This window comes from Nocardioides rubriscoriae, assembly GCF_008087085.1.
Taxonomy (GTDB): domain Bacteria; phylum Actinomycetota; class Actinomycetes; order Propionibacteriales; family Nocardioidaceae; genus Nocardioides; species Nocardioides rubriscoriae.
In genome coordinates, this window is record NZ_VIYJ01000002.1 from 568457 (window position 1) to 624337 (window position 55881).

Below are 55881 nucleotides of genomic sequence, written 5' to 3' on the forward strand. Positions count from 1 at the left end.
GCGACGCGGCATCCTCGTCGGGGCCCCGCACACGTCCAACTGGGACTGGGTGCTCACCATGCTGCTCGCGTGGGACAGCAGCGTGCAGATCCGGCTGCTGGTCAAGCACTCGTTCTTCAAGGGCCCGTTGGGCGTGTTCATGCGCGCCACCGGCGCGGTCGAGCTCGACCGCGCCAACCCGGGCGCCACCATCAAGACCCTGCTCGCCGACGCCGAGGAGGACGAGACCTTCCTGCTCGGCATCGCCGCCGAGGGCACCCGCAGCAGGACGGACTACTGGAAGTCCGGCTTCTACCGGATCTCGCAGCAGACCGGCATCCCCGTCACCCTGGCCTACCTCGACAAGCCGTCGCGCACCGTCGGGTGGGGCCCGACGTTCAGCCTGACCGGCGACGTCGGGGCCGACATGGACCGCATCCGCGCGTTCTACGCCGACAAGACCGGCATCCGCCCCGAGCTCACCACCCCGCCGCGGCTGCGCGAGGAGGACCGGCCCGCCTCCTGAGCGAGCCGGACGGGCGGCAGCCGATCGGCACCGACCCCGTACGCTCGACATCATGAGCGTCCGCCGCGTGATGGGCACCGAGATCGAGTACGGCATCTCGGTCGTCGGCCAACCCCTGGCCAACCCGATGGTGGCGTCGTCGCAGGTCGTCAACGCCTACGCGACCTCGACGGTCAAGGCGCGACGGGCCCGCTGGGACTTCGAGGAGGAGTCGCCGCTGCGCGACGCCCGTGGCTTCGACATGTCGCGCGGCATCGCCGACCCCAGCCAGCTCACCGACGAGGACATGGGCCTGGCCAACGTCATCCTCACCAACGGCGCGCGCCTCTACGTCGACCACGCCCACCCCGAGTACTCCACGCCCGAGGTGACCACGCCCCTCGACATCGTGCGTTGGGACAAGGCCGGCGAGCAGGTGATGCTCGACGCGACGCTGCGTGCGGCCCAGCTGCCGGGCGCGCCGCAGATCCTGCTCTACAAGAACAACACCGACAACAAGGGCGCCTCCTACGGCGCCCACGAGAACTACCTGATGCGGCGCTCGACGCCGTTCGCCGACATCGTGCGCCACCTCACCCCGTTCTTCGTCAGCCGGCAGGTCGTCACCGGCGCCGGCCGCGTCGGCATCGGCCAGGACGGGCGCACGCACGGCTTCCAGGTCAGCCAGCGTGCCGACTTCTTCGAGGTCGAGGTCGGGCTCGAGACCACCTTGAAGCGCCCGATCATCAACACCCGCGACGAGCCGCACGCCGACCCCGACAAGTACCGCCGGCTCCACGTGATCATCGGCGACGCCAACCTGTCCGAGGTCTCGACCTACCTCAAGGTCGGCACCACCGCGCTCGTGCTGGCGATGATCGAGGAGAAGTTCATCTCCGTCGACCTCGGCGTCGACTCGCCGGTCGCGGGCCTGCGCGCGATCTCGCACGACCCGACCCTGCAGCAGACCGTCACCCTCCACGACGGACGCAGGCTCACCGGCGTACAGCTGCAGATGGAGTACCTCGACCTGGCGCGCAAGTTCGTCGAGGACCGCTACGGCGCCGACGCCGACGCCCAGACCGTCGACGTCCTGGCGCGGTGGGAGTCGGTGCTCGACCGCCTCGAGCGCGACCCGATGCTCTGCGCCCGCGAGCTCGACTGGGTCGCCAAGCTCAAGCTGCTCGAGCAGTACCGCACGCGCGACGGCCTCGACTGGGACGACGCCAAGCTGCAGCTCATCGACCTGCAGTACTCCGACATCCGCCCCGAGAAGGGCCTCTACCAGCGCCTGGTCGCCGGCGGCCGGATGGAGCGGCTGCTCGACCAGCAGTCGGTCGACGACGCCATGCACGACCCGCCGACCGACACCCGCGCCTACTTCCGCGGCCGCTGCCTGGAGAAGTACGCCGAGCACGTCGCGGCCGCCTCGTGGGACTCGGTGATCTTCGACCTCCCGGGGCGCGAGTCTCTGCAGCGGGTCCCCACGATCGACCCGCTGCGCGGCTCCCGCGCCCACGTCGGCGACCTGCTCGACCGCTGCGACACCGCCGAGCAGCTGTTCTCGGCCCTGACACGCACCTAGGACGATAGTCGTGGACGTTCTGCACCGACCCCGGGTCGGTGCAGAAGGTCCACGACTATCGGGGCCGCGATCTCGACGACTCTCCCTCCGGGTGCGAGATGTCCGTCGAAACCGTCGGGCCTACTGAGTAGGGTCGGACCATGGCCCAGGAGCAGAAGCAGCCGCGCAAGTCGCAGGAGACCGAGGAGACCACCGAGGTGGCCCCCGAGACCGACGTCGCCGAGCGCAAGGAAGCCCTCGACAGCGAGGTCGACGACATCCTCGACGAGATCGACGAGGTCCTCGAGTCCAACGCCGAGGACTTCGTGAAGTCCTTCATCCAGAAGGGCGGGGAGTGACGGAGTGAACGACTCCCGACTCCCGTCGGCCTACCTGCGACCCGGCACGTCGTCGTTCAGCGACTTCCTCGCCGAGCAGGCCCCCGACCTGCTGCCCGGCACCCGCGCGGTGCCGCAGGGCAACGCCGGCGACCTCGCACCGCACGGCACCACCATCGTCGCAGCGACCTTCCCCGGCGGCGTCGTGCTGGCCGGTGACCGGCGCGCCACGATGGGCAACATCATCGCCCAGCGCGACATCCAGAAGGTCTTCCCGGCCGACGAGTTCTCCGCGGTCGGCATCGCCGGCACCGCCGGGCTCGCGATCGAGATGGTCCGGCTGTTCCAGGTCGAGCTCGAGCACTACGAGAAGATCGAGGGCTCGACGCTGTCGATGGACGGCAAGGCCAACCGTCTCTCGGCCCTGATCCGCGGCAACCTCGCGATGGCGATGCAGGGCCTGTCCGTCGTCCCGCTCTTCGCCGGCTACGACGTGCGCGCCGACCAGGGCCGCATCTTCAGCTACGACGTCACCGGCGGTCGCTACGAGGAGACCGCCTTCCACTCAGTGGGCTCGGGGTCGCTGTTCGCCCGTGGCTCGCTGAAGAAGCTCTACCGCGACGACCTCGACGCCACGTCGTGCGTCGAGGTGGTCGTCCAGGCGCTCTACGACGCCGCCGACGACGACTCCGCCACCGGCGGCCCCGACCTGACGCGCCGGATCTTCCCGGTCGTCCAGGTCATCACTGCCGAGGGCGGTCACCGGATGCCTGACGACGAGGTCGCGGCGATCGCCGACCGGGTGATCAACGCCCGCATGGCCCGCCCCGACGGGCCCACGGCCCCCCTGACCGGAGGTGACCGCGCATGAGCACGCCGTTCTACGTCTCGCCCGAGCAGCTGATGAAGGACCGCGCCGACTTCGCCCGCAAGGGCATCGCCCGCGGTCGCTCCGTGGTCGCCGTCCAGTACGCCGACGGCGTGCTGTTCGTCTCCGAGAATCCCTCGCAGGCACTGCACAAGGTCTCCGAGATCTACGACCGCATCGCCTTCGCCGCGGTCGGGCGCTACAACGAGTTCGAGAACCTCCGCATCGCCGGGGTCCGCCTCGCCGACATGCGCGGCTACTCCTACGACCGGCGCGACGTCACCGGCCGCGGCCTGGCCAACGCCTACGCCCAGACCCTCGGCACCATCTTCTCCAGCGGCGGCGAGAAGCCCTACGAGGTCGAGATCTTCGTCGCCGAGGTCGGCGACTCCGCCGAGGGCGACCAGCTCTTCCGCCTCACCTACGACGGTCAGGTCGCCGACGAGCACGGGTTCGCGGTCATGGGCGGCCAGGTCGAGCAGGTCGCGACCGCTCTGGAGTCGACGTTCACCGAGCGCGCCCCGCTCGCGGACGCGCTGGCCGGCGCGGTCAGCGCGCTCGGCCAAGGCGAGGCCGGGCAGCGGATCATCCCGACCCGCGACCTCGAGGTCGCCGTCCTCGACCGCACCCGGACCCAGACCCGCAAGTTCGTCCGGCTCACGCCGGCGCGACTCGACGCCCTGCTCGGCGAGCGCGGACCCGCCACGCCGGGCGAGCGCACCTCCGGCGACGGACGCCGGGAGGGCGGTGGGTCGTCGGTGCCGCTGGTCGACGACCCGGCCGACCCCACCGACCAGGTCAGCGGCAGCGTCGCCCCGCTCGAGGACCCCACCTCGGGCGAGCCGCCGATCGCCCCGCCCACGTGACCCACGGCCCGGGGCCGACGCCCTGGCAGCGGGCCGGCGACGACGAGGTCGCCTACGACGGCTTCGCGCGCATCCTGCGCCGACCGCTGCTGCTGCCCGACGGCCGTCAGGCGGTCTGGGACATCCACGACAGCCCGCCGACGGTCTCGGTGCTCGCGCTGACCGACGACCACCACGTCGTGCTCGTCGAGCAGTACCGCCCCGGCCCCGACCGCGTCGTGCTGTCGCTGCCCGGCGGCCTGGTCGACCACGGGGAGGAGCCGGTCGCGGCGGGCCTGCGTGAGCTGCGTGAGGAGACCGGCTACGCCGTCGGCGCCGCCGAGCTCGTGGCCAGCATCGATCCGCCCAGCCACACCCAGCCGCGCCACGTGGTGCTCGCCCGCGGGGCCCACCACGTCGGGGCCCAGCGCCTCGACGAGCTCGAGGAGATCGACGTCGTGCTGATCCCGGTCGCCGAGCTGCGGCGGCGGCTGCCCACCGGTCGGCTCGGCGCCACCGAGCAGACCTACCTCGCTCTCGACCACGCCGGGCTGCTGTAGGACCGGTCGCTCGTCGGTGGGCTCGCGCGACGTCCGCGCGCTGCTCGCGGAGGGCTGCCGCGGTCTGGTCGTGCGCGGCCGACCCGCGCGGGAGCCCTCCGACCGCTCCGTACGCCGGCCGGTGCGGTCGCGTTGCGGGAAAGTTGCGGACGGCCTGGCCAGACACCCCTCCGGAGTGGGTCCGGGCCCGTAGTGTTGGGTCATGGACCGGCGCATCTTCGGCATCGAGAACGAGTACGGCGTGACGTGCACGTTCAAGGGGCAGCGTCGGTTGAGCCCCGACGAGGTCGCCCGCTACCTGTTCCGCAAGGTCGTCAGCTGGGGGCGCAGCAGCAACGTGTTCCTGCGCAACGGCGCTCGGCTCTACCTCGACGTCGGCAGCCACCCCGAGTACGCCACGCCCGAGTGCGACGACGTCGCCGAGCTGGTCACCCACGACAAGGCGGGGGAGCGGGTGCTCGAGGGGCTGCTCCTCGACGCCGAGCAGCGCCTGCACGACGAGGGCATCGCCGGCGAGATCTACCTGTTCAAGAACAACACCGACTCCGCCGGCAACTCCTACGGCTGCCACGAGAACTACCTGGTCGGGCGCGCCGGCGAGTTCAGCCGGCTGGCCGACATCCTGATCCCGTTCCTGGTGACCCGCCAGATCGTGGTGGGCGCCGGCAAGGTCACCCAGACCCCGCGCGGGGCGTCCTACAGCGTGAGCCAGCGCGCCGAGCACATCTGGGAGGGCGTCTCGAGCGCCACCACCCGCAGCCGTCCGATCATCAACACCCGCGACGAGCCGCACGCCGACGCCGAGAAGTACCGCCGTCTGCACGTCATCGTCGGCGACTCCAACATGAGCGAGACGACCACGATGCTCAAGGTCGCCAGCTGCGACCTGGTGCTGCGGATGATCGAGGAGGGCGTGGTGATGCGCGACCTCACCATGGAGAACCCCATCCGCGCGATCCGCGAGATCTCCCACGACGTCACCGGGCGCCGCAAGGTGCGCCTGGCCAACGGCCGCGAGGCCAGCGCCCTCGACATCCAGGGCGAGTACCTCGCCAAGGCCCGCGACTTCGTCGACCGCCGCCAGATCAGCACCCCGCTCATCGAGCGCACCCTCGACCTGTGGGAGCGCGGCCTGAAGGCCGTCGAGTCCGACGACCTCGGCCTGGTCGACACCGAGATCGACTGGGTCATCAAGCTCAAGCTCATCGAGCGCTACCGCGCCAAGCACGGGCTGCCCCTGGGCCACGCCCGCATCGCCCAGCTCGACCTGGCCTACCACGACATCCACCGCAGCCGCGGCCTCTACTACCTGCTCGAGAAGCGCGGCCAGGTCGCGCGGGTCAGCACCGACCTGAAGATCTTCGAGGCCAAGTCGGTGCCCCCGCAGACCACCCGCGCCCGGCTGCGCGGCGAGTTCATCCGCAAGGCCCAGGAGAAGCGCCGCGACTTCACCGTCGACTGGGTCCACCTCAAGCTCAACGACCAGGCCCAGCGCACGGTGCTGTGCAAGGACCCCTTCCGCGCCACCGACGAGCGGGTGCAGCGGCTCATCGACGGCATGTGAGAGCGCGGCCGCGTCGGTTCCGCGCCGCCCTGTGCGTCGGGTACGGCGGCCACAGGACCGCCGGGTAGGCTGCCGACGCTCGCCAGCGCGGCCCCGCGCCGCCGGCGGGTCGTCCACCCGAAGCCAGCATCGAAGGTTGAACCCGTGCTCCGAGGTACCCGTCCCACCGCCACGCTCGTGGCGTCCCTGGTCGTCCTGACCGGGGCCCTGACCGCGTGCGGCGGCTCCGACACGCCCGGCACCGGCCTGGAGTTCGCCGACCGGCTGGACGCCGTGACCATCTCCGGCGACATCGGTGACGCCAAGCTCGACTTCAAGCAGCGGATGTCGGCCGACGAGGTCGAGTCCGACACCCTGGTCACCGGCACCGGGGCGGCGCTCAAGGACGGCGACAAGGTCTTCGTCAACTACGTCGTCGGTGACGGCTACACCCGCAAGGCCGCGATCGACAGCTTCGGCGCGGACGCGCCCGCCGTCGAGGTGACGGTGGGAGCCACCAACGACACCCCCCAGAGCTTCGACGACGTGCTCACCAACGCGATCGGCTCCTTCGTCAAGGCCGGCGTCACCAAGGGCTCCCGCATCGCGGTGACCGGCGACCCGAAGGCCGTCCTCGGGCCGTTGTCCGAGGCCCAGGTGGTCGCCGAGGGCCTGGTCGCCCAGGGCATCGGCAACGCCGACGGCCTCGTCGTGGTGATCGACGTGGAGGACGTGAAGGTCCTCGACGGGCCTGAGGGCACCGTCGGCAAGAGCCCCGGCTGGGCGCCCCAGCTCGTCTTCAACGGCAACGGCCCCACCGGCTTCGACTTCGCCGGCGTCGAGGAGCCCGCCGAGAAGGCCAAGCTCGTCTACTCCGCGCTCAAGACCGGCCCCGGCAAGAAGGTGGAGAAGGGCGACCTGGTCGTCCTGGACTACCTCGGCGCCGTCTACGGGCGCACCAAGCCCTTCGACGAGTCCTACAGCAAGGAGCCCATCTCCTCGCCGGTGGGCGGGTTCGTCGAGGGCTTCAACCGGGCGCTCGAGGGCCAGACCGTCGGCAGCCGGATCCTGATGCGCATCCCGCCGGCGCTGGGCTACAAGGACCAGGCCCAGGGCAAGCAGATCCCGGCCAACTCCACGCTCTACTTCGTCGTCGACATCCTCGCCGCCGTCTGATCGTCCGACTCACCAGGTCCCGGGGCAGCAGATGAGCGCGCAGAAGACCGAGCGACTGCTCAACCTGCTCATCATGCTGCTCGTGACGACCCGGTTCGTGCCCAAGTCGCGCATCCGCGAGATCCTCTACGCCGACGCCTCCGACGAGGCGTTCGACAAGATGTTCGAGCGCGACAAGGAGGAGCTGCGCAGCCTCGGCGTCCCCGTCGAGCTCGGCCAGCTCGACGCCTACTTCGACGACGAGCCCGGCTACCGGATCAAGCCCGACGAGTTCGCGCTGCCCCAGATCGACCTGGCCGCCGACGAGGCGGCCGTCGTGGGCCTCGCGACGCGTGTGTGGGACCACCAGCGCCTGGCCCGGGCGACCACCGAGGCGGTCCGCAAGCTGACCGCGGCCGGTGCCGAGATCGACCTGAGCGCCCTCGACATCGCGCAGCCCCGACTGCCCGCCGACGAGCCGACGTTCGACGTGTTCTTCGAGGCCATCCTCGAGCGCTCGGTCGTCGAGTTCGACTACTGGCGCTCCGGCAACGACGCCCCGGCGCGCCGTCGCCTCGAGCCGTGGGGCGTCACCCGCTACTCCGGGCGCTGGTACGTCGTGGGCCACGACCTCGACCGCGACGACCAACGCGTCTTCCGGCTCTCGCGGGTGCAGGGCGAGGCCCGCAAGGTCGGCCGCCCCGGGGCCTACACGATCCCCGACGGCACCGACATCTCCGCCACCACCCGGCGCCTGGCCCCCGACCTGTCCACCGAGCCCGTCGTGCTCCTCGTGCGCGCGGGCGCCGCCCTGCCGCTGCGGCGCGCCGCCGACACGGTCGAGACCGGCGTGCCCGGCCCCGACGAGGCGACGACCTGGGACCGGCTGACCCTGACCCGCGCGTCGGTCGGCATCGCCGACGAGGTGCTCGGCTTCGGTGCTGCCGCCTACGTCGAGGCGCCCGCCGCCCTGCGCGAGCAGGTCGTGGCCCGGCTCGAGGCGGTGCTCGCCCGATGACCGGCACCGCACTCCCGGGCGCCTCGGGTGCCGGCGCCAAGGAGCAGGTCGGCCGCCTGCTCACCCTCGTGCCCTACCTGCACGCCCGCGGCAGCGTGCGCCTCGCCGAGGCGGCGGCCGCGCTCGGCACGCGTCCCGAGGTGCTGCTCAAGGACCTCAAGGTGCTGTTCATGTGCGGACTGCCGGGCGGCTACCCCGACGAGCTGATCGACGTCGACCTCGACGCGCTGCAGGACGACGCGGGACGGGTCCACGGCGACGGCGTGATCCGGGTCAGCAACGCCGACTACCTCGACCGGCCGCTGCGGCTCACGCCCGTCGAGGCCTCCGCGATGATCGTGGCCCTGCGCGCCCTGCGCTCCGGGTCGGCCCCCGACACCGCCGAGATCGTCGACCGGGTGCTCGCCAAGCTCGAGGGCGCCGCGGCCGCAGGGCCCGTGAGCGGTGTCGTCGACGCGGCCCCCGACGCGCCCGACAGCTCGGACCTCACCGCGCTGGCCGCCCGTCTCGACGACGCCGTACGCCGCCAGGTCCAGGTCGAGCTCGACTACTACGTGCCGGCGCGCGACGAGCTCTCCCACCGCGTCGTCGACCCGCGCGGCATGGTCCGCCAGGGCGGGCACGCCTACCTCGACGCGTGGTGCCACTCGGCCGAGGCGCCGCGGCTGTTCCGGCTCGACCGGGTCGCCGCGGCCCGGGTGCTCGACGACCCGGTGACGACCGGGCCGGCCGCCCCGCGCGACCTGTCCGACGGCATGTTCGCCCGCTCCGACGAGACCACGCTGGTCACGCTGCGCCTGGCGCCGGCGGCCCGCTGGGTCACTGAGTACTACCCGGTCGAGGACGTCCGGCCGCTGGCCGACGGCAGCGGCGACGTCGAGGTCGACCTCCTGGTGGCCGACGAGCGCTGGTTGACCAAGCTCTTGTTGCGGTTGGCTCCGAATGCCTCCGTGACGGCACCCGCCACCTTCGGCGGGGGATTCGTCCGAGCTGCACAGGATGCTCTCAGCCTCTACCGGTGAGGGACCGCGTACCATCGGACCCGTACACCTTCCAACAGATGGGGAACCCATGATCAACCCGCTGATCGGCATGCCGCAGGGCGCCGAGTGGCTCGTCATCCTCGCGATCGTGATCCTGGTCTTCGGTGCCGCCAAGCTCCCCGACCTCGCCCGGGGAACCGGTCAGGCGCTGCGGATCTTCAAGAACGAGACCAAGGGTCTGCGCGACGACGACGACGACACCAAGCCCACCCCCAAGCCGACCCCGGCCTCCGAGATCTCCGCGCCCGCCGCCGAGAACCCCGCGCCGGCCACGTCGATGACCGACGAGGTCCCGGTGACGCCCGAGACCGACGTCCGTCCCTCCTCCAGCTGAGCCGGGCGGAACACCTGCACCCATGTCGATCGTCGGCGTCGCGAAGCTCTTCGTCGGCAAGCCCGTCCACCCCGTCGGCGACGACGGTCGGATGGCCCTGTCCGACCACCTGCGGGAGCTGCGCGCCCGCCTGCTGAAGTCGGTCCTGGCCGTCATCATCGTGGGGGCGTTGTCGCTGGTCTTCTTCGACCAGATCTACGCCTTCGTCTTCAACCCCTACGAAGAGGCCGCCAGCAAGCTGCCCGACGGCAGCACCTTCGCCACGACCAACGGCCCCGGCGCGGGTCTGCTGCTCTACTTCAAGCTGTGCGGACTGGCCGCGATCGTGCTGACCAGCCCCTACTGGCTCTACCAGATCTGGGCCTTCATCCTGCCGGGCCTGCACGCGCGTGAGCGCAAGTGGACGCGCATCTTCGCCGCCATCGCCGGCCCGCTGTTCTTCGTCGGGATCGCCCTGGGCTACGTCACGCTGCCCAAGGGACTGGAGATCCTGATCGGGTTCAACCCCGACGGGCTGACCAACCTGGTCGAGTTCGACGGCTACCTGTCGTTCTTCAGCCGCACGCTGCTGGTCTTCGGCATCGCCTTCGAGATCCCGCTGTTCGTGGTGCTGCTCAACCTGGCCGGCATCGTCAAGGGCAAGACCCTCGGCGCCTACCGGCCGTGGATCATCGTCGGCGTCTTCATCTTCGCCGCCATCGCGACGCCCTCGGCCGACCCCTTCACCATGACCCTCATGGCCGTGCCGATGGTGCTGCTGTTCTTCTTGTCCGAGGTCATCGCCCGCTACAACGACCGGCGCCGGGCCCGCAAGAACCCCTTCGCCGGTCTCGACCCCGACGAGGTCTCCGTCCTCTGATGCGGCCCGGTGCCCATGCCTGACCCGAGCGCGGTCGACCCCTTCGACCTGCCCGAGGTGCTGGGCACCAGCGACGTCGTGTGGCGTGCCGACGACGGGCTCGCCGGCCACCGCGTCCGTGGCCGGCTCGAGCCCGTCGGCGGCGAGGCGCTGACGTGCGACCTGCTCGCCGTCGACGACGCCTTCCCCGCACCCGTCGCCGACGAGGCCACCCGCCTGCTGGTGCACCAGGCCTGGCGCCACGGCCAGGTCCACCTGGCGTCGTACGACGGGCGCCTGACCGTCCTGGTGCCCGGTACGTCGTTCACGGCCGCCCTGGTCCTCGACTCGGTCGGCCGCCTCGCCAAGGCCCTCGGCGCCCGACCCTCCTCCTACGCCGTCCTCCTCCGCCTCGGCGACTGACCCACGCCGACCCGTCGCGTAGACGCGACGGGTCGATCAGAATTCGCGTCGACCCGTCGCGTAGACGCGACGGGTCGACCGAAGATCTCGGTGACCCGTCGCGTAGACGCGACGGGTGGGCGTGGGGGGAGCCGGACTAGGCTCGGGTGGTGTCGTCGTCCCGTCGTGAGATCGCGTGGCTCGTGAACCCGACGGCCGGCAAGGGCCGGGCGGGCCGCGGCGTCGCCGTGGCGCTGTCGCGGCTGCGTGCCGCAGGACTGACCGTCCGCGAGCTGGCCGGCCGCGACGCCGACGAGTCGCTCGACCTGGCCCGTGCGGCCGTCGCCGACGGCACCGACGGCCTCGTGGTCGTCGGTGGCGACGGGATGGTCAACATCGGCCTGCAGGCCACCGCGACGACGTCCACCCCGCTGGGGCTCGTGCCGGCCGGCACCGGCAACGACGTCGCGCGCTACGTCGGGCTACACGGCCTGGGCCCGCTCGCCGCGGCCGACCGCATCGTGCGCACGCTCACGACGGGGGAGCGACGCACCCTCGACCTGGCCCGCACCGGCGGCCGCTACTACGCCACGGTGCTCGCGGCCGGCTTCGACGCCGTCGTCAACGAGCGGGCCAACGCGATGGCCTGGCCCAAGGGCCAGATGCGCTACAACCTCGCCACCCTGCTCGAGCTGCGCACCTTCACCCCGCTGTCGTACGTGCTCGACCTCGACGGCCGCGAGCTCACCACCCGGGCGATGCTGGTCGCGGTCGGCAACGGCCCGTCGTTCGGCGGCGGGCTGCGCATCACCGAGGGCGCCCTGCTCGACGACGGGCTGCTCGACGTCGTGATCATCAAGCCCATGTCGAAGCCCGACCTGGTGCGCACCTACCCGCGGCTGTTCCGGGGCACCCACACCACCCACCCGCAGTACGAGCACCACCGCGTGCGCCGGGTGACGGTCGCGGCCCCCGGCATCGTGGCCTACGCCGACGGCGAGCGGTTCGGACCGCTGCCACTCACCATCGAGGCGGTCCCTGCCGCCGTGGAGGTTCTCGCATGAGTCACGCGTCCGACGACGAGCTGACCGCCGCCGAGCGCTACGCCGCCTCCCGGCGTACGGCCAAGCACCCGGTGCTCAAGGACTTCGCGGCGCACTACGCGTTCCCGCTCGACGACTTCCAGCAGCACGCGTGCCGCGAGATCGAGGAGGGCCGCGGCGTGCTCGTCGCGGCGCCGACCGGCTCGGGCAAGACCGTCGTGGGCGAGTTCGCCATCCACCTCGCGCTCAGCACCGGGCGCAAGGCGTTCTACACGACGCCGATCAAGGCGCTGAGCAACCAGAAGTACCACGACCTCGTCACCCGCTACGGCCCCGAGAACGTCGGCCTGCTCACCGGTGACAACGTCGTCAACGGCGAGGCACCGATCGTCGTGATGACGACCGAGGTGCTGCGCAACATGCTGTACGCCGGCTCGCGGACCCTCATCGGCCTCGGGTTCGTGGTGATGGACGAGGTGCACTACCTCGCCGACCGCGCCCGCGGCGCGGTGTGGGAGGAGGTGATCATCCACCTGCCCGAGTCGGTGACGCTGGTGTCGCTGTCGGCGACGGTCTCCAACGCCGAGGAGTTCGGCGAGTGGCTGGCCACCGTGCGGGGCGAGACGACCACGATCGTCGAGGAGCGCCGCCCCGTGCCGCTCTACCAGCACGTGATGGTCGGACGCCGGCTGCTCGACCTGTTCGCCTCCTCCGACGTCGACGCCGCCGCCGGCTTCGTCAAGGAGGGCGCCCCGGTCAACGACGAGCTGCTCAAGGTCGCGCGCGACGACTGGGCCGCCTCGCGGATCAAGGACCGGCGCACCCCCAAGGGACGCCAGGGCGGGCCCCGGCAGCCGGCCAACAACCGGAGGATCTGGATCCCGAGCCGCCCCGACGTCATCGACCGGCTCAAGCGCGAGCGACTGCTGCCGGCGATCGTCTTCGTCTTCAGCCGCGTCGGCTGCGACGCCGCCGTCCAGCAGTGCCTGGCTGCGGGCGTGCACCTGACCACCCCGGCCGAGCGCGACGAGGTCATCACCTACGTCGAGGGCGCCTGTCGGCACCTGCCGCCCGACGACCTGCACGTGCTGGGCTACCACGACTTCCTCGAGGGCCTGTCGCGCGGCGTCGCGGCCCACCACGCCGGCATGCTGCCGGCCTTCAAGTCGGTGGTCGAGGAGCTCTACCTGCGTGGGCTCTGCAAGGTCGTGTTCGCCACCGAGACCCTCGCGCTCGGCATCAACATGCCCGCACGCACCGTGGTCATCGAGAAGCTCTCGAAGTGGAACGGCGAGACGCACGCCGACATCACGCCGGGGGAGTACACCCAGCTCACCGGACGCGCCGGACGGCGCGGGCTCGACGTCGAGGGCCACGGCGTCGTGCTGTGGCAGCCGGGCACCAACCCGCGCGAGCTGGCGGGCCTGGCCTCCACGCGGACCTACCCGCTGCGCTCGTCGTTCCGGCCGTCGTACAACATGGCGGTCAACCTGGTCCACCAGTTCGGCCGCGAGCGCTCGCGCGAGCTGCTGGAGCAGTCGTTCGCCCAGTTCCAGGCCGACAAGGCCGTGGTCGGGCTGGCCCGCCAGCTCGCCAAGAGCGACGACGCCCTCGCGGGCTACGCCGAGGCCGCCCACTGCCACCTCGGCGACTTCATGGAGTACGCCGGGCTGCGCCAGAGGATCAACGACGTCGAGAAGTCGGCCAGCCGGTCGCGTCGTACGGACCGGCGCGAGGAGGTCGTCGAGTCGCTGCGCCTGCTCAAGGTCGGCGACGTGATCCAGGTGCCGGTCGGCAAGTTCGCCGGGTACGCCGTCGTGGTCGACCCGGGCTGGGTGCCCGACAACCCACGCCCGATGGTGGTCACCGCCGACCGCCAGGCGCGGCGGCTGGCGATGATCGACTTCCCCACCCCGGTGGCGGCGCTGGCGAGGCTCAAGGTGCCCAAGAGCTTCAACGGCCGCAACCCGCAGATGCGCCGCGACCTGGCCAGCGCGCTGCGCGACAAGACCCACGGGCTGGTGCCACCGCCGCCCGGGGCCGCCCGCGCCGGCGGCACCCGCCCGGCCGGCGAGGGCGCCTCCGACGAGGTGGAGGCGCTGCGCGAGCAGCTACGGGCCCACCCGTGCCACCGCTGTCCCGAGCGCGAGGACCACGCCCGTTGGGCCGAGCGCTACTACAAGCTCGACCGCGACGCGGCCACGCTGCGCCGGCGCATCGAGCAGCGCACCAACACCGTGGCCCGCCAGTTCGACCGGGTCTGCGAGGTGCTGACCACCCTGGGCTACCTCGACGCTGACGAGGTCACCGACCGCGGCGGACACCTCAAGCGGCTCTACGGCGAGACCGACCTGCTCGCTGCCGAGGCCCTGCGGCTCGGCGTCTGGGACGGCCTCTCGCCGTCGGGGCTCGCCGCGGCGCTGTCGACGCTGGTCTTCGAGACGCGCCGCGCCGACGACGGACGGGTGCCCCGCATCCCGGGCGGGGAGATCGGCGACGCCATCGAGGCGACCCGGCGGCTGTGGGTCGACCTCGACGGCCTCGAGCGCGAGCACAAGCTCGACTTCCTGCGACCGCCCGACCCGGGCTTCGCCTGGCTGGCCTACCGGTGGGCCGAGGGCGACGACCTCGACGACCTGCTCGGCCCCAGCGACCTCTCGGCGGGTGACTTCGTGCGCTGGACCAAGCAGCTGCTCGACCTCGCGGGTCAGGTCGCCGACGCGGCGGGCGACACCCCGCTGCGTCGTACGGCGCGCGAGGTGACGGGCCTGGTCAAGCGCGGTGTCGTCGCCTACTCCGGCCTCGCCGAGGACTGAGCCCTCGCTATCCGGGGCTGGGGGCTCCGGCGATCTGCCAGGCCGCGCCCACCGAGTCCTCGTCACGGATCGCGGCGACCAGCACCTCGGCGAGGTCGGCTCGCGGAACCGCGCCGGGCTCGACGTCGAGGCCGAGGGCGACCTCGCCGGTGGGCGGGTCGTCGGTGAGCAGGGTCGGGCGGAACGCCGTCCAGGACAGCCCGCTCGAGGCGGCCAGGGCGACCTGCTCGTCGCCGTTCCACACCCCGGGCACCAGCAGGAACCGCTCGACCCCCGCGTGGCGGGCGGCCTCGACGACGACGGCCGGTGACGTCGGGGCCAGGTGGACGACGGCCGCACACCCGCGCAGTGCGGTGGCGAGCACCCGGGCGCCCTGGTCGAGGTCGACCATGCGCACCTCGGCGCCGAGGCGCTCGAGGTCGGCGCGGTGCGCCTCGTTGCGCACGAGCGCCACCGGTGGGGTCTTGTCGCGCCGTGCCAGCACCTCCACGACCAGCCGGCCGAGCCGGCCGTGGGCCCCGACCACCGCGACCCGGGCGCTGTCGGGCCACGCGTCCGGCACGGCCGGGTTGGACCACGGCAGCGACGTACCGCTCAGCACCGGCACCTGCGGTTGCCGGACCCGCAGCCACTCGACGGCGCCCGGGAAGTCGGTCGCCCCGACCTCGCCCACCAGCACGGTGCGGGCTTGCGCCGGGGTGAGGGCGAGGATCCGCGCGGCCTGGGTGAGGTGCGGGCCGTCAAACGGGGTGGCGTCGAGGAGCCGGTCGTCGGCGAGGCTGAACCGCAGCACCTCCAGCGGTACGTCGTTGCCCAGCGTCTTGGTCGACCTCAGGTCGAGCGTCGTGTGGGTCACCGCGCTCACCCAGCCCCAGGGCACCGTCGTCCAGCCCAGGTGATCGGGCAGGTCGGCCACGCCCAGGCCCTCGTGGAGGTGGACCCCGTCGGCGTCCAGGCGGGCGACCACCTCGGGCTCCGCCGCCTCGCGCAGGCCGCGCGTGGTGCGCGCGCCGACCACGGCGCCGTAGGCACCCACGGCCCCGACCACGGTCGCGGCGAAGGCGTCGATGCCGGGGACGTCCTGGGTGAGCAGCCCGAGCACGCAGCCCACGGCGATCAAGGTCATGAACGCCGTGAAGGCGACGGCCAGCCCGGTCAGCCAGCGCAGACCGCTGCTGGGGTGGGTCCTCAGCTCGAGGACGGCGTGGTCGCTCACCCGGCGAGCACGCCCAGCAGGCGTCGGGTGGGGGTGTCGAGACCCCACTGCTCGACCAGCTCGACGAGGCGCTCGGGCTGCGCCGGGACGGTCGGCAGCGCGGTGCCGGTGCGGTCGAGGTCGAGGTCACGGGCCACGGCCACGACGGCGGGTGCGACGGCGAGGTAGTCGAGGGCCGCGTTGATCTTGGCCCGCGGGCCGGCGGCCATCCCCGAGCGCGGGTCCTGCGCCGCGGCAATGATGCCGTCGAGGTCGCCGAAGGTCTGCAGCAGGGTGGCCGCGGTCTTCTCACCGACCCCGGCGACCCCGGGTAGGCCGTCGGAGGCGTCGCCGCGCATGGTGGCGAAGTCGGCGTACTGGCGCGCCTCGATGGCGTACTTGTCGCGCACCCACTGCTCGGTGACCTGCTCGTGGCGGCCGACGCCCTTGCCGATGTAGAGCACCCGGACCGGGCCGCCGGCCGCGCCGTCGTCGACGAGCTGGAAGAGGTCGCGGTCACCGGTGACGACGTCGACGGCCTGTCCGGCGCCGGTGGCCAGGGTGCCGATCACGTCGTCGGCCTCGTAGCCGGGCGCGCCGATGACGCTGATCCCGAAGGCCTCCAGCACCTCGCGCAGGATCGGCACCTGCACCTCCAGCGGGTCGGGCACCTCCTCGACGTCGGGCGCGAAGGCGACCTCCTCGACGACCCGGTGGGCCTTGTACGACGGGATCAGGTCCACGCGCCACTGCGGACGCCAGTCGTCGTCCCAGCAGCACACCAGGTCGGTGGGGCGGTACTGCTCGACCAGCCGGCTCACGTAGTCGAGCATCCCGCGCACGGCGTTGACGTTGGTGCCGTCGGGGGCGGCGTACTCGGGCATGCCGAAGAAGGCCCGGAAGTACATGGAGGCGGAGTCGAGCAGGAGCAGGCGCCCCGCGGGGTCGGTGCCGGTCACCCGGCGCATCCTGCCACCCCGCGGCACACGTCTCGATCAGCGCGCCCCACCGCGGCGCGGTGCCACTACTGTGACGCCCGTGACGACCGAGCTCGAGGCCACCGACCGCAAGATCCTGGAGCTTCTCGCCGCCGACGGCCGGATGTCGTTCACCGACCTGGGCAAGGCCACGGGCCTGTCGACCTCGGCGGTCCACCAGCGGGTCAAGCGCCTCGAGCAGCGGCGCCTGATCCTGGGCTACGGCGCCACCGTCAACCACGACGAGGTCGGCCTGCCGCTCACGGCGTTCATCTCGATCCGTCCCATCGACCCCTCGCAGCCCGACGACTCGCCCGAGCGGGTGCGCGGCATCCCCGAGATCGAGTCGTGCTGGTCGGTCGCGGGGGAGGAGTCCTACATCCTCAAGATCCGCGTCGCCACGCCCGGCGACCTCGAGGACCTGCTGGCCCGGGTCCGCGCCGCGGCCAACGTGTCGACGCGCACCACGATCGTGCTGTCGACGCCGTACGAGAACCGGTCGGTGCTCGGCGGGGCTGGGTGACGGTGCGGTCGGACGGGGTGAGATTTCCCCGGCTGACCGGGGAAGTCTGACGTTGATGGGCAATGCATTGCCCGTCAACATCAGGTTTCCCCGGCTGACCGGGGAAACCTGACGGGCTGCCTCAGCGAGGCTGACCGACGCCGGCTCAGGCCGCGGCGCTGCGAAACCGCACCCGGATGCGGTCGGCCGTCGCGACGGGGCGCTCCAGGTCGGCCCAGACGACCCGGACGCAGACCCATCCGGTGAGCCCACAGATCATCTCCTCACGCCGCTGCTCGCGCACGACGGCGTCCTTGACCGATTCGCCGTCCTTCAGCAACCGGCCGTACTTCATCATGCCGTCGAACTCGACGAAGACACCCAGCTCGGGCCACGCCAGGTCCACCCGCGCGACGACGCGACCGCTGGCGTCGCGGATCTCGTAGTTGACCTGGGGCGCCGGCAGCCTCTGCGCCCAGCAGAGGTAGCGCAGCCGCGTCTCGCCTACCGACTCGGCGCGCCCGTCGACCTGCCGCAGGATCAGGTCGGTGTGCAGGGTCGCGGGCCAGTGGTTCATCAGGGCGTACCGGGTGGCGAGCCGCTCGGGATCGGTGAGACCGCGGTGCAGGAGGTCGTCGATCACGATCATGGAGTGCTCGATGTCGAGCAGGGTCGTGACCTCGAGGGCGGTGCGCGTCGCGCTCATGACGAACAGCCCGCCGTGCTCGACCACGTCGCCGTCGACGAGCACGCCCCGGTGCTGCCGGATCCCCGCCTCCTTGCGACCGGCCTTCTCGTCACGGCGGGTGAGGTCGACGAAGGACAGGTCGACGTCCCAGAGCGGTGCCGCCCATTCGTTGGCCGAGCTGACGTGGCTGAGGACCACCTCGGTGCGGGCTTGACGTACGGCGGCGCGGCACAGCAGCGCGTAGCGCTCCGTGTCGCTCAGCTCGGCCCAGGTCGCGCCGTCGCGGTAGGCGCCGTGACGGACGCGGTGCCAGACACCGGTCTTGACCAGCGAGCTGATGGCGTGGTCGTGGTAGCCGAGGTCCTCCGCCTCGCGGCGAAGGAACACGCCGTAGCGGTCGCAGATCTGGACGAGCGCGGGATCCATGTCCCGATCGTGTCCTGCCGACGGCGACCGCGCACTCGCCTGCACGTCGGCCTGTGGACAACCCGGGTGGCAGGCGCCGGGGCGGGCGAGCGGCGGTCGTCCAGATCGCGCCGGTCGACCGGGGAAACCTGAGCTTGTGGGTCAATACATCGGCCCACAAGTTCAGAATTCCCCGGTCAGCCGGGGAAATCTCGTTCCCCGGCCGGCCCAGGAATCACGGCACCGCCTCAGTAGGCCTGCAGCGCCGCCATGCGTCGCGACGCCTCGGCGACCTCGGCCGCCTTCAGCGCGGAGGTGTCGAGGTCGGCGTGGGCCGCCCACCACTCCTGGCCCTCGACGGGCAGGGTGTGGATCGGGTCGTAGTACTCGTAGGTGCGCTCGAGGGCGTCGGCCGCGGTGGCCTCGATGGAGGTGCGGTAGTTCTTGGTCCAGTAGGAGATGCCGCGCACCTCGTCGTACGACGAGAGCTGGTGGACCCACCGCTTGCCGACGAACGGCACGTCGCACACGATGCGCGGCGTCGCGAAACCCGGGAGGTAGCCCATGATGTGGTGCTGCAGCCGCTGGGCGTCACCGACCGAGACCCGCCAGTGCTCCGAGAACGGGATCATGTCGCACATGTAGAAGTAGTAGGGCATGACCTGCGCACCGTCGAGCAGGCGGAAGCACAGGTCGAGCAGCGCGTGCGGGTCGGCGTTGACGCCGTTGAGCAGCACCCCCTGGTTGCGTACGTCGCGCACGCCGGCGTCGAGCATGGCGCGCGAGGCGTCGGCGACCAGCGGCGTGATCGAGTTGGCGTGGTTGGCGTGGGTGTGGATCGCGATGGACACCCCACGCGAGCGGGCGATGCCGGCGACGCGGGCCATGCCCTCACGCACGTCGTCCTGCAGCCAGTGCTGGGGCAGGCCGACCAGGGCCTTGGTCGCCAGCCTGATGTCGCGGATGTTGTCGACCTCGAGCACCCGGGTGAGGAAGTCCTCGAGCCGGGCCCACGGCATGTTGGCGACGTCGCCGCCGGAGACCACGACGTCGCGCACCGACGGCGTACGACGCAGGTAGTCGATCATCGAGTCGAGCCGGTTGGTCGGCTTGGCGACGAACTTCAGCTTCTCGACGGTGGGCGTGGAGTTGCCGACGAGGTCCATGCGGGTGCAGTGGCCGCAGTACTGCGGACAGGTCGGCAGCAGCTCGGCCAGCACCTTGGTGGGGTAGCGGTGGGTGAGGCCCTCGGCGACCCACATGTCGTGCTCGTGCAGCGAGTCGCGGGTGGCGTGGGGGTGCGAGGACCAGTCGGTACGACGGTCGCTGAACACCGGGATCATGTAGTGGCGCACGGGGTCGGCGTAGAACGCCTCGGTCAGCGAGCCGGGCCCGCCCACGGTCGCGTGGGGGACCATGGTGTTCATCATCTGCGGCGGCACGAGCATCGACATGGTGGCGCGCTCGGCCTGGTCGCGCGCGAGGTCGGCGTAGAAGCGCTCGTCGACCAGGTCGCCGAGCAGCTCGCGCAGCTGCTTGAGGTTCTTGACGCAGTGGGCGCGCTGCCACTGCACCGACGCCCACTCGAGGGCGGTGACGTCCTTCCAGCCGGGAAACCGGGTCCAGTCGGGCTCGACGAGCTCGACGCGCTGGTAGGGATAGGGCTGACCGGTCTCCAGACCGATGCTCGTCTCGATGCTCATGGCGACTCTCCGTGCCTCGCTGACCTGCGCCAGGGGCGCCGTGTGACCTAGAGTACGTGCAGATCGTCCGGCTTGTGCAACTACACGCCGCAAATCCTCCTGTTACAGGATCATCACGAAGGACAACGAACCGTGACGCGTGAGAGCGACCCCACCGGGCTGCACCGGGTGCTCGACCGGCCCGTCGTGCTGCCGCAGGCCGCGCAACAGCTCGACACCCGCCGTGAGCTGTGGCCCGACGAGGTGCGCATCCGCGTCGAGCGGCTCAACCTCGACGCGGCGTCGTTCCGCCAGCTCGAGCGCACCCACACCGTCGACGGCTGCGTCGACGGCGACGCGATCCGCCGCGCGGTCCTCGACATCGTCGCGACCCGCGGCAAGATGCAGAACCCCGAGACCGGCTCCGGCGGCATGCTCGTGGGCACCGTCGAGGAGGTCGGCCCCGACTCGCCCCTCGGCCTCGCCGTGGGTGACCGGGTCACCACCCTGGTCTCGCTGACCCTGACCCCGCTGGTCATCGAGGACGGTCTCGCCGCCTGGGACGGGCGGGGCGAGCAGGTGCCGTGCGACGGCTACGCCGTGCTCTTCGGCCGGTCGATCGCCGCGGTCATCCCCGACGACCTCCCCGTCCCGCTGAGCCTGTCGGTGATGGACGTCTGCGGCGCCCCCGCCCTGACCGCCCGCGTCGTCGGCGAGTACGTCGCCGCCGGGCGCGCGCCCGTCGTGGCCGTCGTCGGGGGAGCCGGCAAGTCGGGCTCGCTCTCGCTCGCGGCCGCGACCGACGCCGGCGCCGCCCGCACCATCGGCGTCGTGCCCCACCAGGGCGAGGCCGACCTGCTCACCGGGGCCGGCCTGGCCGACGAGGTGGCGATCGCCGACGCCCGCGACCCCGTCGCGCTGCGCGACGCGGTGCAGAAGGCCGGTGGGTCGGCCGACGTCACCGTCGTGTGCGTCGACGTGCCCGGCTGCGAGGGCGGTGCCGTGCTGGCGACCGCCGAGGGCGGCACCGTGGTCTTCTTCTCCATGGCCACCTCGTTCTCCGCCGCCGCGCTGGGCGCCGAGGGGTTGGCCGCCGACGTGCGGATGCTCGTCGGCAACGGCTACGTGCCGGGCCACGCGGCGTACGCCATGGACCTGCTGCGCAGCCACGACGGCGTACGCCGGCTCTTCGAGAGCCGGCTCGATGGCTGACCTGCCCGCCGCGCCCGCGCGCCAGGTCCTGCGCGGGGGCGTCGTGCTCGTCGGCGGCGAGCCCGCCACCGCGGTCGGCGTCGAGGGCGGCCGGATCGCGTTCGTCGGCAGCGAGGTCGACGCCGACCGCTGGACCGGGACGGGCGAGGGCGCTCCGGTGGTGACCGACCTCGACGGCGCCCTGGTCGCCCCGGCGTTCGTCGACGCCCACGTCCACACCGTGCGCACCGGCTTCGCGACCACCGGGCTCGACCTCACCGGCACGCCCACGCTGGTCGGCGCCCTCGACGCGCTGGCCGCCCACGCCGCGGCCGCGCCCGACGCCGGCGTCCTGGTCGGGCAGGGCTGGGACGAGACCGACTGGCCCGAGTCGCGTCCCCCGACCGGTGCCGAGCTCGACCGCGCCGCCCCCGGCCGCCGTACCTACGTCACCCGGGTCGACGGGCACTCCTCGGTCATCTCGCCGGCGCTGGCCTCGCTGGTGCCCGGCCTGGAGCAGCTCGACGGCTGGACCCCCGACGGCCGCGTCGAGCGCGACGCCCACCACGCGGTGCGCGCGACCCTCGAGTCGTTGATCTCCGACGCCGAGCGCCTCGACGCCGCCCGCGCCGGCTGCCGCGCCATGGCCACGCAGGGCATCGTCGCCCTCCACGAGAACGCCGCACCCCACATCGGCCCCGAGTCCGAGATCGCGCTGGTGCGCCAGGCCGCCGCCGAGACCGGCCTGCACGCCGTCGTCTACTGGGGCGAGCTGATGGCCGCCGACACGGCCCGTCGCCTCGGCGTCGCGGGCCTGGCCGGCGACCTCATCGCCGACGGGGCCTTCGGCTCCCGCACCGCAGCCCTCGCCACGCCGTACGACGACGCGCCCCACACCTGCGGACACGGCTACGTCACCGCCGAGCAGGTGCGCGACCACGTCGTGGCCTGCTCGCACGCCGGGCTCCAGGCCGGCTTCCACGCCATCGGCGACGCCGCGCTCGAGGAGATCGCCACCGGCTTCGAGCTCGCGGCCGCCGTCGTCGGCGACGCGCTGTGCGCGCTGCGGCTCGAGCACGTCGAGCTGCCGTCGCCGCGGGTGGTCGACGTCATCGCCCGCCTGGGCGTGGTCTGCAGCGTGCAGCCGGTGTTCGACGCGCTCTGGGGCGGACCCGACGGCATGTACGCCGACCGCCTCGGCGAGCGGTGGGCGCAGACCAACCCGTTCGCCGAGCTCGCCCGCCACACGACGCTGGCCCTCGGCTCCGACTCGCCGGTCACGGCGCTCGGCCCGTGGGCCGCGGTGCGCGCCGCCGTCCACCACCACGCCCCGGAGCACGCCCTGACCCCGGCGGTGGCGTTCGCCGCCCACACCCGGGGCGGGTGGGCCGCTGCCGGCCAGCACGACCGGGCCGACCACCTGCGCGCCGGCGACGTCGCCGACCTCGCCGTCTGGCGTACCCCCGCCGCACTGGTCGACGGCCTGCCCGACCTCACCCCCGGCACCGAGCTGCCCACGCTCGTGCGGCTCCTGGCCGCCGGCCGCACCGTCCACGAAGGAGCACCCGCATGAGCCCCCGCCCGAGCAGGCCCACCGGCAAGCTCGACCTCGACCCCGCCACCGTCAAGCACGCGCGCAGCCTGGCCCGCAAGGCCGGGCGCCCCATCGTGACGATGGCCAAGAAGCACACGACCGTGGCCGTCGAGCGCGCGACGCTGCGCCTGGCCGGGCTCGGTGGCGCCGACGACGAGGGCACCCCGTGGGTCAACCGCCTGATGGACACCGTGCGGGCCGACCTGCACGACGTCGGGGGTCTCGAGCACGGCGTCTCCCTGCCCGTCTGGGACGCCCTGCTGCGTCACGAGGCCGAGGACCTCACCACCCTGGCCCAGAAGGCGGCCGCCGGGTCGGTCACCTTCCGCCTTCCCGAGGGCAAGGACGCCGCCCGCGCCCGCGCCGCCAGCCGCCGCCAGGTCGCCCGCGGCCTGAAGACCGTCGACCGGCGGCGCGCCGAGCGCGACCGGTTGATCAAGCGCCACGGCGACGCGCCCCGCCAGCCGTGGATCTACCTCATCGTCGCGACCGGCGACATCTACGAGGACATCCCGCAGGCCCAGCAGGCCGCGCGCGAGGGTGCCGACGTCATCGCCGTCATCCGCTCGACCGGGCAGAGCCTGCTCGACTTCGTGCCCGAGGGCGCCACCCGCGAGGGCTACGCCGGCACGTACGCCACCCAGGAGAACTTCCGCCTGATGCGCGCCGCGCTCGACGAGTCGAGCAAGGAGCTCGGCCGCTACGTGCGGCTCACCAACTACGCCAGCGGCCTGTGCATGCCCGAGATCGCTGCTCTCGCCGGGCTCGAGCGGCTCGACATGATGCTCAACGACTCGATGTACGGGATCCTCTTCCGCGACATCAACCCGATCCGCACCTTCGTCGACCAGCGCTTCAGCCGCCAGGTCCACGCCCGCGCCGGCATCATCATCAACACCGGCGAGGACAACTACCTCACCACCGCCGACGCCATCGAGGCCGCCCACACGGTCACCACCAGCCAGCTGCTCAACGAGTACTTCGCCAAGGAGGCCGGGCTCGAGGACTGGCAGCTCGGCCTGGGCCACGCCTTCGAGATCGACCCCGCGGTGCCCGACTCCTTCCGCCTCGAGCTGGCCCACGCCCTCCTGGCCCGTGAGGTCTTCCCGAACGCGCCGCTGAAGTGGATGCCCCCCACCCGCCACATGACCGGCGACGTCTTCAAGGGCAACCTGCTCGACGGGTTCTTCAACCTCGCCGGGGCGCTCACCGGCCAGGGCATCCTGCTGGTCGGCATGATGACCGAGGCGGTCGTGACGCCGTGGATCTCCGACCGCGACATCGCCCTGCAGAACGTCCGCTACGTCATGGAGGCCGCCGGCCGCCTGCACGAGGACTTCCACCCCGCGCCCGGCGGCGTCATCCACCAGCGCGCCCGCCAGGTGCTGGGGGAGTCGATCGAGCTGCTCGACCGCATCGTCGACGAGGGCCTGCTCGAGGCGATCGCCGACGGCACCTTCGGGCTGATGAAGCGGCCCGCCGACGCGGGCCGCGGCCTCGACGGTGTCGCGGCCAAGTCGAGCGTCTACTACAACCCGGCGACCGAGATCCTCGACGCCCAGGAGGTGCTGTGATGAGCGAGCCGACCAGCGACCCGCTGAAGGACCCGATGAAGGTCGTCATGCCGTACGGCGACACGACCGGTGACGGCATGGTGCAGCTCAGCTTCACCCTGCCGATGCCGCACTCCAAGATCGCCGAGGGCTCGGCCCAGCAGCTGGCCAACAAGATGGGGATGGACCCCGCCCTGGTCGTGCACGCCAAGCCCATGGGCCCCGACTTCACGTTCTTCGTGGTCTACGGCCGGGTCAACCACGTCGTCGACCCGAGCGTCGTGCAGGTCGTCGAGCGCGACTACCCACTGCTGACGCCCAAGGAGGTCAACGCCGCCGTCAAGCGCTCCCTGCGGCGCCGCTTGACCGTCGTCGGCGCCTGCATCGGCACCGACGCCCACACCGTGGGTATCGACGCGATCCTCAACATCAAGGGCTTCGCCGGCGAGAAGGGGCTCGAGTACTACCGCGAGCTCAAGGTGGTCAACCTCGGCGCCCAGGTCTCGGTGCCCCAGCTCGTCGAGCGGGCCCGGGCCGAGAAGGCCGACGCCGTCCTGGTCTCCCAGGTCGTCACCCAGCGCGACGCCCACCTGCTCAACACCCGCGAGATGTCGGCCGCGTTCCGCGAGTCCTACCCCGCGGGCCGGCGTCCGCTGCTCATCGTCGGCGGTCCCCGCTTCGACGAGACCATGGCCGACGAGCTCGGCGTCGACCGGGTCTTCGGCCGCGGCACGACCCCCGGCGAGGTCGCCTCCTTCATCACCCACCGCCTCGCCGGTGCCAAGGTGGCGTCATGACCGCGACCGTCGGGACCCGCGTCGTGCACAAGCGCTACGTCCCCTACGCCCACGCCCACTACGCCGGCAACCTCGTCGACGGCGCCTACAGCCTCGGGCTCTTCGGCGACGTCGCCACCGAGCTGTGCATCGTCACCGACGGCGACGAGGGACTCTTCGCCTCCTACTCCGACGTTCAGTTCAAGGCGCCCGTCCGCGCCGGTGACGTCCTCGAGGTGACCGCCGAGCTCGTCCGCGCCGGCACCCGCTCCCGCGTCATGGACTTCGCCGTCCACGTCGTCGCCCGTGGCGCCGCCACCGACGCCCAGCCGGGCCGCGCGGAGGTGCTCGACCCGCCGCTGCTGGCCACCACCGCCACCGGCACCGTGGTCGTGCCGTCCTGACCTGGTCGCCTGCGGGCCACCCTCCGGCTCCGTCCGCCCTGTGGTCGGCCTGAGCTGTGGTCGGCCCGGCGGGCGCGGTGTCTACGCAGGGGTGAGCCGCGGCTCTCGTGTACACGCGACCATCGGCGAGTCCGCCGCGACACGCCGAGGCAAATGACTATTTCGAGGACTATTTCCGGACTAGGGAGTCTTCGCTGACCTGCGACTTTGCCTGTTCTCCCAGGTCAGAGGGCTGTTGACACCCTGGCGCAGTGAGGGAAACCTTGCCGCCGTTCGCTCGTGCAGGTCGTGGCCGGCGGACCGACGTCCGAGTGGCCGTTGATCACCAGGTGTAGCGCCAACATCGCGGTGACCATGGTTCGCGGAGGTCGGTCCGCTCCGCGAGAGCGACGCGGGAGGGTCCATCCGGGCCGAGACAACGATCCCGTCACGGCAGCCAGCCGTGGCCGGGGGCGGCCGGAGCCCCGGTGGGCCCTCCCGACGCCCGCATCGCAGGGCCCGTCACGCGGCATCGCCGCATCCGGCCTCGTCCCACCCCGCCAGGGCCCGTTGGGTAGCCTCTGCAGGTGCTCGCACGCTTCCTCGTCGCAGCGCTCGCCGGGGTCGCGCTCGCGCTGGCCTACGAGCCGGTGGCCGTCGCCTACCTCATGCCGCTCAGCCTGGCGGCGTACGCGCTGTGCACCCGCGAGGTGCGGTCGCGGGCGGGTCTCGCGGTCGGGCTGGTGTTCGGCGCGGCCTTCTACTTCCCCCACATCTACTGGATGAGCCCCTCGATCGGGCTGCCCGCCTGGCTTGCGCTGGCGTTCGTCGAGACCCTGTTCTACGGCGCCCTCGGCGCCGTGTCCCCCGTGCTCCAACGCCTGCGGTCGTGGCCGGCGTGGCTGGCGGCGGCGTGGGTGGCGATGGAGACGATCCGCGCTACCTGGCCCTTCAGCGGGATGCCGTGGGGACGGCTGGGGTTCGGCGTGGTCGACACCCCGCTCGCCCCGGCGCTGGCCTACGTCGGCGTCAACGGCGTCAGCCTGCTCGTCGCGCTCATGGGCTTCCTCCTGGCGCGGGTGGTGGTGTCGTCGCGCGGCGACGAGCGCCGCTTCAGCCTCGCCGCCGTCGTCCTGGTCACCGCGGCGGCCGCGGCCCCGACGTTCGTGCCGTGGACCCTCGCGACCACGGGCCGCACCACGGTCGCCGCGGTGCAGGGCAACGTGCCCGGGCGCGGTGACGACGTGCTGCTCGATGTCGAGCAGCTCACCCAGAACCACGTGGACGCCACGGTGGCCCTGGCCGAGCGCGTGAGCTCGGGGGAGTCGCCTCGGCCCGACTTCGTGGTCTGGCCCGAGAACTCCACGGCGCGCGACCCCTTCGAGGACGCCTCGATCAACGCCGGCATCCGCCAGGCCGCCCAGGCCATCGGGGTCCCCGTGCTCGTCGGCGCGATCGTCGACGCCGGGGAGCAGCACGTGCTCAACGAGGGCATCGTCTGGGACCCCGTGACCGGCGCGGGCGACCGTTACGCCAAGCGGCACCCGGTGGCCTACGGCGAGTACATCCCGCTGCGCAGCGTCCTGCCCGACAGCCTCGTCAACTCGGGCCAGCTCGCGCGGATCCCGCGCGACATGCTCAGCGGCAGCCGCACCACGCCGTTGAGCATCGCCGGCGTGAAGGTCGCCGACTCGATCTGCTTCGACATCGCCTACGACGACGGCATCAAGGTGCAGGTCGACCGCGGCGCCCAGCTGCTCACCGTGCAGACCAGCAACGCCAGCTTCATCTTCACCGACCAGGTCGAGCAGCAGTTCGCGATCACCCGGGCCCGAGCCATCGAGTCCGGCCGCTACGTGGTCGTGGCCGCGACCAACGGCGTCTCGGGCGTCATCGCCCCCGACGGGACCGTCGTGGACCGGACCCAGCGCCGTACGCAGGACGTCGTGCTCGAGACGGTCGACCTCAAGAGCGGCGTCACGCCGGGGTTGGAGGTGGGTGAGGTCCTGCGCGCCACCACCCCCTGGATCGCCGTCGTCGGGGTGCTGTGGGGGATCCTCGTACGCCGACGCGCCTCGCACGCCGACGGGCAGCCGAGCCGGGCGCCCCAAGCGGCCGAGCCGAAGACGCCGCGCCACGACCAGGACCTACGCGTGTGAACGAGCCGCGCACCGTCATGGTGCTGCCGACCTACGACGAGGCCGCCAACCTCGAGTGGATCGTCGGGCGCCTGCACGCCGCCCAACCCGGCATCGACGTGCTGGTCGTCGACGACCAGTCACCTGACGGCACCGGTGCGATCGCCGACCGGCTCGCGGGCGCGGACCCCCGCGTCCACGTCCTGCACCGCAGCGCCAAGGGCGGGCTCGGTGCGGCGTACCTCGCGGGGTTCGCCTGGGCCCTCGACGAGGGCTACGACGTCGTGGGGGAGATGGACGCCGACGGCTCCCACCAGCCCGAGCAGCTGGACCGCCTGCTCGCGGCCCTGCCCGGCGCCGACCTGGTGATCGGGTCGCGGTGGGTGCCCGGGGGCAGGGTGGTCAACTGGCCGCTGCGGCGCGAGGCCCTGTCGCGCGGCGGCAACCTCTACGTCCGGCTGCTGCTCGGCATCGACGTGCGCGACGCGACCGCCGGGTTCCGCCTGTTCCGCCGCAGCACCTTGGAGAAGATCGACCTCGACCAGGTGCGGTCGACGGGCTACGTGTTCCAGACCGACCTGGTCACGCGCACGCTGCACGCGGGGCTCGTGGTGCGCGAGGTGCCGATCGAGTTCGTCGAGCGGGTGCGCGGGGAGTCCAAGATGAGCGGCGCCGTCGCCACCGAGTCGCTGCGGCGGATCACCCTGTGGGGACTGCGCGAGCGGCGCGACCAGGTGCATCGGGCCGTCAGCGGCCTGCGACGTCGCTGACCGGCGCCGACCTACAGTGGAGACATGGCCACCGCCCGACGTCGTCTCTCGTGGGTGCTGGTCGCCGCCTTCGTCGTGGTGCCGATCCTCGAGATCTACGTCCTGATCCAGGTCGGCCAGGTGATCGGCGCCTGGTGGACCATCGCGCTGCTGATCGCCGACAGCATCCTCGGCAGCTGGCTGATCAAGCGCGAGGGCGGGCGGGCCTGGCGCGGACTCACCTCGGCCCTCGACAGCGGGCGGATGCCGGCCACCGAGCTGGCCGACGGGGCGCTGATCCTCATCGGCGGCACGTTGATGCTCAGCCCCGGCTTCGTCACCGACGTCGCGGGCATCCTGCTCATCCTGCCGCTCACGCGTCCGGTCTTCCGGCGGCTGCTCGCCGGGGTCGTGGCACGGCGCCTGACCGTGGTCGGGCCACTCGGGCCGCGCGGTCCGTTCGGAGCCTCGACGGGCCGTCGGGACGCACAACACCCCGGACCGGTGGTCCGGGGTGAGGTGATCGACGACTGACGCTGCGACACGGCGGCGGCCAGCCGGCGCCGGCGCTAGGCGGTCGCGCGCGACTTCTTCTTCGGTGCGGGGCGGTGCAGGTGGGCGGGACCGATCTCGCCCCCGCGCAGCAGCTCGAGGCGCTCCTTGAGGATGTCCTCGAGCTCCTTCTCGGAGCGGCGCTCCAGCAGCATGTCCCAGTGCGTGCGGACCGGCTTCTCGACCTTCTCCTCGCGCTGGATGCCCGAGGTGCTCAGGCCCTCCGCGCCGCAGCGGGGGCACTCCCACACCGCCGGGACGTCGGCCTCCACCGACATGGTGATCTCGAAGTCGTGACCCTGCTGACACCGGTAGCCGACCTGCTGACGTGCGGCGAACTCGATGCCGCGCTCGTCCTCGAAGCTCTGACCACCCAACCGTGCACCACGCAGTGTGCGCTCTGCCATGAGGCACCTCCAAACCAGTAAGCGTGGACGTCGTGGTCGAGCGGGACGCCCGACCATGTGGTTCAACGGTACCCAGCGCGACAAGATTCCAAGCCTGATGGGCGACAGACCTTCGGTATGTCGACGACGTAATGTCAACACCTGTCATGCAGAAGTGGGACTCCGGCATCACCCCTGGTCAGGGCCTTCACCCCTGCGGAGGAAACCCCCGCCGGAGCGAGTCGGGCACCACGTTGCCGGCCTCCTCGATACCCCGCTGGGGATCGAGACGGAGCAGGAAGACGGCGCCGATCGCGAAGAACGCGATGAGCGCGAGCAGCGCAGGGCGGTAGGAGTCGGTGAGCTGGAAGACGAGCGCGAAGACGAACGTGCCGAGCCACGACGTACCGCGCTCGGCGGCGTTGTAGAGCGCGAAGTACTCACCCTCGCGACCGCGGGGGATGAGCAGGCTGAAGAACGAGCGCGACAGCGCCTGCGTGCCGCCGAGGACCAGCCCGATGGCGACGGCCACGAGCATGAAGAGCGCGACGTTGCCCCGAGGCAGGAAGAACGCCACGACCACGATGGCGATCCAGACGAACACGCCGTAGAGGATCGGTCGGTAGCTGCCGACCCGTGCGGCGATCCAGCCGAACAGCAGCGCTCCGCCGAAAGCCACGAACTGGATCAGCAGGATGGTGCCGATCAGCACGCTGTTGCCGAAGCCGAGGGTCTTGGAGCCGTAGGTGGAGGCGGCGTAGATGACGGTCTGGATGCCGTCGTTGAAGAACAGGTACGCCGCCAGGAAGGTCAGCGTCATCGGGTAGCCGCGCAGCTGCTTGAGCGTGCGCCACAGCTGTCCGAAGCCGCGGTCGAGCACGCTGCCGCTGATCGGGAGCAGGTCGACCGGGGGACGGTCGCGCAGGCGCAGGAAGGGGATCACGGTGAAGCCTGCCCACCACACCGCAGCCGAGAGCAGCGAGAGCCGCACGGCGAACGCGCTGCTGAGGCCGATCTGGCCGTGGCCGAGGAACATCGCCAGGTTGAGGGCGAGCAGGGTCCCGCCGCCGAGGTAGCCGAACGCCCACCCGCGCGAGGAGACGTGGTCGCGCTCGGCCTCGGTCGAGATGTCGACCAGGATCGCTGAGTAGCTGACCAACGAGCAGCCGGCCAGCACGCTGCTGAACACGATGGCCACCGCGCCGACCTGCCACTGGTCGTCCTGCATGAGGAACAGCAGCGACGCGAATGCGGCCCCGGCCCACGCGAAGAACGCCATGTGCCTCTTCTTGTGGGCCGACCGGTCGACGAACGCCCCGACCACCGGCAGCACGAACGCGCTGACGATGGTGGCGAAGCTGGTCAGGTAGAAGGGCAGCGACCCCGCAGCGAGGTTGAGCCCGAGCACGCCGACGGTGTTGCCGCACGTCGCGGCGTCCTTGAGGTTGTCCGGGCAGCCGGCCGCGTTGCCGGCGACCTCGATCATGTAGGGCGCGAACATCACCGAGAGCACGGTGGTGAAGTAGGCGCTGTTGGCCCAGTCGTACCAGTACCAGGCCTTCTGCTCCTGCGCGCGCTCGAGCGGCGCCAGGTCCGCGAATCCCGTCATGTGTCCCCTCCCAGGGCTCATCGGCCGGTCAGCCACTGGCCGCGCTCGACGAGCACGTCCTTCAACAGGTCGGTGCGGTCGGTGACCAGACCGTCGACGCCGAGGTCGAGCAGCTCCCTCATCTCCTCGACCTCGTCGATCGTCCACACGTGCACATGCTTGCGTGCGGCGTGGGCGCGGCGCACGAGCCGCGCCGTCGTGACCGTCAGACGGCCGCGGCGGTGCGGCACCTGCAGGGCGTCGAAGTCACCACCGGGCAGCCCGCCGACGAAGGCGACGACCTCGGCCGGTGCGGCCGACGTGGCCACGCGCCGGGCGGTGAGCCGACGGAACTCCCGCAGCCGGGCCCGGGAGAACGACCCGACCAGGACGTCGTCCCAGAGCCCGCGTGCGGCGACGAAGGCGGCCAGGGCGTGCACGGCACCGTCGGACTTGAGGTCGATGTTGAACCGTGCACCGGGCAGCCCCTCGACCAGGGCGGCCAGCGTGGGGATCTCGCTGCGCCCCCCGATCCGGGCCCGGCGTACGTCGGCGTGGGTGAGCCCGGCGATGGGCCCCTGCTGGTCGCAGACCCGGTCGAGCACGTCGTCGTGGAACGCCATCAGCACCCCGTCGGCCGTGGTGTGCACGTCGGTCTCGAGGTAGCGGTAGCCCAGCGCCACCGCGTGCTGGAAGGCCTCCAGGGTGTTCTCGAGGCCCTCGATCTCGGGGTGGTAGGCCCCGCCCCGGTGCGCCAGGGCCAGCACCGCCCCCGGCTGCTCGAGCACCTCGTCGAGGTAGGGCCGGCCGGTGCGTGGGGTCACCGACGAAGTATGGCGCCCTGGCGAACGGCGCAGCCACCGAGCGGAGGGGAGACCCGTGCGCAGGCACAGGCGCCCCGGCCCCACGGCCACGTCACCACACGGCGCACCTCGCGGTCCGGTGGGCACTCGTGCGGGTCGGCCCCGCCGGGCCACGTCGCGGAGCCCTACAAGGGTGGCGCGGGGGCGCCGCACGTGCGCGCCGGAGCCGCGACCAATCGGGTCAGATGTCTCTGAACGTCTCGATGTTGGCGCCAAGAGTGTTGAGGCGCTCGGCGAGGTCCTCGTAGCCGCGGTGGATGACGTAGGTCGAGCGCAGCACCGAGGTGCCCTTGGAGGCGAGCATGGCCAGCAGGATGACCACGGCGGGGCGCAGGGCCGGGGGACAGACGAGCTCGGCGCCGGAGAACGACGTGGGGCCCTCGATCATCACGCGGTGGGGGTCGAGGAGCTTGACGTGGCCGCCGAGCTTGGTCAGCTCGGTGAGGTAGATCGCGCGGTTCTCGTAGACCCAGTCGTGCAGGAAGGTCTGGCCCTCGGCGACGGCCGCGATGACGGCGAAGAACGGCAGGTTGTCGATGTTGAGCCCGGGGAACGGCATCGGGTGGATCTTGTCGAGCGGCGCGATCAGCTGCGACGGCTTGGTGTGGAGGTCGACGAGTCGGGTGTGGCCGTTGAGGGCGACGTACTCGTCGGAGCGGTCGTAGTTGAACCTCATCTCCTCGAGCACCGCGAGCTCGATCTCGAGGAACTCGATCGGGACCCGCTTGATGGTGATCGACGACTTGGTGACGATCGCGGCGGCGAGCAGCGACATCGCCTCGATGGGGTCCTCGCTGGGGGCGTAGTCGACGTCGACGTCGATCGTCTCGAGACCGGTGATGCGCAGCGTGGTGGTGCCGATGCCGTCGACGCGGACCCCGAGCTTCTGCAGGTAGAAGCAGAGGTCCTGGACCATGTAGTTGGACGAGGCGTTGCGGATGATCGTCTCGCCGGGGTGCAGGGCGGCGGCCATCAGGGCGTTCTCGGTGACGGTGTCGCCGCGCTCGGTGAGCACGATCGGACGGGTCGGCTCGACGGCACGGTTGACCTGGGCGTGGTAGCTGCCGTCGGTGGCCTTGACCTCGAGTCCGAAGGGCCGCAGGGCGGTCATGTGGGGCTCGACGGTGCGCTCGCCGAGGTTGCAGCCCCCGGCGTAGGGCAGGTCGAAGGCCTCGGCGCGGTGGAGCAGGGGACCGAGGAACATGATGACCGAGCGGGTGCGCCGCGCGGCCTCCTCGTTGATCCGGCTCAGGTCGAGGTCCCTGGGCGGCACGATCTCGAGGTCACCCTCGTCGCCGATCCAGCGCGTCTGCACGCCGAGGCTGTTGAGCACCTCGAGCAGCCGGTTGACCTCCTCGATGCGCGCGACCTTGCGCAGCGTGGTGCGGCCCCTGTTGAGCAGCGAGGCGCACAGCAGCGCGACACCGGCGTTCTTCGACGTCTTGACCGTGATCGAGCCCGACAGGCTGGTCGGCCCCTGCACCCGCAGGTGGGTGGGGCCGGCGCCGAGGGCGACGATCTCGGAGTCGAGCGCCTCGCCGATGCGGGCCAGCATCTCCAGGGAGAGGTTCTGGTGGCCCTTCTCGATGCGGTTGATCGCGCTCTGGCTCGTGCTGAGGAGGTCGGCCAGCTGGGCCTGCGTGAGCCCGCGGTGCTTGCGCGCGTCGCGGATGAGGTTGCCGATGCGGCCCTTGTAGTCGACTGCCATGCCGCCCACCGTAACTCACATGTGAGATATCGGGGAAAGTGCGACGGGCGTGGCGACCGCCGGGGACGGCTCGTGTGGAGTCGACGTGGTGGGTCCTGGTTGGATCGGGGTCATGAAGGCGACGATGATCCACGGACCCCGCGACATCCGTTTCGAGGAGGTCCCCGACCCCACGATCAGCAAGCCCACCGACGCGATCGTCAAGGTGACCGCGTCGTGCATCTGCGGCTCCGACCTGTGGCCCTACCGCGGCGACGACAAGACCGAGAGCGCCCACACGATCGGCCACGAGTGCCTCGGCGTCATCGAGGAGGTCGGGTCGGAGGTGCGCGACTTCAAGGTCGGCGACTTCGTGGTCGTGCCGTTCGACCACTGCGACAACACCTGCCCGGCGTGCCGCAACGGCGCCCAGTCGGCCTGCGACAACTTCGGCATCACCCAGAGCGGCCAGGCAGAGTACGCGCTGGTCACCCAGGCCGACGGCTCGCTGGTCAAGACCGACGGCGTGCCCGACGACGACCTGATCCCCTCGCTGCTCACGCTGTCGGACGTCATGGCGACCGGCTGGCACGCAGCGGTCGCCGCCGGGGTCCGCAAGGGCGGCACCGCGGTCGTGGTCGGCGACGGCGCGGTCGGCCTGTGCGGCGTCCTGGCCGCGGCCCACATGGGCGCCGAGACGGTCATCGCGATGTCGCGCCACGAGCCCCGCCAGGAGCTCGCCCGCAGGTTCGGCGCCACGCACGTGGTCGCCGAGCGCGGCAAGGACGGCGTCGCCGCGGTCAAGGACATCCTCGGTGGCGTCGGCGGCGACGCCGTGCTCGAGTGCGTCGGCAACGGCCCGGCGTTCGAGCAGGCCTTCCGCGTGGCCCGCCCCGGCGCGACCGTCGGGTTCGTCGGAGTGCCGCACGGTGCGGAGGCGCCCCTGCGCCTGATGTTCAGCAAGAACGTCGGGTTGGCCGGCGGCATCGCCCCGGTGCGTCGCTACCTGCCCGAGCTGCTCGACCTCGTGCTCGACCGCACGATCGACCCCGGGCTGGTCTTCGACCTGACGCTGCCCCTCGACCAGGTCGCCGACGGCTACCGGGCGATGGACGAGCGCACCGCGATCAAGGTCCTGCTGCGCCCGTAGGCCGCGGGTCCGGTCCGGCCCCGGTCGGGGTCAGGCGCTGAGGAGCAACGCGCCGGTGCTGCCGGGCATGACGCACGGCTCGCAGCCGCAGGTGTCGCTGCACGCGAGGAACGTGTGCACGGCGTGGCCGCAGCGGTTGCACGGCAGGTCGTGGGTGAGGTGACCGGGCTGGTCGTCTTGCCGGGTGTCCCACATCGGGTCCACCTCCTCTCGCGGTGCCGGTGGCGGGTCTGGGCCTGTCCTTCGACGGTAGGACTCCTCGGGGGCCGGTCGTGATACTTCGCGTCGGAACTGGTCACAAGGGACCAGAGGGACTGTCCGGTCGGCCCCGCCCCACTGCCAGGTCGTCCGTCGGGGTGGCCTGCCGGGCGCATCAGCGACGTAGGTTCGTGCCATGACTGAATCGAACACGCATTCGACCGACGAGCCCCAGGAGCTGCTGGGCGCCGACACCCCGACCACGACCGAGAAGGACCCCGAGGACTGGGTGACCGGCGACGAGCCGATGACCGGTGCCCAGCGCAGCTACCTCGACACCTTGGCCCGAGAGGCAGGGGAGACCCTGTCCGGTGACCTCACGAAGGCCGAGGCCTCCGAGCACATCGACCGGTTGCAGGACGCCACCGGGCGCGGCGCACAGACCTGAGCCGTGACCTGAGTCGCGACCTGGGTCGTGGTGGTCCCGGCTACGGTGGGGGCGCCGGGCGTGAGGGGCGCCCGGCTTCGTGGGAGAAGAGCCATGGCCCAGGACGACCGGGACGCACGACCAGCGCTGAGCACTCGCGCGGCACTGCCGTTCCTGGCGTGCGCGCTGCTCGGCTTCGTCGTGCTCCTGCTGCCGCCGTCGGGGGAGAGCGACGGGCGTCTGGTCGAGGCAGGGCTGCTGTTCGCCGCGATCGTCGTCGCCGCGGGCCTGTTGCCCTGGGGTCGGTGGCCCCCGTGGACCTGGGCGATCCCGCCGATCGCCTACCTCGCGGTCATCGCACTGCTGCGCGACGCCTCGGGCGCCACGACCGCCCTGGCCCCGTTGGTCAGCCTGCCCGTGCTCTGGCTCGCCCTGCACGGCGGCCCGCGCGCGCTGGCGGCCGCCGTGGTGGGGACCGGCCTGATCTTCGTCGTGCCCCTCCTCGTGGTCGGGGAGCCGTCCTACCCCGCCGCCGACTGGGGTCGCGCCGTGCTCTGGATGGCGGTGGCCGGCCTGGTCGGGCCCGGCATCCAGTCCGTCGTACGGCGCCTGCGCGAGCGTGAGGAACGCCTGACCGCCCTGACCCAGGAGCTGACGGCGATCCAACACCAGTGGGAGCGGTTCGGCGAGGAGCTGCCCGACACGGTCGTGCTCGTCGTCGACGCCGACCTGCGCTACCAGCAGGTCTCCGGGGCCGGGGCCCTGCGCCACGATCTCGAGAGCTGGCTCGGGCGCACCCTGGCCGAGACCTCCACGCCCGACAACGTCGCCGTCCTCGAGCCGCTCTACCGTGGCGCGCTCGAGGGCCGGCCCGGGGAGTGCGAGATCAACTCGACCACCGACGGCACCCCGCACCAGGTGACGGTGGTCCCCTTCGGCTTCCACGGAGAGCCTGCCGCGCTGGTGGTGGCCCGTGACGTCGGGCTCGCCCAGCGACGCGAGATGGAGGCCCGCCGCTCGGTCGAGGAGCTGCGCCGCCTCGCCGAGCGCGACCCGCTCACCGGCCTGGTCAACCGCCGCACCTTCGACGAGATCCTCGAGGACCACCTCGCGGCGTGCGCCGACCCGGGCTGGACCGGGCCGTGCGGGGCGGTGCTGGTCCTCGACATCGACCACTTCAAGCGGGTCAACGACGCCCTGGGCCACCACGTCGGCGACCGGCTGATCGTGTCGGTGGCCCAGCTGCTGGTCACGGCCCTGCGCGACACCGACGTGGTCGCGCGGCTGGGCGGCGACGAGTTCGCGGTGCTGCTGCGCGACGCCGACGCCGAGGTGGCCGTCCGCGTCGCCCAACGCGTCGTCGACGTCGTACGCCGCCACACCGCAGGGGTGCCCGAGATCACCGGGGCCGTCACCGCCAGCGTCGGGGTGCGGCTGGTCACCGACGCGACCACCAGCGCCCACGACCTGCTCGTGGCCGCCGACACCGCGATGTACGACGCCAAGCGGGCCGGACGCGACCGGTTCGTCAACGCCTCCTGAGACCGGGGCCCCGGACCCTGGCGGCGACCGGCGATCGGGGGGAGGGTGGCGGGGACAGACGCCCCCGACCGACCGGAGCCGATCATGAGGACCAGGGTCACGCTCGTCGCGACCAGCGCCGCGATGGCGCTCACCGTCACCGCAGGAGCGTCGGCGGCGCGACCGCCTGCCGCGCCGTCCGGCGAGGCCCGGCCGGCAGCGGCACGGCACTGCGCCCAGCCGGGCCCCTACGAGTTGCCCCACGGGTCGCAGGCGGTGCGGCTGCGTCCCGAGGACTTCACCGCGCGCATCGACCACCCGTACTGGCCGATGCGGCCTGGCACCACCTGGCACTACGTCGAGCACGGGGGAGGAGAGGTGGCGCGCGTCCGGGTCACGGTGTCCCGTCGGACCCGGCTCATCGAGGGGGTGCGCGCCCGCGTCGTCCACGACGTGGCGCGGGTCGGCGGCGAGGTCGTCGAGGCCACCTGGGACTGGTACGCCCAGGAGTCGGCCGGCAGCCTGTGGTACCTGGGGGAGTTCTCGCAGACCTTCGAGGACGGCGTACCGGTCAGCACCGAGGGGTCGTGGGTGCACGGCCGCGACGGCGCCCAGGCGGGGATGATCCTGCCGGCCCGTCCGCGTCCCGGGTGCGGCTACCGCGAGGAGTACCGCGCCGGCGTGGCCGAGGACCGGGCCCGGATCCTGTCGACCCACGAGGTCCTGCGCACGCCCACGGGCCTGCACCGTGGGGTCGTGCAGACCGCCAACACGAGCCCGCTGGAGCCCGACGTGCTCGAGAACAAGTTCTACGCCCGGGGTGTCGGACCGGTGCTCGAGCTCGACCTGTCGCCCGAGCTGGGCCGCGCCGTCCTCGTGCGGGTGACCCACACGCGCTGAACGACGGCCGACCTCGTCAGCGCCGCCAGAACAGGTGGTGGACGACCCCGTCGGGGCGCGGCACGACGTCGACGTGGTAGCGGTCGGCGAGCTCGTCGGGGGAGGTCCACAGCCGGGTGCCCGCACCCAGCTCGACGGGGACGACGGCGACGTGGAGGGTGTCGACCAGGTCCGCGTCGAGGAAGGCACGGATGGTCGTGGCGCCGCCGCCGAGGCGCACGTCCTTGCCGTCGGCGGCCTCGCGCGCCAGCTCGAGGGCGGTCTGCGGATCGGCGTCGACGAAGTGGAACGTCGTGTCGGACAGCGTGAACGACGGCCTCGGGTGGTGGGTCAGGACGAGGACCGGCGTGTGGAACGGCGGCTCGTCGCCCCACCAGCCCTGCCACTCGTGGTCGGTCCACGGACCTCGCTGCGGGCCGAACTTGTGGCGCCCCATGATCTCGGCGCCGATGTTGCGGTGGAACTCGCGGGTCAGGTAGTCCTCGAGGCCGCGGCTGCCCCCGGGCTCGGTGCGGTTGGGCCAGCTCGCCGTGCCGAAGGCCCACGCGAACATCGTGCCGGGGTCGGCGTGCCCGAACGGCCGTTCCAGGCTCTGCCCCTCGCCGGCGGCGTACCCGTCGCGGGAGACGGTGATGTTGTGGCCCCTCAGCAGCTGGCTCATGGACGTGTCGACCCGAGGCGGCACGAGGACTCATCGGTGGAGACGGGCACCGCTCACACCACCCGGGTGAGCAGGCTCAACAAGGTGGCGCGCTCGTCCTCGGAGAGTGCCGAGAACGGCAGCCCGCTGCCGTAGAGGGCCGTCTCGAAGCGCGCGTGGAGGTCGGCGCCGGAAGCGGTGCGGGCCACGAGCGTGACCCGTCGGTCGCGCTCGTCGCGCTCGCGCCGGACCAGGTCCTGACGCTCGAGCCGGTCGACCAGGCCCGTGATGTTGCTGGCGTCGCGCTGCAGGAGGGTCGCCAGGGTGCTCATCGGTCGGGGCTCGTCGAGAAGCCCCAGCAGGGATGCCTGCTGCCGGGTGAGGCCGTGCTCGGCCGCGACCGCCTCGTAGCGGTGCTGCAGGTTCTCGGTGAGGTCGAAGACGAGCCGGACGATCTCGGCGTCCGCTCGTCCCTGCATCCGACGCGACGTGGACATGTCCGCACCGTACTGCACCTGCTCGAAAGGTTGACACTCGCAATCATTGCGCTACGGTACTAACTACTTGAGGTGCTCAACTATCACCATCACCAAGTGCGGACCGGCGCAAGGTCCGCCGTCCACTCGGAAGGAACCACTCGTGGTCAACATCCTGCTCCAGTCGGTCGTCGCCCTGCTCGCGGCAGGCCTCGGCGTCTCGGCCCTGGCCGGCGTCGGGCCGGTCCGCGAGCTCGGGCTCCGACGCCGGCTCGTCCGCTGGCCCTGGGGAGTGCTCGTGACGCTGTCCGGCGTCGGCCTGCTGGTCGGCAACCGGGTCCCGTTCGTCACCTTCTTCGCCGCCAGCCTGCTCGTGCTCACCCTGGTCCCGGTCCTGGTCGCCTCGGTCGTGCGGCGCCCGAGCGCCGGCGCCCGTGGCCCGGTCGCCCTCCTGGGCCTGGCCGCGGCGGCCGTCGGGCTCGGCGTCCTGCAACCCCTCGGCCTCAAGGTGCTGCTGCTGCCACACCCCGACGACCTGCCCTACGACCCCGTCGCCGCCAGCCGGGTGGTGAGCACCTTCGACGACGGCATGTGGTTCGAGGGCATCGAGCAGGGCCCCGACGGGACCCTCTACCTCGCTGAGAGCACCGGGGAGGACTACGCGCGCGGCGACAAGAGCGACGTGGAGGCCCAGGTCATCGCCCGCGCCACGGACGGGTCGCAACGCAGCTTCTTCACCCTGCCGACTGGGTCCACCGCCGGCGTGATGGCCGTGGCGGACGACGGGACGCTCTACCTCTCGGTCACCGGCGGGCTGCAGGGCCTGTGGCAGGTCGACGCGACGGGGGAGGGACGGCTGCTCGCGCCGCTGCCGGACGACTCCTTCCCCAACGGGGTGACGCTCTCCCAGGACGGCCGCACCGCCTACGTCGCCGACAGCGCCCTGGGCACCGTGTGGCGCGTCGACACGGCGTCGGGGGAGACCGAGCGCGCGTACGAGGGCGACGTCCTGCGTGCGCGGCGCTTCGTGGCGCTCCCGCCGGGCGCCAACGGCATCCACCTGGTGGGGGAGCACGCCTACGTCACCAACTCCGACTCGGGTGAGCTCCTGCGCTTCACCATCGACTCGCGCGGCGACCTCCACGACCCCGAGGTGCTGGTGCGGGGGGTGCCTGCCGACGACTTCGCGGTCGACGAGGACGGCACGATCTACCTCACGACGCACATCTACAACACAGTCGTGCGCGTGACCCCCGACGGCCGTCGTAGCGTCGTGGCCGACGAGCGCCAGGACGTCACCGGCGCGACCGACTGCGTCCTGGTGACCGGGCCCGATGGCACCAGGACGCTGTACGTCGTGACCGACGGGGGAGCGCTGGCCACGGGGGACCAGGACGCCGCCGGCACCCTCGTGGCCCTCGACCTGCGGTCCTGAGCCACGACGTCGCGCCCGGCCCCGATGAGTTCGGGGTCCGTGGCGGGTCGACCAGTCAGACACGACCGACCACACCGACGACCAAGAGGAAGCAGATGTCGTTCCAGGCCCACCTGGACACCATGGAGAAGAAGTCCGGGCGCACGCCCCAGCAGCTGCTCGACGAGGCGGCGGCCCTGGGCCTCGATGTCCCACCGGTCGAGGCGGCCGCCGTCGTGGACTGGCTGCAGGAGAGCTACGGGGTCGGGCGTGGGCATGCCATGGGCCTGGGTCCACGTCATCGAGAACGGGCCGGTCATCGACGACAAGCACGTCGGCACCGGCGGCACCCACCGCGACGACAGCGCCACCCTGCGCCTCGACGGCCTCGCGGCCCGCTGACCGTGGCAGCGGGCCGCGAGGCTCAGATCATCGGGCGCATGTAGCCCGGCGCCTCGACGTCGATCATCGACAGCGACGAGGCGTGGTAGACCAGCCCGGGCACGTGGATGGCGTGCACCTGGCCCATGTGGATGTCGCGCCAGAACCGCTGCAGGGGGTGGTCCATCCGCATGCCGTTGCCGCCGGAGCGGGCCACGATGTCGTCGACGGCGCGCACGGCGCGGTGGGCGGCGGCGACCTGGTTGCGACGCGAGAGCGACCGCTCGCCGAACTCGTACTCCTTGCCGGTGGCGACCGCGTCGTACATCCGGGAGACGCCGTCGAGGAGCGCGACGCGCGAGGCGTGGATGTCGGCGGCGGCCTCAGCGATCGCGGACATCACGTAAGGGTCGTCCTTGACCTTACGACCGGTGATCTGCACGCGGCTGCGCTGGTAGGCCATGTGGTGGGCCAGGGCTCCCTCGGCCATGCCGATCACGGCGGAGGTGATGCCGAGCGGGAAGATCGCCGAGAACGGCATCTGGTAGAGCGGGTTGGTCAGGCCGCGGTCGCGCCAGGCCGAGCCGTCGACCAGGCTGTCGTAGGTCACCGTGCGATAGGACGGGATGTGCGCCTTGTCGACGATGACGTCCTTGCTGCCGGTGCCCTTGAGCCCCACGACGTCCCACGAGTCGGGCACGATGGTGTAGTCGCTGCGGGGGATCAGCACGTGGATCAGCTGCGGCGGGTCGAGCAGCGGGACGCCGTCGGCGTCGCCGAGCAGCGCCCCGAGGAACAGCCAGTCGCAGTGGTCGGTGCCCGACGAGAACTGCCAACGCCCGGAGAACTCGTAGCCGTCGTCGGGGCCGCCGACGGGCTTCAGGACGCCCATGGGGGCGTAGGGGGAGCCGACCCACACGTCGTCGTCGTTGCCCCACACCTCGTCCTGCACGCGCGGGTCGGCGAAGGCCATCTCCCACGGGTGGACGCCGACGATGCCGGAGATCCAGCCGGTCGCGCCGTCGAGCGAGCCCAGCTTCATGGTCGCCTCGGCCCACTCGCGCGGGTGCGTCTCGAGGCCGCCGTGGCTGGCGGGCTGCAGCATCTTGATGACACGCGCCTCGCGCAGCAGCCGGACGGTCTCGTCGGTGAGCTGACCGGCGGCCTCGTTCTGCGGACCGAGCGCGGCGATCTCGTCGGCGCGCTCCTCGATCGCCCGGAGCACCGGGAAGGAGTGGACCTGGGTGGTGGACATGGAGCCTCCTGGAACGTGCGCCACCGGCGGTGGAGAACTAGAACACGTTCTCATTGTGGCGGAGGAGGCGCTCCGGCGCCATCACCCGAACGATTCTGGTTCGTGAGCGCGTCAGTTCTGGTTCGTGAGCGCGTCAGTCGACGTGGACTGCTGCCGCGGCGGGTCAGGCTGCAGGCCTCTGGTGCGGACACCCCACCAAACGGCACCAGGATCGACGACACCAGATCGTTGGCCGAGGTCGTCGACGAGATCCTTCGACGGTCCTCGATACGACTATCCCCCGACATTCCAAAGATCGCCGATAAGTGACATTATGTCAGGTGAAGGCTCTCAGAGTCGGTCACCGTCGCGCAACGGCGCCCCCCAGGCGCGCAGACGGTCGGAGATGTCCTGCACCTCGGTGATCTGTCCTGCAGCAACAGCGATCACCAGGTCGTAGATGTCGTCGTCGCTGGCGTCGAGTCGCCGGCCGTTGAGTCCGAGGAACAGCATGGCCGCCTTCAGACCGAGGCGCTTGTCGCCGTCGACCAGCGGATGCGAGCTCACGATGGAGTGCATCAGGGCCGCCGCCTTGCCTGCCAGTCCGGGACAGGCCTCTTCCCCGAATATGGTCGCCTGCGGACGGGCGATCGCCGCGGCGAGCAGCCCGGGGTCCCGGATGACGTGGACCGGACCCATCTCGCTCTCGATGACCGCCAGCACGTCTTCGTCGGTGAGGTAGTCGACACAAGACGCGGCTCGTACGATTCCTCGCTCACTGACCGAGACGGTCGAGCAAGTCGCGCCGGTCTGCACCGATCTGTGCGATCAGCTCGTCTCGACGGCGAGTCCGCTGAGTCGCAGCCTCGACGACAGCGCGTCGTGCGAAGGTCTGCATCGACACGCCCTCGCGCTCGGCCGCCCGGCGGAGCAACTCGGCCTCGGCGTCGTCCAGTCGCAATGTCATGGCCATGGAGCACATGATACCGGCTGATACCAGATCCGGACGACACGCTCATGAGCCACCGGCGAGCTCGCCTTTCTCCGGATCGCCTCAGACGGCCTCGAGGACGAAGAAGAGGAAGCACAGGAACGCCGTACGGTCCCCCAGGTCGGGCGGCAGCAGGTCGCGCGGGGTGTCGGGGTCGAACGGTGGCTCGCTGACCACCGAGATCCGGAAGCCCGCGCGGGCGAAGGCGTCGGTCATCGCGTGCAACGGCCGGTGCCAGAAGGTCAGGAACACCGTCTGCTCGCCGAAGGTGTAGTCCTCGGTGTAGGGCGAGGTCGCGAAGTAGTCCTCGTCGGGGTAGACCACCGGGCGGATCACCGGGTGGTTGACCGAGATCAACAGCCGCCCACCCGGCCGCAACACGCGTCGCAGCTCGGCCAGCGGACCTGTCCAGTCCTCGAGGTAGTGCAGCACCAGCGAGCAGACGACGTCGTCGAACTCCCCCGTGCCGAAGGGCAGCGGCTCGGTGAGATCGGCCACGAGCACCCGGGTGTCGTCCCCGAGCCGCTCCCGCGCCAGGTCCACCATCGCCGGGCTCGCGTCGAAGCCGGTCACGTGCGCGCCACGGTCGCGCAGCGCTGCCGCGAGCGGTCCCGCGCCGCAGCCGGCGTCGAGGACGCGGCGCCCCTCGACGTCGCCGGCGAGGGCGAGCATCGCCGGCTTCTCGTAGTGGGCGTTGAACAGCCCGGTCTCGTTCTGCCGGGCATAGCTCTCAGCGAACCCGTCGTAGTGGTCGGCCTTCATCGTGGTCCCGTGATCCCCTCGTGTGGCGTGTCCATGGACCTTAGGTCGGCCGACAGCCGGATCGACGGAGGTCAGGTCGTCGGCGCGTCGGGGTCAGGAGACGGGCCGTCGAGGCGTACGGCGAGGTCGGCGGCGGCCGGGCCCCAGCCGGTGGGGTCCTCCCCCGGCGGGATCATCGCCAGCGACGTCCACAGCACCAGCACGTCCCACCACCGCGCCTCGAGCGGCGTCAGCGGGCGTACGGACTCGTAGCCGGCGCGCAAGGAGTCGTGCACGTCGGGCGTCACCGGGCCCCAGTCGTGGAACCGGGTCCCGAGCAGGACGGCGGCGCGGGCCATCTCGACGACCGCGTGGTCGCACCTTGCCTCCTCGAGGTCGAGGACGGCGGCGACCGCATCGCTCGTGCACAAGACGTTGGCGGCGCGGACGTCGCCGTGCACCAGCTGCGTGGGCAGCGGGCCCGCGGGCAGGTCGACCAGCAGCCGGCGCAGGGTGTCGCACGCCGGAGTCGCCAGGTGGGCAGGCGCAGCGTCGAGCCAGCCGGTGACCCGGTCCGGGAGCAGCGCGGGCGGGTCGACGAGCGCGAGCAGCTCGCCAGCCGCGGTGCTCGTCGCGAGGACGTCGTGGAGCCGCGCCAGGACCGCGCCGGTAGCCCGGACCAGTCCGAGGTCGCCGGTGTCGAGGAGGTCGCCGGCGACGACGTGCTGCACGGCGAGCGAGACGCCGTCGACCTCGACCTGCAGGCGACCGTCCGGAGCCGCGACCGGCGCGGAGACCGGCACTCCCCTGGCCTCGAGCTCGACCGTGAGCCGCGCCAGCGCGGCCAGCCGTGCGAAGCGCTCGGGCGCGACCGACCACTTCGCGATCATCCGGCCCGACGGCGTGTCGACCCAGGCCAGCGCGTTCGTGTGGCTCATCACGATCCGCTCGCACGAGGTGACGTCGACCGACCAGTGACGGGCGAGCGCCTCGGTCACCCAGCGGCGGGCGGCCGCTGCGTCGGCGAGACCGAACCGGTTCGTGATCACCTCGGCGGGGTCGTCGGCCTCCCACAGCATCTCGAGCATCGGTGGCGACGTCACGGCACCGTCACCGGCGCGAGGCGTTGCTCGACGTACCACTCGGTACCGAGCAGGCGTTGCTGCGTGGCATCGTCCAGCCCGACCACGACGCCCGGGAGCGCGCCGCGCCCGACCTCGCTGCGGTGGGCCGCGATCGCGGCGAGCTTGACGCGGAGCCACGGCCTCACGTCGACGACGTGCGTCACGGCGGTGTCGGGCATCGTGTGGACCGACCTGCGGGACCCGACGACCTCGGCGAGCATCGGCAGCGCCGAGCGCGGGTGGGTGGCGAACCACACCGCCTCCGGCTGCCACGGCTCCCCCACGTCGGGGTACATCTGGTCGAGCCCGGCAGCCTGGGCGGCCAGCACGGCGACCCGGTGGGTGTGGCGGTGGTCCGGGTGACCTGTGAGGCCTCCGTAGGCGTCGTGGGTGACCACCACCTCGGGTCGGACGTCGCGAATGTGGGCCACGAGCCGGCGTACGGCGTCATCGAGCGGCGCGTCCACGAGGCGCGGGCGAGCAGGCGCCGACTCGGGCACGCGGGCGTCGGCGAAGCCGAGCAGTCGCGGCTCCCCCGCACCCAGCACTGCCAGCGCCTCAGCCAGCTCCTCGACCCGGGACGTTCCTGCCGCCCAAGTCGCCGTGACCACGGCCCCGGCGGACCCCTCGTCGGCGGCACGAGCCAGCAACCCTCCCGTCGCGAGGGCCTCGTCGTCGGGGTGGGCGACCACCACCAGCATCCCCCGACCACCCGTCACCCCTGCACCCTACGAAACCCGTTCGCGCGACACCGCCGGCTGGGCGAGGGTGGCGCCATGACGAGCAGCGACTACTGGGACGCCGAGACGGCCGAGCGCTACGACGAGAGCTCGGCGTTCATGTTCGCCCCGGAGGTGCTCGACCCGGCGGTCGCGTTCCTGGCCGACCTGGCCGGCGAGGGCCGGGCCCTCGAGCTGGCCGTCGGCACGGGTCGGGTCGCGGTCCCGCTGGTCGGGCGTGGCGTCGAGGTCAGCGGCATCGAGCTGTCGCAGCCGATGGTCGACCGGCTGCACCTCAAGGCGCCGGACCTGCCGGTGGTCGTGGGCGACATGGCGACGAGCACGGCGCCCGGGGAGTTCGCGCTCGTCTACCTGGTGTGGAACGGCCTCGGCAACCTGCGCACGCAGGCCGAGCAGGTCGCGTGCTTCCGCAACGCGGCCCGCCACCTGTCCCCCGGTGGCCGCTTCGTGATCGAGCTGTGGATCCCCGGCATCCGACGGATGCCGCCGGGCCAGGACGCCGTGCCCTTCCACGTCGGCAGCCGCCACGTCGGGTTCGACACCTACGACCTGACCACCCAGCAGGGCACCTCGCACCACTACACGCGCGAGCCCGACGGCACGGTGCGCTACGGCCAGAGCAACTTCCGCTACGTGTGGCCCGCGGAGTGCGACCTGATGGCGCACCTGGCGGGCCTCGAGCTCGAACGACGCGTCGCCGACTGGGACGCGACCCCCTTCACCCAGGACAGCGAGAGCCACGTCTCGGTGTGGCGCAAGCCCGTCGCCAGCCCCTAGGCCACGCCGTACTCGACCTCGGGTCGGCCCGTGCCGTAGCGCTGGCCGCGCTGGAGCATCCCCGACTCGGCCAGGTGCTCGAGGTAGCGGCGCGCGGTCACCCGCGAGGCCCCGAGCACAGCGGCCACCTCGCTGGCCGAGCGCGGCCCGTCGGAGCTGCGGACGACGGACACGACCGCCCGCAGGGTCTCGGCGCTCATCCCCTTCGGCAGCTGGCTGGCGGCGGGTCGCAGCGCCCCGAGCATCCGGTCGACCTCGTCCTGGACCACCTCGTCGGGCGCGGTCGCGAGCCGGGCACGGAACTCGGCGTACTGCTCGAGGCGGGCCCGGAAGGTGGCGAAGGTGAACGGCTTGAGCAGGTAGGAGGAGACCCCGTGGGCCATCGCGCGGCGCACGACCTCGGTCTCGCGCGCCGCCGTCACCGCGATCACGTCGACGAGGTCGCCGGAGGCCCGCAGGCGTTGCAGCAGGCCCAGGCCGTGGCCGTCGGGCAGGTGCATGTCGAGCAGGACGAGGTCGACGCTCCCCCGGACGTCGAGCGCGCGGGCCGCCTCCCCGGCGCTGTGCGCGACGGCGGCCAGCGCGAAGCCGTCGACCCGCTCGACGTACGCCGCGTGCGCGCGGGCGGTGAGCGGGTCGTCCTCGACGACGAGCACCCGCACGTCGCTCACGCCCGGACCTCCTCGTCGCGCCGCGCGCCGAGCACGACGGTGAAGGCCGCGCCCCCGAGGTCGGAGCGCCCGACCCGGACCACTCCCCCGTGCCTGCGTGCGACCTGGTGGACCAGGGCCAAGCCGATGCCACGGCCCTCGGCCTTGGTCGACCAGCCGCGCTCGAGGGCGTGGTCGGCCTCCTGCGCGCTGAGCCCGGGCCCGCTGTCCTCGACGGTCACCACCGGGACGCCGTCCTCGCCGCCCAGGACGACCCGGACGCGACGCAGGCCTGCCTGCCCGGCCTGCCCGTCGAGGGCGTCGAACGCGTTGTCGACCAGGTTGCCCACGACCGTCACGAGGTCGCGCCCCGGTACGTCGCCGACCATCGTTCCGCTGACCACGAGCTCGATCCCCCGCTCGCGCGCTGCCGCCGACTTGCCGAGCAGCAGAGCCGAGACCGCCGGGTCGCCGACCACGCCGACCATCAGGTCGGTGAGCTGCTGGGCCCCCTCGAGCTCCTCGGTCGCGAACTCGATGGCGGTCTGCGGCTCGCCGATCTCGAAGAGGGACACCACCGTGTGCAGGCGGTTGGCCGCCTCGTGGTTCTGCGCGCGCAACGCCTCGGTCAGCCCGCGTACGGCGGCCAGCTCGCCGGTCACCGACTGCAGCTCGGTGCGGTCGCGCAGGCTGACGACGGCGCCGACCGAACGACCGTTCCAGCGGGCCGGGGCCGCGCTCACCACGAGCACCCGGTCGCCGGCGACGTAGAGGTCGTCGGACTCGGCCTGCCGGCTCAGCGCCGCCGCGACCAGGCCCGGCGCGAGCCCGAGGTCCTGCACCCGGCGACCGACGACGTCGTCGGGCAGGTCGAGCAGCCGGCGCGCCTCGTCGTTGACCAGCTGCACCTCGCCGTCGGGGTCGACCAGCAGCAGGCCCTCGCGCACGGCGTGCAGGACCGCGGAGTAGTACTCGTACATCCGAGTGATCTCGAGCTCGCCCATGCCGTGGGTCTGGCGTCGCAGCCGCCGGCTCAGCAGCCACACCCCGAGCAGGCCGAACCCCAGCACCGGCGCGGAGGCCGCGCCGATCGAGACGACGTCGTCGACCAGACGGTCCTGGATCGAGGAGATCGTGATGCCGACCGACACCAGCGCGACCACCCGGTCGGCGCTGTCGCGCACCGGCACCACCGCGCGCATCGAGGGTCCCAGGGTGCCGGCGTACTCCTGGGTGAAGGTGCCTCCCTGCGGGGCGTCGCCCAGGTCGCCGATGAACGGCTTGCCGATGTTGGCGGGGTCGGGGTGCGCGAACCGGGTCCGGTCGAGCGCCATGATCGTGATGAAGTCGACGCCGGTGTCGGCGCGCACCTGCTCGGCGAACGGCTGCAGCCGCGCCGACGGGTCGGCGTCGGCCAGGGCGTCGAGCACCGTCGGCGAGTCGGCCACCGCGCGCGCGACCGCCAGCGACCGGTCGGTCGCCTCGGACCGTGCGTCGCCGCGGGCGTCGTACGACGCGACGCCGAGCAGTGCCAGCACCAGCAGGACGACCACGCCGACCTGGAGCACCAGCATCTGCCGGGCGACCGGGACCGCTCGGGCGCGGCGAGCCTCACGACCCCCACGACGCTGACGACGCTGGCGACCCACCATTCGCGCATCATCGCCCAGATCCGGTCGCGGGGCACCTCGCGCCTGTGCGCACCCGTCCGGCTACGTCCTGTAGGTTGATACCTAATACTGTTAGGTAAGGACGTGATCCATGACCACCCGCACCCCGCTGACCCGGGCCCGGCTGGCGACGGTCGGCGCCGAGCTCGCCGACGAGGTCGGCTTCGAGCACGTCACGGCGTCCGAGGTCGCCCGACGCTGCGGCGTCCGGGTCGCCAGCCTCTACTCCCACGTCAGGGACGCTGACGACCTGCGTGCGCTGGTCTGCCTGCTCGCCCTCGACGAGCTGGCCGACCGCGCGTCCGCCGCGGTGGCCGGACGGGCCGGTGCCGAGGCGCTGGCCGCGCTCGCCGGCGCCTACCGCGACTACGCCCGCGCGCACCCGGGTCGTTACGCCGCGATGCGGCACCGGCTCGACCCGGCGACGGCCGCGGCCAGTGCCGGGCCCCGGCACGCCGACCTCACCCGGGCCGCCCTGCGCGGCTACGGCCTCGACGCGGACGGCGAGACCCACGCCGTACGCCTGTTCGGCGGGCTGGTCCACGGCTTCGTGACCCTCGAGCTCGCCGGCGCCTTCGACCACAGCGACCCCTCGCCCGAGGTCTCGTGGGAGTGGTCGTTGACCGCCCTCGACGCGACCCTCACCGGATGGAGCACCCGATGAACGCCCCTGCCGACCTGACGACCACCACCGGGGACGCCCTCGCCGCGCTCGTGCGCGGCGCCGGCGACCTCGAGCCCACCGCGCGCGGCCTCCTCCCCCACCGGTTGCCCGCGTGGGCACGCGCCCAGTGCCCCGACGGCCAGCTGGCGCTGGTCGAGGCGCAGCCCTCCGGCGTGCGCGTCGCCTTCGCCACCACCGCGACCCGCGTCGAGCTCGAGGCCGTGCCGACCAAGCGCGTGTACGCCGGGGCCCCACCGCGGCCCGACGGCGTCTACGACCTGGTCGTCGACGGGGTCCCGGCCGGCCGGGGCAGCGTGCCCGGCGGCGACGTGATGACGGTGGACCTGATGACCGGCGCCGCGGCCGTCGAGCCGGGCCCGTCGGGGACGGTGTGCTGGTCCGACCTGCCCGGCGCGACGAAGCACGTCGAGGTCTGGCTGCCCCACGACGAGCGCACCGAGCTGGTCGCCCTGCGCACCGACGCCCCGGTGGTGCCGCTGCCCGACCATGCCCGTCGTACGTGGGTCCACCACGGCAGCTCCATCAGCCAGGGGTCCGGTGCCGCCACCCCCACCGGCACCTGGCCCGCGGTGGCCGCCGCGCTCGGTGGCGTCGACCTCGTCAACGTCGGGCTGGGTGGCAGCGCGCTGCTCGACCCGTTCGTCGGGCGGGTCCTGCGCGACACCCCCGCCGACCTGCTGAGCCTCAAGCTCGGCATCAACGTCGTCAACACCGACCTCATGCGCAGGCGCGCGTTCGGGCCCGCGGTCCACGGCCTGCTCGACACGATCCGCGAGGGCCACCCCGACACACCGCTGCTTCTCGTCTCGCCGGTGCTCTGCCCGATCCACGAGACCACGCCCGGCCCGAGCGTCCCCGACCCCGAGGCCCTGGCCGCGGGCTCACTGGCCTTCAGCGCCGCCGGCGACCCGGCCGAGGTCGCTGCCGGCAAGCTCACGCTGGCCGTGGTCCGCGACGAGCTGGCGACCGTGGTGGCGCAGCGCGCCGACGACCACCTCGTCCTGCTCGACGGGCGCGACCTCTACGGCGAGGCCGACCACGAACGGCTGCCGCTGCCCGACCGGCTGCACCCCGACGCCGCGACCCACCGGCTCATCGGCGAGCGGTTCGCGGCGTACGCCTTCGCCGACGCGGGCCCGTTCGCGGCGGGGTGACCAGGACGGGCCCGCTCAGGGAGCGGTGCTCTCTCCCGGACGTCCGACCGGTCGGGGCGTGGCCGCGCTCGTGCGGAGGGCGAGGCCGTCGACGCGCACGGGGGCCTTGCTGCGGGTCACGATCCGCAGCGTCCCCGTCGCCGGGGAGGCGAACCTCTTGATCGCGGCGATCCGTTGCGTGCGCGGTGCCCCGCGACCCGAGATCGTCGCCAGCCGGGTCCGGCCGAGGAAGACGTCGACGCTGCCGAGGTCGCGGCCGTTGCTCAGCACCAGGGCCAGGGACGTCGCCCCGCGGACGGGGTACTCCATGACCGGCGACTCCACGATCGCGAACTCCACGAGCTCACCGGTCGGCGCGGGGACCTCGATCGTCAACGCGCCGGAGGCGCGCGCCGACGCGCCCTCCTGCGGGGCGCGGTCGAGGCGACCGACCAGCCCGGCGAGGTCGAGGTGATAGGCGGCGTACGACGACGGCGCGACGCGCCGGCGCAGGCCCTCGTGGCGCGCCTGCACCGGCTGGGCGACGGGGCTCCAGACGGCACCCGGGTCGGCGGCCAGGGCCACCGGCGCCGGGGCGGGGGCTCCGACGGCAGGGACCGGGACGACGGACGCGAGGCCCGCCAGGACCCCGAGGACCAAGACGGACGAGAGCACGGGACGAGAGCGCGGAGCAGACGACATCAGTGGTCCTTCGGGAGGCGGTGACCCGCAATCTAGGGCCGGCCAGCACTCCCCCGGAGTGTTTCTCGTCTGCTCGGCTTCATGCCTAGGAACGTAGAGGACCGGCGTCGCTGCTGCCAGGCTCGACCCATGACAGACGACCACGGACAGCCCGACCCCGAGCACCAGCGACCCGACGGGGTCACCGACGCCACCGTCGAGGCCCTGGGCAAGCTGTCGGCCGCGCTCGACCACGTCGAGGACGCACGAGGACACCTCTACGCCTTCCACCGGCTCTGCGGCAGCGCCGAGACCACCCTGGAGGAGGCCACCGCGATGATCCGTGCCGCTGGCCACGACGACGTCGCCGACGCCCTCGACCGCGACGTCCTGGGCCGCAACCCGCTGCCGGGGATGTGGTCGTTCCAGATGGTCGAGGCCTACGACGACGGCTACTACGCCGCGGCCAAGGGCATCCAGCAGCAGGCGATCGACGACCTCGTCGGCGGCAAGCGCCACCTGTTCGAGGCCGAGATGAAGGAGCTGCGCCGCACCCGGGGGCGCGCGGGCCACGAGGCGACCCCGGACGACGTCGACGCCTGACCACCACCGCGTGCGGGACCGTTCACGGGACCCTCAGCCTGCTCACCTACGATCACCGCCATGGTGAAGCGACGCTGGTCCCGTTCCCTCGCAGTGGTGGCAGCCCTGGTGCTCGCGTCCGGCCTCGCGGCGTGCGGCGACGACAACGGCGACGGCGACGGCGGCTCTACCGCGTCCGACGCCCCAGCGGCCCAGCGCACCCACGCCGCCCAGCCCGAGGACCCCGCCGGCGCCCCGTGCACCTACTCCCCCACGGGCGAGCCGGCCAAGCCCGTCGACCCGCCGGCGACGACCGCGGCGTACTCCGGCTCGGTGGCGGTCACGATCGAGACCGGTGTGGGCGACCTCGCGGCCACCCTCGACGCCGCCGCGACCCCGTGCACGGTCAACTCCTTCACCTCCCTGGCGAGCCAGGGCTACTTCGACGACACGTCCTGCCACCGGCTCACCACGTCGGGCATCTACGTGCTGCAGTGCGGCGACCCGACCGGCACCGGCGCCGGTGGCCCGGGCTACGCCTTCGGCGACGAGCTGACCGGTTCGGAGACCTACGCGGCCGGCACGCTCGCGATGGCCAACGCCGGGCCCGGCACCAACGGGTCGCCGTTCTTCGTGGTCTACCAGGACTCCCCGCTGCCCCCGAGCTACACCGTCTTCGGGACGATCGACGACGCCTCGGTCGCCGTGGTCGCCGACGTGGCCAAGGCCGGCACCGACGACGCCAACGGGCCCGGTGACGGCGCTCCCAAGACCGCGGTCGACATCTCCTTCGTCGAGGTCGGTCAGGCGACCGACGCGCCGCCGTCCGACGCCGACTCCGCGACGACCGCACCGGCCGGCACGTGCACCTACACCCCCGACGGCACCGCCGGCGCCGACGCCGTCGACCTCCCGCCGGCAGAGCCCACCGTCAAGGGCGAGGTGGCCGGCGTGATCACCACCGACGTCGGCCGGATCCCGATCACCCTCGACGCGAAGCAGGCCCCCTGCACCGTCGGCTCCTTCGTCTCGCTGGCCGAGCAGGGCTACTTCGACGGCGTCGCGTGCCACCGCCTCACCACGCAGGGCATCCTCGTCCTGCAGTGCGGCGATCCCACGGGCACCGGTGGCGGCGGTCCGGGCTACTCGTTCCCCGACGAGCTCTCCGGCACCGAGACCTACCCGACCGGCACCCTCGCCATGGCCAACGCCGGACCCGACACCAACGGGTCGCAGTTCTTCATCGTCTACGGCAAGACGCCGCTGCCGCCGTCGTACACCGTGTTCGGCACGGTGGCACCGTCCGGGGTCAAGGTCGTCGAGAAGGTCGCGGCGGCCGGGGTGAAGGGCGGCGGGTCCGACGGCCCCCCGAAGACACCGATCACCTTCACCAAGGTCGCGATCTCCTAGCGGTCCCCGCGACGCCGGTCGAGGTCGGCCGTAGCCGGCACCTCGATCGCCGCGGTGCTCGACCCTCCTGCCAGCGGGGCGCACCGCCCCTGTCAGAGCGGCCAGGTGACGCCGCTGAGCTCCTCCGAGCGCACCCACAGCGCCTTGGCCAGGTCGGGGTCGAGCGCGGCGCGGCTGCGGCCGACCCCGGTCGGCCACCCGTTCATCTCGCGCAGGCGGTGGGGCCCGACGTAGGTGTTGCCCGGCACGTCCATCGTGGCGGCGTACAGCGTCGGCAGCGCACCCTGGGCCGGCTTCATGCCGACCAGGCCGTGCCCCCACGAGCCGACCCACGCGAACCACCCGTCGCCGCTGCTCGAGGTGATCGAGGTCGCGGTGCTGCCCGGGTGGGCACCGGTGGCACGCAGCGTCGAGCCCGCCGCGGTGAGCCGGCGCTGCAGCTCGGCCAGGAACAGCATGGTGGCCAGCTTGGACGCGCCGTAGGCGCCGTAGGGCGAGTACCCCCGCTGCTGCCAGTCGAGGTCGTCGAGGCGCAGGTCGCCGTGCCGGTGGCTCTGCGAGGACACCACGACCACGCGGTCGGTCAACCGTGGCAGCAGCAGGTTGGCCAGGGCGAAGTGGCCCAGGTGGTTGGTCGCGAGCTGCAGCTCGACGCCGTCGACGCTGCGCGTGAACGGGACGCCGAGGATGCCCGCGTTGTTGACCAGCACGTCGACCGCGCCGACCTCGTCGGCGAAGCGGCGCACCGACGACAGGTCCGACACGTCGAGGACGCGCACCTCGACGCTGCCGTCGACCCGGCCGATGTCACGTGCCGCCGCGGCGCCCTTGTCGGCGTTGCGGCAGGCCAGCACGACGTGGGCACCGCGCTGCGCGAGGGTGCGCGCGGTCTCGAGGCCCACGCCGCTGTTGGCGCCGGTCACGACGAAGCGACGCCCGTCCTGCCCTGGTACGGCGGACCACGGACCCGCGCGCCCGGCCCGCGCCATCAGTGGCCCGAGTCCGAGGTGCCGTCGGTGCCGTCGGTGCTGTCGGTGCTGTCGGTGCTGTCGGTGCCGGCGACGACGTAGGCCACGTCGGTGCCGAGCCCGACGGTGCGCGAGACCGTGCAGATGCGGTCGTGGGTCTGCTGCACGAAGCGCGGCAGGCTGGCCCGCGCGGCGTCGCCGCCCTCCCCGTCGGGGAAGACCGTGTCGAAGAGCAGACGCAGGTCCTGCATCCGGCCACCGGTCTCGTCACGGACCTTGTGGCCCTCGGCGACGACGTCGAAGCGGACCGGCTCGGCCCGGCGGCCGGTGAGCTCCTCGACGTTGACCGCCGCGCAGCCGGCGAGCGCGGCGAGCAGCAGCTCGACCGGGGTGAAGTCGGTGTCACCGACACCGACGTCGAGGGTGCCGCCGGCGGCGTTGGTGATCCGGAAGGCACCCGGGCCCACCCGGGTCAGGGAGACGCTGCGCAGGCTGTCGGAGTCGGTGCTCGTCATGACGCACAGGTTGCCACGCCGACGTCACGCCCTCCGCACGGTCCAGGCCACCGGCCCGGGCGACGGCCGGGACCGGCCGGGACCGGGCGGTCCCGGGCGGGACCAGCCGGTCGCGTCGGGCGTGGCAGGGTGACCAGATGACCACGACGACCCGCCAGATCCAGCTCACCGCCCGGCCCCAGGGCACCCCCACCCCGCAGGACTTCCGCACCGTCGAGGCGACCCTGCCCGACCTCGCTCCCGGCCAGGTGCTCGTGCGCAACACGTTCCTGTCCGTCGACCCCTACATGCGGGGCCGCATGAACGACACCAAGTCCTACGTGCCTCCTTACACGCTCGACGCGCCGATGGAGGGCGGCGCCGTCGGCGTCGTCGAGCAGTCGACGTCGCAGACGGTCCCGGTGGGCGCGACCGTGCTCCACATGGCCGGGTGGCGCGAGCACGCGGTGCTCGACGAGGCCGCGGCCCGGGTCGTCGACGTCGACGTCGCTCCGGCCTCGGCCTACCTCGGCGCGCTGGGCATGCCGGGCCTGACCGCCTGGGTGGGCCTGACCGCCATCGCCGGGCTGCGCGAGGGAGAGACCGTCTTCGTCTCCGGCGCCGCCGGTGCTGTCGGCTCCATGGTGGGCCAGCTGGCCCGCCGGCTCGGTGCGGGCAAGGTCATCGGGTCGGCCGGGTCGGCCGAGAAGGTCGCCTGGCTGGTCGACGACCTCGGCTACGACGCCGCCTTCGACTACCACCAGGGACCGGTCGCGGGACAGCTCGCCGAGCACGGCCCCGTCGACGTCTACTTCGACAACGTCGGAGGTGACCACCTCGAGGCGGCCATCCTCCACATGGCCGACTTCGGCCGCCTGGCCCTGTGCGGGGCGATCGCCGGCTACGACACCCCCGTCCCCGGTCCGCGCAACCTGATGATGGCCATCTCCAAGCGCCTGACCCTGCGCGGCTTCATCGTCAGCGACCACGCCGACCTGGCCGGCGAGTTCTACCGCACGGTCGGGCCGTGGCTGGCCGACGGCGACATCAGCTACCGCGAGACCGTCCTCGACGGCCTCGACCGCACCGTCGAGGGCTTCCTCGGCCTCGCGACCGGCGCCAACACCGGCAAGA

58 protein-coding genes and 1 pseudogene (2 of these 59 only partly in view) are annotated in these 55881 nt (G+C 72.3%); 37 read left to right on the top strand and 22 right to left on the bottom strand.

The window, feature by feature from the left end; translation table 11 throughout:
* The 15 genes from FZC61_RS06070 to FZC61_RS06140 all read left to right on the top strand — a co-directional run.
* Positions 1-505, top strand: partial view of a lysophospholipid acyltransferase family protein gene (locus FZC61_RS06070; protein WP_148613214.1) — the 3' portion only. Its footprint begins 83 nt before the window's first position; only the last 505 of its 588 coding nucleotides appear in the window; its start codon lies beyond the left edge, outside the window; the stop codon is at positions 503-505.
* A 52-nt stretch (positions 506-557) separates the two neighbouring features.
* Positions 558-2069, top strand: coding sequence for a depupylase/deamidase Dop (dop, locus tag FZC61_RS06075; RefSeq protein ID WP_148613215.1), 1512 nt, complete (start codon positions 558-560; stop codon positions 2067-2069).
* 140 nt (positions 2070-2209) lie between these two features.
* Positions 2210-2407, top strand: a complete 198-nt coding sequence (locus FZC61_RS06080; RefSeq protein ID WP_148613216.1) for a ubiquitin-like protein Pup — start codon at positions 2210-2212, stop codon at positions 2405-2407.
* A 4-nt stretch (positions 2408-2411) separates the two neighbouring features.
* The gene (prcB, locus tag FZC61_RS06085) at positions 2412-3257 is read left to right on the top strand and encodes a proteasome subunit beta (RefSeq protein ID WP_148613217.1); all 846 of its coding nucleotides are present in this window, start codon (positions 2412-2414) and stop codon (positions 3255-3257) included.
* Entirely contained in the window at positions 3254-4120 is an 867-nt protein-coding gene (gene prcA, locus FZC61_RS06090; RefSeq protein WP_148613218.1) for a proteasome subunit alpha, read from the top strand. The genes prcB and prcA overlap by 4 nt, the downstream gene beginning before the upstream one ends.
* Positions 4117-4659 (top strand): NUDIX hydrolase, encoded by a 543-nt coding sequence (locus FZC61_RS06095; RefSeq protein ID WP_148613219.1) that lies wholly within the window; start codon positions 4117-4119, stop codon positions 4657-4659. The genes prcA and FZC61_RS06095 overlap by 4 nt, the downstream gene beginning before the upstream one ends.
* Before the next feature lie 202 nt (positions 4660-4861).
* The gene (pafA, locus tag FZC61_RS06100) at positions 4862-6223 is read left to right on the top strand and encodes a Pup--protein ligase (protein WP_148613220.1); all 1362 of its coding nucleotides are present in this window, start codon (positions 4862-4864) and stop codon (positions 6221-6223) included.
* Between the two features lie 144 nt (positions 6224-6367).
* Positions 6368-7378, top strand: coding sequence for an FKBP-type peptidyl-prolyl cis-trans isomerase (locus FZC61_RS06105; protein ID WP_148613221.1), 1011 nt, complete (start codon positions 6368-6370; stop codon positions 7376-7378).
* 31 nt (positions 7379-7409) lie between these two features.
* Complete coding sequence (locus FZC61_RS06110; protein WP_148613222.1) at positions 7410-8375, top strand: helix-turn-helix transcriptional regulator; 966 nt, start codon at positions 7410-7412, stop codon at positions 8373-8375.
* The gene (locus FZC61_RS06115) at positions 8372-9397 is read left to right on the top strand and encodes a helix-turn-helix transcriptional regulator (RefSeq protein ID WP_148613223.1); all 1026 of its coding nucleotides are present in this window, start codon (positions 8372-8374) and stop codon (positions 9395-9397) included. The genes FZC61_RS06110 and FZC61_RS06115 overlap by 4 nt, the downstream gene beginning before the upstream one ends.
* Before the next feature lie 49 nt (positions 9398-9446).
* A complete protein-coding gene (locus FZC61_RS06120; protein ID WP_148613224.1) occupies positions 9447-9752 on the top strand; it encodes a twin-arginine translocase TatA/TatE family subunit in 306 nt (101 codons plus the stop codon).
* Positions 9753-9774: 22 nt separating this feature from the next.
* The gene (gene tatC / locus FZC61_RS06125) at positions 9775-10611 is read left to right on the top strand and encodes a twin-arginine translocase subunit TatC (protein ID WP_148613225.1); all 837 of its coding nucleotides are present in this window, start codon (positions 9775-9777) and stop codon (positions 10609-10611) included.
* A gap of 15 nt (positions 10612-10626) precedes the next feature.
* Positions 10627-11013 (top strand): hypothetical protein, encoded by a 387-nt coding sequence (locus FZC61_RS06130; RefSeq protein ID WP_148613226.1) that lies wholly within the window; start codon positions 10627-10629, stop codon positions 11011-11013.
* Between the two features lie 149 nt (positions 11014-11162).
* A complete protein-coding gene (locus FZC61_RS06135; protein WP_148613227.1) occupies positions 11163-12056 on the top strand; it encodes a diacylglycerol kinase family protein in 894 nt (297 codons plus the stop codon).
* Positions 12053-14851 (top strand): DEAD/DEAH box helicase, encoded by a 2799-nt coding sequence (locus FZC61_RS06140; RefSeq protein ID WP_148613228.1) that lies wholly within the window; start codon positions 12053-12055, stop codon positions 14849-14851. Before FZC61_RS06135 ends, FZC61_RS06140 begins: the two co-directional genes overlap by 4 nt.
* Before the next feature lie 7 nt (positions 14852-14858).
* On the opposite strand, the gene FZC61_RS06145 is transcribed toward FZC61_RS06140, so the two are convergent.
* Both FZC61_RS06145 and FZC61_RS06150 read right to left on the bottom strand, forming a co-directional pair.
* Complete coding sequence (locus FZC61_RS06145) at positions 14859-16067, bottom strand: NAD(P)H-binding protein (RefSeq protein ID WP_148613229.1); 1209 nt, start codon at positions 16065-16067, stop codon at positions 14859-14861.
* Complete coding sequence (locus FZC61_RS06150; RefSeq protein ID WP_148613230.1) at positions 16064-17014, bottom strand: 5'-3' exonuclease; 951 nt, start codon at positions 17012-17014, stop codon at positions 16064-16066. The genes FZC61_RS06145 and FZC61_RS06150 overlap by 4 nt, the downstream gene beginning before the upstream one ends.
* Positions 17015-17084: 70 nt before the next feature.
* On the opposite strand from FZC61_RS06150, the gene FZC61_RS06155 reads away from it, so the two are divergent.
* Positions 17085-17546 (top strand): Lrp/AsnC family transcriptional regulator, encoded by a 462-nt coding sequence (locus FZC61_RS06155; RefSeq protein ID WP_246142556.1) that lies wholly within the window; start codon positions 17085-17087, stop codon positions 17544-17546.
* Positions 17547-17691: 145 nt separating this feature from the next.
* On the opposite strand, the gene FZC61_RS06160 is transcribed toward FZC61_RS06155, so the two are convergent.
* Both FZC61_RS06160 and FZC61_RS06165 read right to left on the bottom strand, forming a co-directional pair.
* Complete coding sequence (locus FZC61_RS06160) at positions 17692-18639, bottom strand: type IV toxin-antitoxin system AbiEi family antitoxin domain-containing protein (protein ID WP_148613232.1); 948 nt, start codon at positions 18637-18639, stop codon at positions 17692-17694.
* A 227-nt stretch (positions 18640-18866) separates the two neighbouring features.
* Positions 18867-20321, bottom strand: a complete 1455-nt coding sequence (locus FZC61_RS06165; protein ID WP_148613233.1) for a KamA family radical SAM protein — start codon at positions 20319-20321, stop codon at positions 18867-18869.
* 132 nt (positions 20322-20453) lie between these two features.
* Between FZC61_RS06165 and kdd the strand changes: the two genes are divergently transcribed.
* The 8 genes from kdd to FZC61_RS06205 all read left to right on the top strand — a co-directional run bounded on the left by kdd (position 20454) and on the right by FZC61_RS06205 (position 29218).
* Positions 20454-21512, top strand: a complete 1059-nt coding sequence (gene kdd, locus FZC61_RS06170) for an L-erythro-3,5-diaminohexanoate dehydrogenase (RefSeq protein ID WP_148613234.1) — start codon at positions 20454-20456, stop codon at positions 21510-21512.
* On the top strand, positions 21505-23064 hold the full coding sequence (locus FZC61_RS06175; protein WP_148613235.1) for an amidohydrolase: 1560 nt from the start codon (positions 21505-21507) through the stop codon (positions 23062-23064). Before kdd ends, FZC61_RS06175 begins: the two co-directional genes overlap by 8 nt.
* Positions 23061-24659 carry a lysine 5,6-aminomutase subunit alpha gene (kamD, locus tag FZC61_RS06180; protein WP_148613236.1) on the top strand — a complete coding sequence of 533 codons (1599 nt, stop codon included), beginning with the start codon at positions 23061-23063 and terminating at the stop codon, positions 24657-24659. Before FZC61_RS06175 ends, kamD begins: the two co-directional genes overlap by 4 nt.
* Entirely contained in the window at positions 24659-25435 is a 777-nt protein-coding gene (gene kamE / locus FZC61_RS06185; protein WP_246142557.1) for a lysine 5,6-aminomutase subunit beta, read from the top strand. Before kamD ends, kamE begins: the two co-directional genes overlap by 1 nt.
* The gene (gene kal, locus FZC61_RS06190) at positions 25432-25818 is read left to right on the top strand and encodes a 3-aminobutyryl-CoA ammonia lyase (protein ID WP_148613237.1); all 387 of its coding nucleotides are present in this window, start codon (positions 25432-25434) and stop codon (positions 25816-25818) included. The genes kamE and kal overlap by 4 nt, the downstream gene beginning before the upstream one ends.
* Before the next feature lie 566 nt (positions 25819-26384).
* Complete coding sequence (lnt, locus tag FZC61_RS06195) at positions 26385-27956, top strand: apolipoprotein N-acyltransferase (protein WP_246142558.1); 1572 nt, start codon at positions 26385-26387, stop codon at positions 27954-27956.
* Positions 27953-28705 carry a polyprenol monophosphomannose synthase gene (locus FZC61_RS06200; RefSeq protein ID WP_425465808.1) on the top strand — a complete coding sequence of 251 codons (753 nt, stop codon included), beginning with the start codon at positions 27953-27955 and terminating at the stop codon, positions 28703-28705. The genes lnt and FZC61_RS06200 overlap by 4 nt, the downstream gene beginning before the upstream one ends.
* A 24-nt stretch (positions 28706-28729) precedes the next feature.
* Positions 28730-29218, top strand: a complete 489-nt coding sequence (locus FZC61_RS06205; protein WP_148613238.1) for an FxsA family protein — start codon at positions 28730-28732, stop codon at positions 29216-29218.
* A gap of 35 nt (positions 29219-29253) precedes the next feature.
* Here the strand turns inward: FZC61_RS06205 and FZC61_RS06210 are convergent, their stop codons facing one another.
* The 4 genes from FZC61_RS06210 to FZC61_RS06225 form a co-directional block, all read right to left on the bottom strand.
* On the bottom strand, positions 29254-29643 hold the full coding sequence (locus FZC61_RS06210) for an RNA polymerase-binding protein RbpA (RefSeq protein WP_148613239.1): 390 nt from the start codon (positions 29641-29643) through the stop codon (positions 29254-29256).
* Positions 29644-29830: 187 nt separating this feature from the next.
* Positions 29831-31231 (bottom strand): MFS transporter, encoded by a 1401-nt coding sequence (locus FZC61_RS06215; protein WP_148613240.1) that lies wholly within the window; start codon positions 31229-31231, stop codon positions 29831-29833.
* 17 nt (positions 31232-31248) lie between these two features.
* The gene (locus FZC61_RS06220) at positions 31249-32034 is read right to left on the bottom strand and encodes a glycerophosphodiester phosphodiesterase family protein (RefSeq protein WP_246142559.1); all 786 of its coding nucleotides are present in this window, start codon (positions 32032-32034) and stop codon (positions 31249-31251) included.
* Between the two features lie 220 nt (positions 32035-32254).
* On the bottom strand, positions 32255-33781 hold the full coding sequence (locus tag FZC61_RS06225; RefSeq protein WP_148613241.1) for a UDP-N-acetylglucosamine 1-carboxyvinyltransferase: 1527 nt from the start codon (positions 33779-33781) through the stop codon (positions 32255-32257).
* A gap of 112 nt (positions 33782-33893) precedes the next feature.
* Between FZC61_RS06225 and FZC61_RS06230 the strand changes: the two genes are divergently transcribed.
* The gene (locus FZC61_RS06230) at positions 33894-34910 is read left to right on the top strand and encodes a zinc-dependent alcohol dehydrogenase family protein (protein WP_148613242.1); all 1017 of its coding nucleotides are present in this window, start codon (positions 33894-33896) and stop codon (positions 34908-34910) included.
* A gap of 30 nt (positions 34911-34940) precedes the next feature.
* On the opposite strand, the gene FZC61_RS22965 is transcribed toward FZC61_RS06230, so the two are convergent.
* Positions 34941-35105, bottom strand: coding sequence for a hypothetical protein (locus FZC61_RS22965; RefSeq protein ID WP_170285996.1), 165 nt, complete (start codon positions 35103-35105; stop codon positions 34941-34943).
* Between the two features lie 199 nt (positions 35106-35304).
* Here FZC61_RS22965 and FZC61_RS06235 point away from each other — a divergent pair, with 199 nt between their 5' ends.
* From FZC61_RS06235 to FZC61_RS06245, 3 genes are all read left to right on the top strand, one after another.
* A complete protein-coding gene (locus FZC61_RS06235) occupies positions 35305-35556 on the top strand; it encodes a DUF3072 domain-containing protein (protein WP_148613243.1) in 252 nt (83 codons plus the stop codon).
* 93 nt (positions 35557-35649) lie between these two features.
* On the top strand, positions 35650-37077 hold the full coding sequence (locus tag FZC61_RS06240) for a GGDEF domain-containing protein (RefSeq protein WP_148613244.1): 1428 nt from the start codon (positions 35650-35652) through the stop codon (positions 37075-37077).
* Between the two features lie 84 nt (positions 37078-37161).
* Complete coding sequence (locus FZC61_RS06245) at positions 37162-37956, top strand: hypothetical protein (RefSeq protein WP_148613245.1); 795 nt, start codon at positions 37162-37164, stop codon at positions 37954-37956.
* 16 nt (positions 37957-37972) lie between these two features.
* On the opposite strand, the gene FZC61_RS06250 is transcribed toward FZC61_RS06245, so the two are convergent.
* The gene (locus FZC61_RS06250; RefSeq protein ID WP_148613246.1) at positions 37973-38617 is read right to left on the bottom strand and encodes a dihydrofolate reductase family protein; all 645 of its coding nucleotides are present in this window, start codon (positions 38615-38617) and stop codon (positions 37973-37975) included.
* 53 nt (positions 38618-38670) lie between these two features.
* Positions 38671-39093: a MarR family winged helix-turn-helix transcriptional regulator gene (locus tag FZC61_RS06255; RefSeq protein WP_211357112.1), complete on the bottom strand. Its 423-nt coding sequence runs from the start codon at positions 39091-39093 to the stop codon at positions 38671-38673.
* Positions 39094-39235: 142 nt separating this feature from the next.
* Here FZC61_RS06255 and FZC61_RS06260 point away from each other — a divergent pair, with 142 nt between their 5' ends.
* From FZC61_RS06260 to FZC61_RS23900, 3 genes and pseudogenes are all read left to right on the top strand, one after another.
* A complete protein-coding gene (locus FZC61_RS06260; protein WP_148613247.1) occupies positions 39236-40507 on the top strand; it encodes an SMP-30/gluconolactonase/LRE family protein in 1272 nt (423 codons plus the stop codon).
* Positions 40508-40629: 122 nt separating this feature from the next.
* Positions 40630-40716: pseudogene (locus FZC61_RS23620) on the top strand (hypothetical protein); the annotation flags it as partial.
* A 40-nt stretch (positions 40717-40756) separates the two neighbouring features.
* Complete coding sequence (locus FZC61_RS23900; RefSeq protein ID WP_281289799.1) at positions 40757-40888, top strand: hypothetical protein; 132 nt, start codon at positions 40757-40759, stop codon at positions 40886-40888.
* Positions 40889-40910: 22 nt separating this feature from the next.
* Here the strand turns inward: FZC61_RS23900 and FZC61_RS06270 are convergent, their stop codons facing one another.
* The 6 genes from FZC61_RS06270 to FZC61_RS06295 all read right to left on the bottom strand — a co-directional run bounded on the left by FZC61_RS06270 (position 40911) and on the right by FZC61_RS06295 (position 45676).
* Positions 40911-42122, bottom strand: a complete 1212-nt coding sequence (locus FZC61_RS06270) for an acyl-CoA dehydrogenase family protein (protein WP_148613248.1) — start codon at positions 42120-42122, stop codon at positions 40911-40913.
* A gap of 330 nt (positions 42123-42452) precedes the next feature.
* The gene (locus tag FZC61_RS06275) at positions 42453-42824 is read right to left on the bottom strand and encodes a type II toxin-antitoxin system death-on-curing family toxin (RefSeq protein WP_246142560.1); all 372 of its coding nucleotides are present in this window, start codon (positions 42822-42824) and stop codon (positions 42453-42455) included.
* Between the two features lie 52 nt (positions 42825-42876).
* Positions 42877-43074 carry a DUF6290 family protein gene (locus FZC61_RS06280; RefSeq protein ID WP_148613249.1) on the bottom strand — a complete coding sequence of 66 codons (198 nt, stop codon included), beginning with the start codon at positions 43072-43074 and terminating at the stop codon, positions 42877-42879.
* An 81-nt stretch (positions 43075-43155) separates the two neighbouring features.
* On the bottom strand, positions 43156-43854 hold the full coding sequence (locus FZC61_RS06285; RefSeq protein ID WP_148613250.1) for a class I SAM-dependent methyltransferase: 699 nt from the start codon (positions 43852-43854) through the stop codon (positions 43156-43158).
* A 71-nt stretch (positions 43855-43925) separates the two neighbouring features.
* Positions 43926-44936: a phosphotransferase enzyme family protein gene (locus FZC61_RS06290; RefSeq protein WP_211357113.1), complete on the bottom strand. Its 1011-nt coding sequence runs from the start codon at positions 44934-44936 to the stop codon at positions 43926-43928.
* A complete protein-coding gene (locus FZC61_RS06295; protein WP_211357114.1) occupies positions 44933-45676 on the bottom strand; it encodes a PIG-L deacetylase family protein in 744 nt (247 codons plus the stop codon). Before FZC61_RS06295 ends, FZC61_RS06290 begins: the two co-directional genes overlap by 4 nt.
* A 57-nt stretch (positions 45677-45733) precedes the next feature.
* Between FZC61_RS06295 and FZC61_RS06300 the strand changes: the two genes are divergently transcribed.
* Positions 45734-46474: a class I SAM-dependent DNA methyltransferase gene (locus FZC61_RS06300; protein WP_148613251.1), complete on the top strand. Its 741-nt coding sequence runs from the start codon at positions 45734-45736 to the stop codon at positions 46472-46474.
* Here FZC61_RS06300 and FZC61_RS06305 read toward each other — a convergent pair.
* Both FZC61_RS06305 and FZC61_RS06310 read right to left on the bottom strand, forming a co-directional pair.
* Positions 46471-47145, bottom strand: coding sequence for a response regulator (locus tag FZC61_RS06305; RefSeq protein ID WP_148613252.1), 675 nt, complete (start codon positions 47143-47145; stop codon positions 46471-46473). The genes FZC61_RS06300 and FZC61_RS06305 overlap by 4 nt on opposite strands.
* Positions 47142-48776: a sensor histidine kinase gene (locus FZC61_RS06310; RefSeq protein WP_148613253.1), complete on the bottom strand. Its 1635-nt coding sequence runs from the start codon at positions 48774-48776 to the stop codon at positions 47142-47144. Before FZC61_RS06310 ends, FZC61_RS06305 begins: the two co-directional genes overlap by 4 nt.
* Before the next feature lie 109 nt (positions 48777-48885).
* On the opposite strand from FZC61_RS06310, the gene FZC61_RS06315 reads away from it, so the two are divergent.
* Together FZC61_RS06315 and FZC61_RS06320 are read left to right on the top strand one after the other, a co-directional pair.
* Positions 48886-49458: a TetR/AcrR family transcriptional regulator gene (locus FZC61_RS06315; RefSeq protein ID WP_148613254.1), complete on the top strand. Its 573-nt coding sequence runs from the start codon at positions 48886-48888 to the stop codon at positions 49456-49458.
* Entirely contained in the window at positions 49443-50633 is a 1191-nt protein-coding gene (locus FZC61_RS06320) for a GDSL-type esterase/lipase family protein (protein ID WP_211357115.1), read from the top strand. The genes FZC61_RS06315 and FZC61_RS06320 overlap by 16 nt, the downstream gene beginning before the upstream one ends.
* 15 nt (positions 50634-50648) lie before the next feature.
* On the opposite strand, the gene FZC61_RS06325 is transcribed toward FZC61_RS06320, so the two are convergent.
* The gene (locus tag FZC61_RS06325) at positions 50649-51287 is read right to left on the bottom strand and encodes a hypothetical protein (RefSeq protein ID WP_148613255.1); all 639 of its coding nucleotides are present in this window, start codon (positions 51285-51287) and stop codon (positions 50649-50651) included.
* Between the two features lie 156 nt (positions 51288-51443).
* Between FZC61_RS06325 and FZC61_RS06330 the strand changes: the two genes are divergently transcribed.
* Together FZC61_RS06330 and FZC61_RS23625 are read left to right on the top strand one after the other, a co-directional pair.
* Positions 51444-51896, top strand: a complete 453-nt coding sequence (locus FZC61_RS06330; protein ID WP_148613256.1) for a hypothetical protein — start codon at positions 51444-51446, stop codon at positions 51894-51896.
* Between the two features lie 60 nt (positions 51897-51956).
* Entirely contained in the window at positions 51957-53285 is a 1329-nt protein-coding gene (locus tag FZC61_RS23625) for a peptidylprolyl isomerase (protein WP_246142561.1), read from the top strand.
* Positions 53286-53377: 92 nt separating this feature from the next.
* On the opposite strand, the gene FZC61_RS06340 is transcribed toward FZC61_RS23625, so the two are convergent.
* Both FZC61_RS06340 and FZC61_RS06345 read right to left on the bottom strand, forming a co-directional pair.
* Entirely contained in the window at positions 53378-54274 is an 897-nt protein-coding gene (locus FZC61_RS06340; RefSeq protein ID WP_148613257.1) for an oxidoreductase, read from the bottom strand.
* A complete protein-coding gene (locus tag FZC61_RS06345) occupies positions 54274-54768 on the bottom strand; it encodes an OsmC family protein (protein ID WP_148613258.1) in 495 nt (164 codons plus the stop codon). Before FZC61_RS06345 ends, FZC61_RS06340 begins: the two co-directional genes overlap by 1 nt.
* A 137-nt stretch (positions 54769-54905) precedes the next feature.
* Between FZC61_RS06345 and FZC61_RS06350 the strand changes: the two genes are divergently transcribed.
* Positions 54906-55881 carry the 5' portion of an NADP-dependent oxidoreductase gene (locus FZC61_RS06350; RefSeq protein ID WP_148613259.1) on the top strand. The gene runs 20 nt beyond the window's last position, so 976 of the gene's 996 nt are visible here — the first part of the coding sequence; the start codon lies at positions 54906-54908; its stop codon lies beyond the right edge, outside the window.

What these genes read in the sequence shown, in the direction of transcription:
- dop (WP_148613215.1), top strand. Translation starts at nt 558, where the DNA reads ATGAGCGTCCGCCGCGTGATGGGCACCGAGATCGAGTACGGCATCTCG.
- FZC61_RS06080 (WP_148613216.1), top strand. Translation starts at nt 2,210, where the DNA reads ATGGCCCAGGAGCAGAAGCAGCCGCGCAAGTCGCAGGAGACCGAGGAG.
- prcA (WP_148613218.1), top strand. Translation starts at nt 3,254, where the DNA reads ATGAGCACGCCGTTCTACGTCTCGCCCGAGCAGCTGATGAAGGACCGC.
- pafA (WP_148613220.1), top strand. Translation starts at nt 4,862, where the DNA reads ATGGACCGGCGCATCTTCGGCATCGAGAACGAGTACGGCGTGACGTGC.
- FZC61_RS06110 (WP_148613222.1), top strand. Translation starts at nt 7,410, where the DNA reads ATGAGCGCGCAGAAGACCGAGCGACTGCTCAACCTGCTCATCATGCTG.
- FZC61_RS06115 (WP_148613223.1), top strand. Translation starts at nt 8,372, where the DNA reads ATGACCGGCACCGCACTCCCGGGCGCCTCGGGTGCCGGCGCCAAGGAG.
- FZC61_RS06120 (WP_148613224.1), top strand. Translation starts at nt 9,447, where the DNA reads ATGATCAACCCGCTGATCGGCATGCCGCAGGGCGCCGAGTGGCTCGTC.
- tatC (WP_148613225.1), top strand. Translation starts at nt 9,775, where the DNA reads ATGTCGATCGTCGGCGTCGCGAAGCTCTTCGTCGGCAAGCCCGTCCAC.
- FZC61_RS06130 (WP_148613226.1), top strand. Translation starts at nt 10,627, where the DNA reads ATGCCTGACCCGAGCGCGGTCGACCCCTTCGACCTGCCCGAGGTGCTG.
- FZC61_RS06140 (WP_148613228.1), top strand. Translation starts at nt 12,053, where the DNA reads ATGAGTCACGCGTCCGACGACGAGCTGACCGCCGCCGAGCGCTACGCC.
- FZC61_RS06150 (WP_148613230.1), bottom strand. Translation starts at nt 17,014, where the DNA reads ATGCGCCGGGTGACCGGCACCGACCCCGCGGGGCGCCTGCTCCTGCTC.
- FZC61_RS06160 (WP_148613232.1), bottom strand. Translation starts at nt 18,639, where the DNA reads ATGGATCCCGCGCTCGTCCAGATCTGCGACCGCTACGGCGTGTTCCTT.
- FZC61_RS06165 (WP_148613233.1), bottom strand. Translation starts at nt 20,321, where the DNA reads ATGAGCATCGAGACGAGCATCGGTCTGGAGACCGGTCAGCCCTATCCC.
- FZC61_RS06175 (WP_148613235.1), top strand. Translation starts at nt 21,505, where the DNA reads ATGGCTGACCTGCCCGCCGCGCCCGCGCGCCAGGTCCTGCGCGGGGGC.
- kamD (WP_148613236.1), top strand. Translation starts at nt 23,061, where the DNA reads ATGAGCCCCCGCCCGAGCAGGCCCACCGGCAAGCTCGACCTCGACCCC.
- kamE (WP_246142557.1), top strand. Translation starts at nt 24,659, where the DNA reads ATGAGCGAGCCGACCAGCGACCCGCTGAAGGACCCGATGAAGGTCGTC.
- kal (WP_148613237.1), top strand. Translation starts at nt 25,432, where the DNA reads ATGACCGCGACCGTCGGGACCCGCGTCGTGCACAAGCGCTACGTCCCC.
- FZC61_RS06205 (WP_148613238.1), top strand. Translation starts at nt 28,730, where the DNA reads ATGGCCACCGCCCGACGTCGTCTCTCGTGGGTGCTGGTCGCCGCCTTC.
- FZC61_RS06210 (WP_148613239.1), bottom strand. Translation starts at nt 29,643, where the DNA reads ATGGCAGAGCGCACACTGCGTGGTGCACGGTTGGGTGGTCAGAGCTTC.
- FZC61_RS06215 (WP_148613240.1), bottom strand. Translation starts at nt 31,231, where the DNA reads ATGACGGGATTCGCGGACCTGGCGCCGCTCGAGCGCGCGCAGGAGCAG.
- FZC61_RS06225 (WP_148613241.1), bottom strand. Translation starts at nt 33,781, where the DNA reads ATGGCAGTCGACTACAAGGGCCGCATCGGCAACCTCATCCGCGACGCG.
- FZC61_RS06230 (WP_148613242.1), top strand. Translation starts at nt 33,894, where the DNA reads ATGAAGGCGACGATGATCCACGGACCCCGCGACATCCGTTTCGAGGAG.
- FZC61_RS22965 (WP_170285996.1), bottom strand. Translation starts at nt 35,105, where the DNA reads ATGTGGGACACCCGGCAAGACGACCAGCCCGGTCACCTCACCCACGAC.
- FZC61_RS06235 (WP_148613243.1), top strand. Translation starts at nt 35,305, where the DNA reads ATGACTGAATCGAACACGCATTCGACCGACGAGCCCCAGGAGCTGCTG.
- FZC61_RS06240 (WP_148613244.1), top strand. Translation starts at nt 35,650, where the DNA reads ATGGCCCAGGACGACCGGGACGCACGACCAGCGCTGAGCACTCGCGCG.
- FZC61_RS06245 (WP_148613245.1), top strand. Translation starts at nt 37,162, where the DNA reads ATGAGGACCAGGGTCACGCTCGTCGCGACCAGCGCCGCGATGGCGCTC.
- FZC61_RS06250 (WP_148613246.1), bottom strand. Translation starts at nt 38,617, where the DNA reads ATGAGCCAGCTGCTGAGGGGCCACAACATCACCGTCTCCCGCGACGGG.
- FZC61_RS06255 (WP_211357112.1), bottom strand. Translation starts at nt 39,093, where the DNA reads ATGTCCACGTCGCGTCGGATGCAGGGACGAGCGGACGCCGAGATCGTC.
- FZC61_RS06270 (WP_148613248.1), bottom strand. Translation starts at nt 42,122, where the DNA reads ATGTCCACCACCCAGGTCCACTCCTTCCCGGTGCTCCGGGCGATCGAG.
- FZC61_RS06280 (WP_148613249.1), bottom strand. Translation starts at nt 43,074, where the DNA reads ATGGCCATGACATTGCGACTGGACGACGCCGAGGCCGAGTTGCTCCGC.
- FZC61_RS06285 (WP_148613250.1), bottom strand. Translation starts at nt 43,854, where the DNA reads ATGAAGGCCGACCACTACGACGGGTTCGCTGAGAGCTATGCCCGGCAG.
- FZC61_RS06300 (WP_148613251.1), top strand. Translation starts at nt 45,734, where the DNA reads ATGACGAGCAGCGACTACTGGGACGCCGAGACGGCCGAGCGCTACGAC.
- FZC61_RS06310 (WP_148613253.1), bottom strand. Translation starts at nt 48,776, where the DNA reads ATGGTGGGTCGCCAGCGTCGTCAGCGTCGTGGGGGTCGTGAGGCTCGC.
- FZC61_RS06315 (WP_148613254.1), top strand. Translation starts at nt 48,886, where the DNA reads ATGACCACCCGCACCCCGCTGACCCGGGCCCGGCTGGCGACGGTCGGC.
- FZC61_RS06320 (WP_211357115.1), top strand. Translation starts at nt 49,443, where the DNA reads ATGGAGCACCCGATGAACGCCCCTGCCGACCTGACGACCACCACCGGG.
- FZC61_RS06330 (WP_148613256.1), top strand. Translation starts at nt 51,444, where the DNA reads ATGACAGACGACCACGGACAGCCCGACCCCGAGCACCAGCGACCCGAC.
- FZC61_RS23625 (WP_246142561.1), top strand. Translation starts at nt 51,957, where the DNA reads ATGGTGAAGCGACGCTGGTCCCGTTCCCTCGCAGTGGTGGCAGCCCTG.
- FZC61_RS06340 (WP_148613257.1), bottom strand. Translation starts at nt 54,274, where the DNA reads ATGGCGCGGGCCGGGCGCGCGGGTCCGTGGTCCGCCGTACCAGGGCAG.
- FZC61_RS06345 (WP_148613258.1), bottom strand. Translation starts at nt 54,768, where the DNA reads ATGACGAGCACCGACTCCGACAGCCTGCGCAGCGTCTCCCTGACCCGG.